This window comes from Hassallia byssoidea VB512170 (assembly GCF_000817785.2).
GTDB lineage: Bacteria > Cyanobacteriota > Cyanobacteriia > Cyanobacteriales > Nostocaceae > Hassallia > Hassallia carrinoi.
In genome coordinates, this window is record NZ_JTCM02000012.1 from 1 (window position 1) to 55,678 (window position 55,678).

Sequence of the window (55,678 nt, forward strand, 5' to 3'; positions counted from 1 at the left end):
CTCCCGTTACGAGCAAGACCGCTCCCGTTACGAGCAAGACCGCTCCCGTTACGAGCAAGACCGCTCCCGTTACGAGCAAGACCGCTCCCGTTACGAGTTAGACCGCTCCCGTTACGAGTTAGACCGCTACAGTTACGAGTTAGACCGCTCCCGTTACGAGTTAGACCGCTACAGTTACGAGTTAGACCGCTACAGTTACGAGTTAGACCGCTCCCGTTACGAGTTAGACCGCTACAGTTGCAATATTAATAACTAGAGCTTAAGTATGGTTACACCAACTTCAATATTGCTGATGATAACTTAAGCATTCAAAGGTAAGGATGCACAGTTATGCTCTTATACTGCCTGTTGCATCCAAAATTTTTGTATTTACTTTATTTTGCCATAATCCGGAATATTACATAGCAAAGTTGTATACAATTTCAGCAATAACCTGATAATGACCCAGTTATGCCGCCAGACTACTCCGGTCAAAATCTCCGAGGTCGCTCTTTTAAAGGTCAAAACCTGACAGGAGCAAACTTTAGCCGTGCAGATATTAGAGGGGCAGATTTTAGTAATGCCACCATAAGAGGCGCAAATTTCAGTTATGTCAAAGCTGGACTGCAAGACCATTGGACAATAGGCTTAATCATCTTTTCATTACTGTTAGCAGTAATTTCAGGATTTTTTTGGTCTTTCGCCGCTGGCTCACTCTTGCCGTCAATCAACAATACTTCGGAAACAAACAATAGTAGCGAAAACAACTCTGACTACAATCCACTACCTCAATTTATACCATTAGCTATTCTCTTTTACGCAATCATTCGTTTAGGTTTAGTAACGACTTTGGGATTTTTAACAGTAGCAGTAACAGTTGTATTGGTCGCAATAGCGGTGATGTTTGGAGCAATAGTTACGGTATTGCCAGTGTTGAAGAGAGAAGGTGAATTTTCTTGGAAATATAATTCGACAGAGAAATTTGACTCTACACAGTTTCAGCAGTGGATATCCTCAATATCCATACAAGCGGTAATTTCACTTTGCTCATTAATATTAGCGGTATTAGTAGGTGTGACTCCAGGAACCTTGGCTGTCTCTGTAGCAGAAATAGTAGGTGGAAGATTGGTGGTAAAAGGCGTAGTCACAGCAGCTGTAGTAGTCCCAGCAGTATTTGCATTATTTTGGGATTTATTTGGCAAGACACAGCCACAATTAGATATTTCCTATGCAAATCCTGCTATAGGAGCAGCAATTGGTCTGGCTTTCTGTGTTTATGTTAGTAAACGTGCTTTAGCTAGAGATGAAAAACAAGCTTTCATTCGCAACATTACAATTGCTATTACTGCTTGGCGTGGAACCAAATTTTATAATGCCGATTTAACTGATGCTGATTTTACTGGCGCAACCCTGAAAAACACAGATTTGAGAAAAGCAAATTTGACACGCACTCGTTTTTATGAAGCCAAAAAACTTGATTTTGCCAGACTTGACGACACCATATTAACTAAACTAGATATTCTCAAATTACTCGTCACTGGCAATGGTCGAGGAAAATCTTATGCTGGTGCAAACCTGAAAGGGGCTAACCTGATAGGCGCAGATTTGAAAGAAGCTAATCTTAAAGATGCTTATATTAGTGAAGCCACCTTTCAAGGAGCTTGTTTAGAAAAAGCAAACCTAACTCTAACTCAAGCTGTTAACACTGATTTTACCAGCGCCCAAATGACAGGCGCTTGTGTAGAAGCGTGGAATATTGAAAGTACAACAAAGTTAAATAATGTCGATTGCCGCTTTGTTTATCTTCTAGAATATCCCAAGCCAGAAACCGATGACCGCGAACGCCGTCCCAGTAGTGGCGACTTTAAACCAGGAGAATTTACCAAACTATTTGAAGAGGTTTTAAATACTGTTGATTTAATATTCCGCGACGGCATCGACTGGAAAGCTTTTGTTACTGCTTTCAAAAAAGTGCAAGCCGAAAATGAAGACACAGAATTAGCCATTCAAAGTATTGAAAATAAAGGCGATGGGGTTGTCGTCGTTAAGTTAGACGTGCCTCTTGATGCTGATAAAGAAAAGATTCATAGTGATTTTACGCAAAGTTATCAACTAGCACTGCAAGCCGTAGAAGAAAAATATAAAGCACAATTAAAAGCTAAAGATGAGCAAATAGTCATCTATCGCCAACAAAGCGGAGATATGAAAGAGATTATTAGCTTGTTAGCGAATAAACCTATAAATGTTCAAGTTGACAATAAACTAGAGAATAAAAATATGACTAACAGTAATGATGCCAGCCGCAAAATCAATATTGGCAGTGTCGGTGGAGATTTTAATGCTAGCGGACAAGCTTTGAATTTAGGTGAAATCAGCGGTACGGTGACAAACACCATCAACGAGTTACCAAAATCTGATGAACCAGAGAAACCGGGAATTAAGGAATTGTTGACGCAATTGCAAACAGCAATTGAAGCTGATACAAATTTAAGCGAAGAAGATAAAGCCGAGGCTTTAGAACAAGTGAAGGCTTTAGCAGAAGCCGGGAAAAATCCCCAAGAAGGAGCGATGCAAAAAGCAGCGAAAACGGCTATGAAGATTTTAAAAGGGACAATTTCTGGTTTACCCAGCGCGGCAACATTGGTTGAAGCGTGTGGTAAATTGTTGCCGCTGATTTCCAATTTCTTGGGGTTGGGGTGAAGAAACAGAGACGCGATCGCATTTGTTAACGCATAAAGAAAGACGCGATTAATCGCGTCTCTACAATTCTCCCACTCCTGTTTACGGACGTGGGGCGTTGAAGGCATCCCAGGCGGCTTTGGCAGCATCACCAAAGCGATCGCCCAATTGCGACACTTCCTTCCAAAACATCTGCCAGTTTCTGTCAGCTTCTTCTTGAATTGTCGCCCAAGAGCGTTCAATGCGATCGCGCTCAATTACTCTTTCGCCTTCCACCGCTTCCCGCGCTTTACGTATCGCATTTAAATACGTCTCGCGGGTAAGAGTACCTGCTGATTCTGCTTCAGCTTGGGCGCGTCTTTTCAACGCTTCAATTAACTCTTTAGTTTCATGCTTCAAATCATCAGTTTCGCCAGCCATTTCTCTTTCCACCATTTCATTGGTTTGCGGGCTGACTTCAACAATTACTTCAATATTCTTGTTTGCATCAGAATTCATAATTGTATCTCCTTTTTGGGTAATTGGGCATTGGTAATGGGTAATGGGTAATGGGTAATTGGTAATGGGTAATGGGTAATGGAAAAAGCTTTTTATTCCTTTCCCCTTGTCTCCCCTGTCTCCCTTGTCTCCCTTGTCCCCCTTGTCTCCCCTGTCCCCCTTGTCCCACATCACACTCTTTGCAATCGGGGCAATTCTTGCTCTAATTTCAACAATGCTTCAACTCGCGCTTCGGTGGAGGGGTGACTTGAAAATAAGCTGCTGAGGAATTGTCCGGAGAAAGCATTTGTAATTAACAATGGTTCAAATGCGGGATTTCCTGCCATTGGAATTTGTCGTGCTGTCGCTTCTAAGCGTTGCAACGCACGGGCTAAAGCGCGAGGATTGCCTGTTAATCTAGCAGAACCAGCATCGGCGGAGAATTCTCGCGTGCGGGAAATTGCTAGCTGAATCACCGTAGCTGCTAATGGTGCAAGAAATATTGTAAACAGCAATCCTAAAGGATTTGCACCTCTATTTTCATCTCGCGATCCCGATCCGCCAAACCATAAACTGTAGCTCAACATCTGGGATAAGAAGGAAATCGCACCGGCAATTGTAGCTGCAACGGCTTGCGTTAAGGTGTCACGATTCGCAACGTGTGTAAGTTCGTGGGCAATAACACCTTCGAGTTCATCCTCTGGCAATAAGTTTAAAATGCCTTCGGTGACGGCTACAGCGGCATGTTCTGGATCTCGTCCTGTAGCGAAAGCGTTAGCTGCTGCACCAGGAACAATGTAGATGCTGGGCATGGGAAGATTGGCGCGATCGCTCAATCTCTGCACCATTTGATATAATTCTGGCGCTTGCTGTCGTGATACTGGCTGGGCGCGATAAGCTGCTAAAGCAATCTTATCTGATTGATACCAAGAAAATAAATTTGTGACTGCGGCTATAACAATACCGAGTATTACGCCACTAGTACCGCCAATTATCCAGTAACTAATCGCAATTAAAAGACCACTTAAGGCAGCTAGTAAAGCTGCCGTTTTCAATTGATTTCTCATATTTCTGCTTCCTTGAAGTCTGCTGTATTGATTTTTCAACTTTATCTAGACAACAGCATCACTTAAGTCGTAGTTTGATTGTATCCACCTCAACTCAGATTTATGGTGCAGAAAACCTATCACAAAAGTACGGTTTTACTACAACTTGTTAGCAAATCATTATCTAAATTGACTTAATACATTATTTAATACATCAATAATTAAAAACAGCATCTATCTGGAGAATTAAATTTTATAAGATTATGATGATTTGATGAGAAACTAAAAATGATACAAGCGGAAATTCGCAATTGCATCGCCATTAGTTTAGGAGCGATCGCTGGTGCTTTAAGTCGATATTATCTAACTTTATGGTTTAGTGATCGCTTTGGAGTCAGTTTTCCCTATGGAACCTTTTTTATCAATATCAGCGGTTGTTTTGCGATGGGATTCTTCGCCACTTTCGCCTTAAATCATGTGACAATCATCTCTACCGAAGTGCGTTTGTTAGTCGCAACCGGATTTTTAGGTGCTTACACAACTTTCTCAACTTACGGTTTAGATACAGTTGCTTTATTGCGTAATAACATCTTCACAGCAACATTTTATTGGGCTGGCAGTGCAATACTGGGAATTATCTGCGTTCAGTTAGGTGTGATTTTAGCGAGATTGTGGAGGTAGTCCGGGGAGGAGTGGGGGAAGCGTGGTGTGGGAGAGGGGGGAGACTAGATCATGAGTCAGAATATTGGCACTGCCAAAATTTCTATTATCATTCCGGTTCTTAATGAAGCGTCCAATATCGAGGGTGCGATCGCTTCTACTCAACCGAGTACAAATATAGAAGTCATTGTTGTCGATGGCGGCTCACAAGATGACACTTATAAGATTGCTGATGATTTAAATGTCACAATTATATCCTCTATTCCAGGTCGCGCAGTGCAAATGAACAAAGGCGCAATCGTTGCAAAAGGGGATATTCTGCTATTTCTTCATGCGGATACACAGTTGCCGTCAGCATTTGATGTGATGATTCGCACAGCACTGCAAAAAAGTGGCACAGTAGCTGGTGCTTTTGCCTTGCGAATTGATGCAGAAGTGGCAAGTCTGCGGTTAGTGGAATGGGGAGTGAATATGCGATCGCGTTTTTGGCAAATGCCTTATGGGGATCAAGCGATTTTTTTAACAAAAGAGACATTTAACAAAATAGGCAATTTTCCGGAATTGCCCTTTATGGAAGACTTTGAAATCATGCGTCGTTTAAAACGCATCGGACGCATTACTATAATCCCCGTGCCAGTTATTACCTCAGCACGTCGATGGTTGCAAAAGGGAATTTGCAAAACCACCCTAATTAATCAAATTGTAATTATTGCTTATCTACTAGGCGTACCACCGCAACGACTTGTTAGCTGGTATCGGCAGAAAAAATTTAGGAAGATTTAAGCTACTTCTCATTTAACTAGCATATCTTAGTGATAAATAGTAATTGGAGATGATGAATTATTAAATGCAAAGTAGACTTTTGAGCCTTTGAGGTTCAAAGTTGACCCTCAGAAGCTCAACTTTCACCCTCAGAAGCTCAACGTTCACCCTCAGAAGCTCAACTTTCACCCTCAGAAGCTCAACTTTCACCCTCAGAAGCTCAACGTTCACCCTCAGAAGCTCAACGTTCACCCTCAGAAGCTCAACGTTCACCCTCAGAAGCTCAACGTTCACCCTCAGAAGCTCAAAGTTCACCCTTCCATGCACTTTGTACATAACAAAGTCAGGACTTACGCAAAAAACCTTGCCAGTTCCTTAATTTACGTAGCGATAATACCCTTCACAGAAGCCTTCGGCTACATGAATTATCGCTACTTACGATATGTTTTGCGCTCCCAACTGTGAAAGTTATAAAAATCCCTCTTCCCCCACTCCCCACTCCCCACTCCCCACTCCCCACTCCCCACTCCCCACTCCCCACTCCCCCACTCCTCCACTCCCCACACCACGCTTCCCCCACTCCCCACTCCCCACTCCCCACTCCCCACTCCCCACTCTCAAAAAATGAATCAGCGCCGACTGAAATTTAAACTCAAACTATTACTATTAATGTGTCTGGTTCCCTGCTTAATAATAGCCGCCAAACACATCGACATTCACGGACTTGTGTTGACTTCAATCATGTGGGTTAAAAGTCTTGGCATCTTCGGTCCAATTGCTTTTATGATAATTTATAACATAGCTACACTACTCTTTATACCCGGTTCCCTACTGACACTAAAAGGTGGTTGTCTGTTTGGTGTATTTTGGGGTTCGATTTATGTCTTAATTGCGGCACTATTAGGAGCAAGCTTGGCATTTTTAATTGGACGCTATCTATCACGGGATTGGGTTTGCCGAAAAATGGAAAAAAATCCGAAATTTAAAGCAATTGATCGAGCCGTTGCGAAAGAAGGATGGAAAATTGTACTGCTGACTCGCCTATCTCCTGTCTTTCCATTCAACTTATTAAATTATGCTTTTGGAGTTACACAAGTTTCTTTTAAAGATTATGTTTTAGGTTCGCTGGGCATCATTCCTGGTACTATCATGTATGTTTATCTTGGTTCTATTGCAGGCAACCTGGCAACGATGAACATATCTAATCAGCCAAGCAATCTAGAAACTCAAATTGGGCAATGGGTAATGCAAGCAGTTGGGTTTATTGCTACGGTTGCTGTGACTGTATATGTGACAAAAATTGCTCAGAAAGCTTTAAATGAAAGTATGGTGACAGCAGAAGTTAGCGATGATAGAGATAAGTTTAAGCGCTGAAGCGCTTACTACCAAAGTTTTTTAATAATGAACATACACTTTGTTTTAGCTCAGGTATCTTTTAATCTCCAAGACATCTTCAGAAATGCTTTGCAGTCAATTGATAACCTTGGTTCAGTGGGAGCATTTGCCTTTATTGGACTTTATATTATTGCTACTGTCGCTTTTTTACCAGGTTCAATTATCACTTTAGGGGCTGGCGTTATTTTTGGTGTAGTTTGGGGTTCGCTCTACGTCTTTATCGGTGCTACTCTAGGAGCAACTGCCGCTTTTCTAGTCGGACGTTATTTAGCAAGAAATTGGGTTGCCCGCCAAATCGAAGGTAACAAAAAATTCGCCGCTATTGATCGAGCAGTCGGCAAAGAAGGATTAAAAATAGTGCTTTTAACACGACTTTCCCCGGTGTTTCCCTTCAACTTATTAAACTACGCTTTTGGCATCACCGGAGTTTCTCTTAAAGATTACTTTATCGGCTCAGTCGGCATGATTCCCGGAACAATCATGTACGTTTACATTGGTTCTCTCGCTGGTAGTCTTGCCAGAATCGGCACAGAAACTCAACCGACCAACCCAACTGTACAATGGGCAATTCGTATCATTGGTTTTATTGCCACAGTTGGCGTCACAGTTTATGTTACCCGCATCGCCAAGAAAGCCCTAGAACAAGAGATTTCGTAGGGGTGGGGTTTCCCCCAGTAGTAACGAGAATTTAACAGCACTTATGCAAAAACTCTCTCAAACTCTTCTTCCTCTGTGTTCTCAGCGTTCTCTGCGGTAGCCTCCGGCAACGCCAAGGGCGAACGTTTTTTCATCCTAAAAGCGTAAATCCCATTAATTGTAATCAGCCTTTCAGCGCTGAAGCGCTGACTACGATTTACACCCTTCAGCACTTATGCAAAAACTCTCTCAAACTCTTCTTCCTCTGTGTTCTCTGCGTTCTCTGCGGTTCGTTTTTTGTCCTAAAAGCGTAAGTCCTATTAATTGTAGTCAGCACTAACAGCGCTGAAGCGCTGACTACGATTTACACCCTTCATCCTCAAAAAAGTAATTATGTCAAATTCAGAACTTCATCAAGTCACAGTCCGCCCAATCGATGAGTATAATCAAACATTAGTTTCCAATGTACATCCAGCAAATTGGGTAAATCCTGAACCTGCCCATTGTTACGACTTAGTAGTAATTGGTGCAGGTACGGCAGGCTTAGTTGTCGCCGCAGGTGCAGCCGGTTTAGATTTAAATTTGAAAGTCGCATTAATTGAAAAGCATCTCATGGGTGGAGATTGCTTAAATGTTGGTTGCGTACCGTCCAAATGTGTAATTAGGTCTTCGCGCTTAGTTGGAGAAATGTGGAATGCAGCTGAGTTAGGGATTAATATTCCCAAACATATTGACATTGATTTCCCGGCAGTGATGGCACGGATGCGACGAGTCAGAGCCGGTATAAGTCATCACGACTCGGCAGAGCGTTTTCAAAAGCTGGGAGTTGATGTCTTCTTGGGTAGCGGTAAATTTGCCAGTAACAATACTGTACAAGTTGACGGCAAAATTCTCAAGTTTAAAAAAGCTGTAATTGCAACCGGAGCAAGAGCTGCACGTCTTACAATTAGAGGCATTGAAGAAGCGGGTTATTTGACTAATGAAACAGTTTTTTCTCTCATCCAACGACCAGAACGTTTAGCGGTGATTGGTGGTGGTCCAATTGGTTGCGAAATGGCGCAGGCTTTTCGCCGTTTGGGTTGCGAAGTGACACTTTTGCATCAAGGTTCTCACATTTTAAATAAAGAAGATGCTGACGCAGCGAAAATTCTTCAACAAGTTTTCAAGAAAGAAGGTATTCGCTTAGTTTTAAATTGCCAGTTAGAAGAAGTAACAACCGTTACTGATGGTAAGCGACTTTACTTTTCTTCTAAAGGTCGCCGAGATTCTGTGACTGTAGATGAAATTTTAGTCGGTGTAGGACGCGCTCCGAATGTGGAAAAACTAAATTTAGAAGCAGTTGGGGTAGAATACGACCAGCGTCACGGTGTAAAGGTGAATGATTACCTTCAGACGACGAATCGCCATATTTATGCAGCGGGTGATATCTGCATGAATTGGAAATTCACCCATGCGGCAGATGCGGCAGCGCGAATTGTCATCAAAAATACGCTATTTTCGCCTTTTGGTTTGGGACGCTCTAAACTAAGTAGTCTGGTGATGCCTTGGGTGACGTATACTAACCCCGAAATTGCCCATGTCGGGATGTATGAAGAAGAAGCAAAAGAAAAGGGAATTGATGTGGAGACAATTCAAGTTCCTTTGAGTAGTGTAGATCGAGCGATCGCCGACGGTGAAGAATCTGGTTTTGTGAAAATTCATCACAAAAAAGGCTCGGATGAAATTATTGGTGCGACTATTGTCGCAGCTCACGCAGGTGAAATGATTTCCGAAGTAACCACCGCGATCGTCAATAAAATCGGTTTGAGCAAATTAAGCAGCGTGATTCATCCTTATCCAACCCAAGCCGAAGGCATTAAAAAAGCAGCAGATGCTTATCGTCGCACGCTGCTGACACCGAGAACAAAAGCATTATTAGGATTTTTGACAAAGCTTTCTTGAGGATGTTTTGTAGGCGATCGCTAACCCATCAACCATCAACCATCAACCATCAACCATCAACCATCAACCAACAACCAACAACTAACACCCAACAACTATTACCACGGTACAACGCCGTTTTCGTCAAAAAACCCGCCTGTTGGACCGTCAGAAGGTAATGTTGCCAAGCGCACTGGAGCGGTTGCACCCTGCTGTACAGTCCGCGTACCGTTGTGAGCATTGAGTTCAGTCGCGACGTAACCGGGATCGGCAGAATTAACCTTGATTGACGTATCTTTGAGTTCGTGCGCGAATTGAATTGTCATCGCGTTGAGTGCTGTTTTCGACGAGTTATAAGCCAGCAGTTTCATTTGCGCGTATTCATAATTGGGGTCAGTATTCTGTGTCAGCGATCCCAGACCGCTAGACATATTTACAATCCGCCCAGCATCAGACTTTTGCAGCAAAGGCAACATCGCCTTGATGACAGCGAAAACGCCAAAGAAGTTAGTGTCGTAGGTGCGACGCAAAACTTCGATGTCAAGTTGGCTAGGTGGTACTCTGTCAACAGCAATTCCTGCATTGTTGACCAGAATATCAAGCTTACCAAACTCACTTTCGATATGTTTTGCCGCAGCCTCAATACTGCCTTGATTTGTCACATCAAGCTGCACGGCATGTGCATCAATATTATGTTCAGCATGTAACTTTTCGGCAGCTTCTTGCCCTCGCTTTTCATCTCGTGCGCCAATCAACACTGTAATTCCTTGCACGCCTAATTGACGGGCAATTTCTAGCCCGATGCCTTTGTTTGCCCCGGTAATGAGTGCAACTTTATTTTCGACTGATTGTGATGTCATGAGTTACTCCAAAAGTGAAATGTAGCTTGTCTGTCTTTCTTGCTGAGTTAAATGATATGAGAATATAAGAACGCGATCGCCGTTTTCTAATGAGAGGAAAGCCAAAGATAGATTATGCTTGATTTTTGTTCTACAATCCATAGCTTACAAGTTACAGTGCGCTCAAAGTCAAGCCTAAATTACACTTTTAGATATGCGAAGAGGAGAAAATGCATATTGACAGACTCGACCATCTAGTAATGACTGTTGCAAACATTGAAAAAACAAGGAAGAGGGGGAAAGGGGAAAGGGGAAAGGGTAAAGAAAATGCAGGAGGGGAAAAATCTCTGGTTAGATATGTGATAAAAATCAATCCAAAGAGTAAAAAATAGCAGGTTTTACGTTCGATGTTCCCACTTTCCCTTAAACTAAGGGCAGTAACCTTGTTCAAACTGGCTTTGGTGGTGAACTGTGACAGAAGCCAATGATTCAATCTCTATCCAGAATGTCTCGCGCCGGGAATTAAGCGATTTAGTGCGAACTCAGTTGCAAATGCTGCTGGAAGCCGGAGATTTGCAAGCCGCAAAAGCGATTCTCGTACCTGTGCAACCTGCGGATATTGCTGATGCGATTGAAGGTTTGCCAGAAAAAATGCACGCTTTGGCTTTTCGCTTACTTTCCAAGGATGAGGCAATTGAGGTTTATGAACATCTCGACTACAGCATTCAAGAACTGTTAATCGAAGAACTCAGAAGCCAGGAGATTCGCGACATTGTTGATAAAATGTCACCAGATGACCGAGCAAGGTTATTTGATGAATTACCCGCAAAAGTCGTCAATCGTCTGCTAGAACAACTTAGTCCAAGCGAACGGGAATTTACTTCTCAGTTGTTGGGTTATGAAAGCGGTACTGCTGGGCGAATTATGACCCCAGAGTTAATTTCGCTGAAAGAAAATTTTACCATCGCTCAAGCTTTAGAGAGAATTCGCCGCCTAGCTAATGCTAGTGAGATGATTTATTACCTCTACATCACTAATGAGGCTAGACGTTTAACTGGGATGTTGTCGCTGCGCGATTTGGTGACATCTCAGCCAGAACAAAAAGTTAGCGACATGATGACCCGCGATGTAGTGTATGTTTATACGGATACAGACCAAGAAGAAGTAGCAAGATTGATCCAAAGATATGACTTTCTTGCCGTGCCTGTGGTAGATCGAGAACAGCGTTTAGTGGGAATTGTCACTGTAGATGATGTAATTGACATCCTGCAAGAGGAAACCACTGAGGATATCTACGCTTTAGGTGGTGGTGTGCAGTCCGGAGGCGACAATTATTTTCAGACAGGTTTGCTGACAGTTGCCCGCAAGCGAGTAGTTTGGTTGTTAGTATTACTTGTAACTAATACGATTACGGGAACAATTATTAAATCCCAAGAAGATATTTTAAGTCAAGTGGTGGTACTGACGGCGTTTATCCCTTTACTGACAGGCACTGGCGGGAATGTCGGCGCTCAATCTTCAACAGTAGTAATTCGCGGGATGAATACCGAAGAAATACGGAGTATGGGTTCGTTGCAGGTGATTGGTAGAGAAGCGATCGCCGGCGCTTTGTTAGGAACGATGTTAGGTGCGATCGCCACAGTGTGGGCATACTTTCTGCAAAATAATTTATCAGTAGCGATCGCTGTCGGCACCAGTCTGGTAGCCATTTCTATTTTAGCTTCTATCTCCGGTTCAGCACTGCCGTTTCTATTCCGCTTACTTCGCTTAGATCCAGCATTAATGTCAGCACCATTTATTACTACCGCAGTCGATGTAGCTGGTGTTTTAATTTACTTCAATTTGGCAAGAATAATTTTAAGGATATAGTTCGTGGATAGTTGTTGGTTGGAGCGTGGATAGTTGTTAAGAGTTAGTGGTTAGTTGGAGCGTTGTTAAGATTTACCACTATCCACTATCCACTATCCCCTATCCACTATCCACTAATTAAAGTTCTGATGCCGTATCTGGCGCAACCACTTCGCCGGTACCAATTTGTAATATCATGTCTTGGTCGGTAATCAGTTCATTGAGTTCTTTGACTTGCAAATTCATTTCCTCACAAGCTTGCCGTAATTCACGCGCAAAGGTGTTGAGGTCGTCACCATAACCACATTGAAAAGCAGCGGTTTCAATTCCCTGTTTGGCATTCGCTCTAGCACAATCCACTAGCTCTGTGCCTTGCAATCGTGTTGGGGATGCCATAGCCGTAATTTTTATGTATAAAGTGTTCTTTACGACATTATCAACTATAAAGCAATTTTTCATCCCTCTAATGGTTGACTCAATAATTGGTAATAGGGAATTGATAATTGGTAATTGGTAATTGAGGATTGGTAATAGGAATAAGAAAAGTACTTCCCCATTACCCATTCCCCATTCCCCATTCCCCATTCCCCATTACCCGTTAACTACCGATCCACCATTGGGATGCAACACTTGTCCAGAGAAGTAAGAACTGTCATCGGATGCTAAAAATACAAAGCTGGGTGCAACTTCTTCGGGTTGTCCGGGTCTTTCCATTGGTACTTGTTTGCCAAATGTTTCAACTTTATCTTCTGGGAAAGTTGAGGGAATTAAAGGTGTCCAAATCGGACCTGGTGCAACAGCGTTGACGCGAATTTTCTTTTCTACTAAACTTTGTGACAAAGAACGAGTAAAGGCAACGATCGCACCTTTGGTGGAAGAATAATCAAGTAGTTGCGGATTGCCTTTATAAGCGGTTACTGATGTAGTATTAACAATGGCGCTGCCTTCGTGCAAGTGCTTCATCGCCGCTTTGGTCATGAAAAACATTGAGAAAATATTAGTACGGAAGGTGCGCTCTAGCTGCGATGCGCTGATATCTTCTATACTTTCTTGCGGATGCTGTTCGGCAGCGTTGTTGACGAGAATATCAAGTTTGCCAAGTTCATCTACAGTTTGTTGTACAGCTTGCTGACAAAAGCTTTCGTCACCAATATCACCAGCGATCGCTACTGCACGACGTCCATGTTTTTCGACTAAATTCTTGGTTTCTTTAGCGTCGTCGTGTTCATTCAAGTAAACTATCGCCACATCTGCACCTTCTTTAGCATAGGCGATCGCTACAGCACGACCAATTCCACTATCGCCACCAGTAATCAAAGCAACTTTATCTTTTAATTTACCACTTCCCTGATAACTTGAATCATCTGCCTTCGGTTTCGGCGTCATTTCTGATTCTTTACCTGGTGGTTTCTGTTGCTGTGGTGGTTGTAACGATTCTTCTGGCATAAAATTCTCCCTGAATATTAACTCGTGATTTGGTAATGGGAAATAGGTAATGGGTAATGGGGAGACAAGCAGACAAGCAGACAAGGGGAAAGGGGAGAAGCCCAATCCCCAATGCCCAATCCCCAATGCCCAATCCCCAATTACCAATTAGCCATTACCTATTCCCAATTTTCAATTCCCAAAAACAAACCCTGGATCGAAAATTCAACCCAAGGTTAATTTTTTCCTTTGGCTTAGGCATTGCTACCCCGTATAGCCAAGCGTACTAATTGCGCGGCTTACATTATTTCTCCCCACACTCACACGCTATTTATCTAACAAAGGATACAACTTAACAACTTTCACTTGATGAAGGATTTCTCCTGCTCACCTGCCCTTAAGTTATCTATTGTCTAGTGGAAATTTATCAATCTTTGGATGTAAACAAACTTAATTTCTATCAGTCTAAAGACGTATTGTAAATTAATTAAAAGTAAGGAATTAGCAACTAACACAGAAATCTAATTTAATTTATTAAACAAGCCAATTCTTTCCTCCTATTACCCATTCCCCATTCCCCATTCCCTATTCCCCATTCCCCATTCCCCATTCCCCATTCCCCATTCCCCACTGTAAATCTGCTACGATACACCAAATAAGTCTATTGACTAAGGTAGCCTGTAAAAATGGATTTACTAGCTGATATATACAATTCTTTTAATCCCTTTGAGACTGCATCAAAAGAAGCATATGTCGATTGTCGAGAGGTGCGTGGTAATTGGGAAGTATATCAAGAGTTGGGCAAGAAAGTTGTACTTTCAAACCACGCTACCTGTCAGCTATGTTCCGGGCATCGGGGTACGGGTAAATCCACCGAGTTGTTGCGTTTGAAAGAAAACTTAGAAGGCAGGGGATATTTTGTTGTTTATTTTGCGGTAGACGATCAAGATATTGAACCGGAAGATGTGGAATATGCTGATATATTAATGGCTTGTACTCGGCATTTGGTGGAAGCAGTCAAAATAGAACAGCATAATCCACTGCTGGAATGGATGGAGTCACGCTGGGAATCGTTCAAAGACTTGATGCTGATGGAAGTATCTTTTGAGAAGCTGAACTTAGAACAGCAGATTTCTCAATTTTCCAAAATTACCGCAACAATCAAAGCTGTCCCGGATATGCGATCGCGTAATAAGGCAAAAGATTAATGCTAATACACCTTCGTTGGTTAAAGCGCTGAATGACTTTATTTTACAAGCTCAAAAATCTTTACCGAAAAGTAAAAATAACGGGTTAGTTATAATTGTTGATAATCTCGATCGCATTGTGGAGATTAAGGAAGAAGGAAGACCCAGCAATTATGAAGAAATCTACCTAAATCGTAGTGAAATGTTACGGGGTTTGAAGTGCCATGTTCTCTACACAGTGCCCATCGATGTTGTATATTCAGATTTGGCGACTAATTTTGACACTAGTTACCACAATATTGAAGTAGTGCCGATGATGATGGTACGAAATCCTAATGGTGATGCTAACGAAACTGGGCTGAAGAAACTGCGAGAATTGATTTGTCAGCGAGTTAGATTAATTGAGCCAAAACTGGAAAGAACATTAGAGGGCAAAGTCAAAGGTTTAGATTTACCAGCTGTGTTTGATAGTCCAGAAACACTCAAACAACTCTGCTTGATGAGTGGTGGACATATGCGGGATTTGATGAAGTTGATTCAAAGTGCGATCAAGCAAGTCGATCAACTACCGATTACATCCAAAGCTGTAAAATTAGCGATTGAGAAAGCGCGTGAAACTTACCGCAAAGGTGTTCAAGAACATCATTGGGATATTTTAGCTCAAGCTAATAGCTGTAAAGATAAGAAAGACGACAAGGAACATTTACGTTTGCTCAGAAATCGCTCGCTGCTAGAATATCGCTATTATGATGAAAACGATTCCCTCCAGATTTGGTGCGATGTTCACCCATTGATTGAGGGAACTCCCAAGTTTAAAGATGCACTTAGCAAAATTCCATCTGTAAGCGGAAACCCTCTCTAAATCTCTCCCCCACACAGAGAGAGACTTTGATTGTTTCTCTCTTTTCCTTGTAGTAGGGTGTGTTATTGCTGAGGGTACGGCACCATCCTAGATTTTAGGTGCTGACTGACCCCTTATTTTCTCACAAAACCCTCCTACAGAGGTTTCGGCGGAACGTCTATACAATATTAATTACACAATGTCATTGTGACAATGCCATTGCATCGGGTGACAATGCCATTGCATCGGGTGACAATGCCATTGCATCGAGTGACAATGGCATTGCATCGAGTGACAATGGCATTGCATCGGGTGACAATGGCATTGCATCGGGTGACAATGGCATTGCATCGGGTGACAATGGCATTGCATCGGGTGACAATGCCATTGCATCGGGTGACAATGCCATTGCATCGGGTGACAATGCCATTGCATCGGGTGACAATGCCATTGCATCGGGGTAGAGACGCGATAAATCGCCGTCTCTACAAGTTTGACTGTATTCTGGATGATATGAGTACCACTAATTCGTCTGAAGATGCTGTACCTTCAAGGGAAGAAGTCTACAAAACCCTTTTGCGATCGCTACGGCTAAAAAAAGGGTTTGGGATTGTGTTTGTGCAATGTTCACCCGCAGAAGCTAGCAGTTTGATTCGGGAAGTGGAGAAAGATTTACCACAAAAACGGATTGGTGTTTTGAAGTTAACTGAGGCAATTGATAATTTATATGATTTGGTGGCAAATCGTTTCGATTGTCATGATTTAAATATTCTGTTTATTCAAGGTTTGGAAAAGTCTCTTGAGCCTTATATTAAACCGGGATATGGTGGTGAGGGTGAATATTATAACCTGAATACTGTTCCGAAAATTTTCAGTCACTTAAATCAGAGACGAGAAGGTTTTCGAGACAACTTTAGTAATATTTGCTTCGTTCTGATTTTACCGTTGTTTGCCATTAAATTTTTTATTCGTCGCGCTCCAGATTTTTTCGATTGGAGTTCGGGAGTATTTGAGTTTCCCGACAAGCGAGAATTTATAGAACAATCCTATGAAAAGTTAATACAAGGTGAATATTATGAATATTTAAATCTCACCCCAGAAGAACAAACTCAAAAACTTTTCGGGTTTGAGATGCTTCTAGAAACTGAGCAGTCCCCAGAGCGAAAAGCAAGTATTTTGTTTGAGCAGGGAAATTTATTTGCTGCTGGGCAAGATATGATGAGCGCGATCGTATCTTACGATCAAGCTGTGAAAATAAAGATTGATGACCACCATGCTTGGTACAACCGGGGTAATGCGCTTTGTGATTTGGGACGGTTTGAAGAAGCTGTTGCATCTTACGAGCAAGCTGTGAAAATAAAGAGTGATGACCACCATGCTTGGTACAACCGTGGTGTTGCGCTCTCTGATTTGGGACGGTTTGAAGAAGCTGTTACAGCTTACGAGCAAGCTGTGAAAATAAAGAGTGATTTCCACAAAGCTTGGAACAACCGGGGTAATGCGCTGCGTAATTTGGGACGGTTTGAAGAAGCTGTTGCATCTTACGATCAAGCTGTGAAAATAAAGAGTGATAAACACGATGCTTGGTACAACCGGGGTATTGCGCTGCGTAATTTGGGACGGTTTGAAGAAGCTGTTGCATCTTACGAGCAAGCTGTGAAAATAAAGAGCGATGACCACGAAGCTTGGAACAACCGGGGTAATGCGCTCTATGATTTGGGACGGTTTGAAGAAGCTGTTGCATCTTTCGATCAAGCTGTGAAAATAAAGAGTGATGACCACGAAGCTTGGAACATGCGGGGTTATGCGCTCTTTAATTTAGGACGGTTTGAAGAAGCTGTTGCATCTTTCGATCAAGCTGTGAAAATAAAGATTGATTACCACGAAGCTTGGGACAATCGCGGATATGCTTTATCTAAACAGGGAAAATCGCCAGACGCAATTAAATCTTACGACCAAGCAATAGAAATAAAATCTGACTTTGCAAATGCTTGGTACAATCGCGCTTGTGCTTATGCTGATTTAGGTAATATTGATAAAGCCATAGAAAACCTGCAAACCGCAATTAATTTAGACGCTAAATATCGAGAAATGGCGAAAACCGACGCTGATTTTGATAGCATTCGTAATGATACGCGGTTTCAGGCGTTGCTGATTAAGAATATGAATTTGTCTCACGCAGAGGCACAGAGTCGCAGAGAGTAAGAGTTTGAGATGCTTGATTTTTAAGCTTCATATTTTAATTCAGCAACCCCGAAAAGACAATTATTTCTTCCCATTACCCATTACCCATTACCCATTCCCCATTCCCCATTCCTTCAGACATATATCAAAGAAGTGTTGCGTTTTAACCGCGTCTCGTTGTTTCCTAAGATATACAAGAGTAATAACGCATTATTGGGATCAATATAGGATAAGGATTATGGTAACGTTGAATGTTTCTGAGTCAGATCAAGCCGATCGCTTTCGGGATCTGCAATTAACTTTACGCGATCGCTGGAAAACTATCGAGCTATTTGACAATAGTGATGCTGATATTTTAGTTGTTCCCTCTCTCAGTATCGATCAACGCGAACTTCAGAAAATCGAAGGTTGCGAACATTATGAAGAACGATTGCTATTTTCGTTGATGCGTTTGCGGAATCCCCGCACCAGGCTAATTTATGTCACATCAATGCCGCTGCATCCCAGTGTTATTGATTATTATTTACAATTATTGCCGGGAATTCCCTTTTCACATGCCCGCAATCGCTTGCTGCTACTTTCTACTTACGATTCTTCCCTCAAACCTCTCAGCCAAAAGATTTTAGAACGTCCGCGCTTATTAGAGCGAATTCGCCAAGCTTTGAGGCTAGACAAATCGTTCATGACATGCTATAATTCCAGTTATTTTGAAGGTGAATTGTCTCTCAAATTGGGTGTACCCCTGTACGCAGCGGCGCCAAATTTGGAGATTTGGGGAAGTAAAAGCGGCAGTCGGCAAATCTTTGCAGAAAGTAAAGTTCCGTTTCCAGATGGGTGCGAGAGAGTTTGGAATGAAACAGATTTGGCAGAAGCCGCAGCCGATTTGTGGGAACGTCAGCCGACATTAAAACGGATCGTCGTGAAACTCAACGAAGGCATTTCCGGAGAAGGAAACGCGCTGTTGGATCTAAGACCGATCGCTAATTTAGCACCTCCAAATAGTTCTCATGCGGAACGGGTGGCAGCAATGAGCGATCGCTTCTCAACAATGAGCTTTCAGGCAAAAAAAGAAAATTGGGATAATTTTTCGGGACGAATTACTGAGTTAGGGGGAATTGTCGAAGCATTTGTGGAAGGAGAAATCAAGCGATCGCCTAGTGTTCAAGGACGCATCACACCCAACGGTGAAGTAGAAATTCTCTCAACTCACGACCAAATTCTCGGAGGTCCAGACGGTCAAATTTATCTTGGTTGTCGATTTCCCGCTGACGAAGTTTATCGACTGCAATTGCAACAATTAGGGATACAAGTTGGCAAAAAGTTAGCGGAAAAAGGCGCATTAGAAAGATTTGGCGTAGATTTTATCGCCGTTGATAAAGGAAATAATGAGTGGGATCTTGAGGCGATCGAAATCAACTTGCGTAAAGGTGGCACTACCCATCCCTTCATGACCTTAAAGTTATTAACCAACGGACGCTATGACCTCTCCACAGGATTATTTTACAGCCAACAGGGACGACCCAAATACTACATGGCTACCGACAATTTGCAAAAAGACCGCTATCGAGGATTGTTACCCAACGATTTGATGGATATCATCGCCCATCACAGACTGCACTTTGATAGCGGAACCGAGATAGGCACAGTATTTCATTTAATGGGATGTCTTTCTCAATTTGGCAAATTGGGATTAACTTGTATCGGAGATTCTCCCCAACAAGCGGAAGAAATTTATAACAAAGTCGTCAAAGTCCTAGACGAAGAAACCCGCACCAGCAAAAGCGATTTTTCCTCATTCTCAGATTACGACTTCGCCACCACCTGGGACGGCTATAGTTTTTAGGTAATTGGGCATGGGGCATTGGGAATAGGGAATTGGGAATTGGTAATGGGTAATAGGGAATTGGGAATTGGGCATTGGGAATTGGGAACGTGGTAATTCCCCATCACCCATCACCCATTACCCATTACCCATTACCCATTCTCCATTCCCCAATTACATGTTTAACAGGTCTAATGCTTGTTCCAAGTGCATTTTAGCTTTATGCAAGTTAAGCAGCGTTTCTTGTTCATAGCGCTGGGGGTACTCTAAGCGCTTTCCTTGCATCGTTGCTCTAATTAACGCCGATTGTTGGTCGGTAGGTTCTCCCATCTGGTCGAGTGCTTGTCCTAAGTCCTGATAGCCTTTAAAAGTCATTCGCCTTAATCCTTCCCCTTCCTTCGTCTGACGTAAGGCAATAGCCGCAAAGGTTAATAGAGCATCAATCCAAGCAGTTTTATAGCTCGGATTACCCAGTGGCTTCAATCCATACTGCTTACACAGTCCCTTTAGTTCCCCTACAGTTTTAATTTCCAATTCCGAACGAGTGAACATAAAATAATAATGTCCGTTGATTGTTTTTGGTTAATGGATATTGGTGGTTGAAACCGTCCAAAGTGGCAACCACCAATTAACTATTAATTTTGCATGACGACACGCCACAAACAACGTTTGTCTCCAAATCTTTACAATGTCACCCAAGCGTGAAAATGAACATTTAAAAAAGTACAAATTTACTACTGAAAGAGAAGAAGCCTTAACTGCAAAACTTACAATCCGAATCGCGCCTTCAAAATTAGAAAAGCTTAAAACCTTAGAAAATTATCCAGAGTTTGTCCGTCAAGCGATAGATAAAGCACTCGATGAACTAGAAAAAGATGACTAAGTATAAATACATCTATAAATAATCCTCTTTGAACAAGGTATTTTTGTTACTTATACGTTAAATTTGCAATTATTAGAAAATCTAATGCAGAGTTTCACAGAAACTTCTGGCAATAAGTTGTTTACAAAGCTAAACCAAAAATCCCAAAGGCTAGTATTTCTAAATTACTTGAAGTAATTACTTGAAGTAAATTAGAGAAGGTATCTTTATCAGCATCAGATTAATGTATAAAATCCTGCTTCTTTTCCAACTCAAACACTGATTTTAGGGTATTTGAGCATTTTTAAAATATTAATGGTTAAAAGCCTTGAAGATAGGTAGCTCAAACGTTCACTGCATAAATCCTGAGTGTCAACGTCCTTATCCCCAGCTTTGGGGACAAAAGTTTTGTAATAGCTGTGGCACACCGCTACAGCTATTAGATCGGTATGTCCCTCTTCAGCGTTTGGGTTCTGGGGGATTTGCCCAGATTTATACGGTTTGGGATGAAAAGACCCAAACCGAGAAAGTGCTGAAAGTGTTGGTAGAAAATTCACCAAAGGCACTAGAGTTGTTTACTCAAGAAGCTGCTGTATTAAGTAGTTTGCGACATCCTGGTGTTCCTAAAGTCGATGAGGATGGGAATTTTCAAATAAACTTGTTCAATCCACAACCGCGTCAACTACCTTGTTTGGTGATGGAAAAAATTGATGGGTTGACTCTAGAGGAAATTCTCGAACAGTATCCTCAAGGATGTCCGGAAAAATTGGTGTTAAGCTGGCTGACCCAAGCGGTGGAGATTTTACAGGAGTTGCACAAACGCCAAATTCTTCACCGCGATATTAAACCGAGTAATTTAATGCTGCGGACTTTTCCAGCTACGACACTTTTAAATAAGGGGGGAGGTGGAGAAAGTCGCTTGGTGCTGATTGACTTTGGTGGGGCGAAGCAATTTAATGAGAAAATACTTCGTTCTCAATCTGGTTCAACGAGGTTATTTTCTTCTGGTTACAGTCCACCAGAACAAGTTATTGGGGGTAATGTCGGACCTGCTACTGATTTTTATGCCCTCGGTCGGACGATGATAGAATTAGTTACGGGTAAGTATCCGCCAAAGTTGGAAGATCCGCAAACTGGGGAATTGCGCTGGCGTGGTGGAATTAATCTCAACCCGGAATTAGCAGATTTGCTTTCGGAGATGGTAGAAGAAGATGTGCGATCGCGTCCGGCGTCTTCGACAATAATTTTAAAACGTTTGGCGAAAATTTCTCAACCATCTCCAAAACCGGATTTTTTCGCCAAAATTATGCAAGCTATCCGGCAAGCGATCGCCGGCGGAATGCAAGCATTAAGTAAAACTACTCTTTTCATCGTTCAGACGATATTTAGAGTCTTCGGTGCTTGTCTGATCACCATTTGGACAATGGTTTTAAGCTGCATCGGCGCTGGGGTAGGTACGATTGCTGGTTATATTTTGGCGTATCACACAATTTTAGGCGATCGCGTTGGCGCAATTGTGTCCGATCGGTTACTCGGATTAGTGCCGAATACTAACCATTTTTTCGGTTCAGAGATTGTTTTATTTGCCTTTGCTGGTTTGGGAACCGCATGGGGATTAACCGCTGCCGGGGGTTTTAGTCAACAGCGGCGGTTTGTAGTCGCCTCGCTGATGGGTATAATCGGCTACGGATTTAGCTGGTTAATGTTGCAATTAATTACACCCCAAGATGGAATCGAAGCTTCAGCAATCTCGATTTTGATAGCTGTTTTTCTTCTTACGCTTGGTTTGGGGCTACGCAGCCATCAAATAGTTTACGCGGCGATCGCTTCTTTTGGTACAGCGATCGTCTTTGCGCTTTTGATCAATTTCGGATTTTCACCCACCGCATTTCTCTTTCACAGTACACCCAACAAGTGGAGTTTACTGCTGACTATTCTCTTTTTTAGTCTTGCCGGCTTGTTTGTCAGCTTCTGGTTAGCGGTGAGTCATTACCTCATCGTACCGGGATTGCGCTTTTTCGGCTGGCGTTGAGGAGTGGGGGATGGGGGGCAGGGGGGGCAGGGGGAGCAGGGGGAGTTAAAATTACCAATGCCCGATGCCCAATGCCCAATGCCCGATGCCCAATGCCCAATGCCCGATGCCCAATGCCCAATTACCCATTACCCATTACCTATTACCCCATTAATCAAAATTCCCCTAGTCGCTTTTATGGTACGACTAGGGGGATTTCATAAAGAGTGGGTTATAGAGTTTCTGTATAGTTCTTGATATTTCTATTGTAGAGTCTCTATCTGGTTTTGACTAGTAGTTATAACATAATTCATTTTAATTTAACAATTGTTTTATCAATTGTTCATATATCTTGGGAAATCACAGAGCGATCGCCTTACATACCAGCCTCCTCATTCCCCATTCCCCATTTCCCACTCCCCCTTCGGGTTCGCCAGAGCCGGCACTCTTGGAAACCCTCCCTTTCTCGCTGGACTCACCATTCCCCATTACCCATTCCCCATTCCCCATTCCCCATTCCCCATATAAATTAAGATCCCCCCAAGCCGCTTTTTTACTTAAGGCGTGGGGGGATCTCATAAGGAGTAGGTGATAGAGTTTCTGTATATTTCCTGACGAATCCATTCTATACAGCACGTTTTCTATTGACTAGCCTAAATCTAAGAATTTACAGTACTTTTACCGCTTCTTTATTACTTCTTCATGCCGATCGCTTACTGAATAAGTCTTATATGTAAGTATAGCAATACATTCAAACCCTAGCTTGCCTACTTGTGAACTAACTCTATGCAAAAAAATATTAAACTTAAAATTGTCGCTACCGTAACGCTGTTAGCTTGTTTAGGTTTTACAGAGCAAGCCAAAGCATTTAATCAGCAAGACATGGATCAGTTGAAAGCAACAAGGTCTTGTCCACGGTGCGACTTGAGTAGTGCTGACTTAACTCAAGCTAACCTAGCTGGAGCAAATTTACGAGAAGCTAACTTAAAAGGCGCGACTTTATCTGGCGCTAATCTCAAGAATGCGGATTTAACAAGTGCAAATCTCGAAGGTGCAGTAATGAATTCTACCATTTTGTATGGTGCTTCCATGACGGGTACGAATTTGAAATCAGCATCGCTGGAAAATGCCGATCTGAGTTTTGCGGGTTTGATCAGCAGCAATTTAGAAGCGGCTAACTTCAAAGGTGCTAAATTGGACTTTACCAATTTCCGGGGGGCATACTTCCGACTGACAACTTTGCAACAAGGCACCGTCACATCTGACAAACCCTATGGGTGGTCATTGCAAGAAGGCACAGAAGACCCGAAACAGAAACCACGGGAATCTAAAAAGAAATAGGGAATGGGGAATAGGTAATTGGGCATTGGGCATGGGGCATGGGGCATAGGGCATAGGTAATTCCTCCTTGTCCTCCTTGTCTCCTTGTCTCCTTGTCTCCTTGTCTCCTTGTCTCCCCCCCCTCCCCCTCTCGCTAGGAGAGTTATTTTCGTAACGTTTCTTTATTATGGAAAACAAGCCTGTAGATTAGTTGATCGATGCTTACCCGTATTAAAGACTTAGCAATAAAACTAGCGCCTCGTTTAATTGAAATTCGTCGCCATATTCACTCTCACCCAGAACTCAGCGGTCAGGAATACCAAACAGCAGCTTTTGTTGCTGGTGTTTTGTCTTCTAGTGGTGTTCATGTGCAAGAGGGTATTGGTAAAACTGGTGTGATTGGAGAACTGCAAGGAACTGGTAACGATAATCGTTTATTGGCAATTCGCACTGATATGGACGCTTTGCCAATCCAAGAACGTACTAATTTGGAATATGCCTCTCGTCAAAAAGGTATAATGCACGCTTGCGGTCATGATGTCCACACTACAGTCGGTTTGGGAACGGCAATGATATTGTCCCAACTTGCAGAGGAGTTGCCTGGTAAAATACGATTTTTATTTCAGCCAGCAGAAGAAATTGCTCAAGGGGCAAACTGGATGGTAGCAGATGGGGCGATGAAAGATGTCTCGGCTGTATTAAGCGTTCATGTTTTCCCTTCGATACCCGCAGGTTCAATTGGTGTGCGTTACGGCGCGTTGACGGCGGCGGCTGACGATATAGAGATTATCATTATCGGTGAATCTGGACATGGCGCTCGTCCGCATGAGGCAATTGATGCAATCTGGATTGCTTCGCAAGTAATTACTACACTGCAACAAGCGATTAGCCGGACGCAGAATCCGTTGCGTCCTGTGGTATTGAGTATAGGTAAGATTAATGGTGGTAGAGCGCCGAATGTGATTGCAGATCAAGTGCAGTTGTTGGGAACCGTGCGATCGCTTCATCCGGAAACTCGTGCTAATCTACCAAAATGGATTGAACAAATCGTCGCTAATGTCTGCAATTCATACGGGGCACGTTATCAAGTCAATTATCGCCAAGGTGTGCCCAGCGTGCAAAATGATTATGCTTTAACACAGTTATTACAATCAGCCGCCGAAGAAGCATGGACGAGCGATCGCATTCAAGTATTACCCGAACCCTCTCTAGGTGCTGAAGATTTTTCTGTTTATTTAGAACATGCCCCTGGTTCGATGTTTCGCTTGGGTGTAGGCTACAAAGATAGAAGCATTAATCACCCATTGCACCATCCCCAATTTGAAGTAGATGAATCTGCCATTATCACCGGAGTTGTAACTATGGCATATAGCGCTTATAAATATTGGATGCACGATTAAAACTTAAATAGTGAATTGGGTTGTTAGGTAGAGACGTTCCGGACCGAACGTCTCTACGATGTTGTTTTTAAATCACAAATATCCGATAATTCCTACATTTATTTGAAAATTAAACGCCATTATATTATCTTTGGTAAATCGCACATATTGTAGAGACGTTCGGTGTGGAACGTCTCTACGACGGTTGTGGGGTTTTTATTAGTGTTGATAAGCGCGGACATAATATTACATAAAAAACTCCTAGCACTTATGTGTTAGGAGTTATAAATTAAAACCCACATCTGGAAATTTTTGCAAATTGCATTTAGTGTCAGCACCGAGGAAAGTTAAAAGGAAAAAGAAAGAAGGAGAAAACTTTTACCTTTTATTCTTACTGCCGAGATACTCTTTTTCAGATAAGTATTAGCAATAAAAAGTTCTCTGACTCGGCTCCTGTAAGGGTGGGATTATCCCACTCCTACACTGAAATTTCTACTTAGCCATTTTCTCTGCAATTTTGCTCTTAGCAGCTTTGAATTCTGTAGACAATTGTTCGCTTTCTTGAGTACTCAAGTTGTTGCGAATCGCAGCAAACATTGTGCTTTCTTCTTGACGAATGTGGTCGCCAACAACGTCCATCAACTGCTTGATTTTGTCTTTGAATTGAGATGAAGATGGATCGATAGCTTTGATTTCATCTAGCTTTTGCTTCATGTCAGCTTGTTCGTCATACAGCTCTTGAGTGTCGTTTTCACCGTAGAAAGGACGTACTCTTGGATAAACGACTTCCTCTTCTGCTTCAGAGTGAGCTGATAGATCCTTGTAGATTTGACCGAAGTATTCTTGGATCTTTTGAGGATCGTTGCTTGCTAGCAGTTCGGTAAACAGAGTATTTACTTTGGCGTGATCCATCCGGATAAGATCCTGGATGTTCATATCTTGCTTGTCGGTATTTTGGGTAACAACACTACCAACAACACCGCTGAATGCTGCCATAGCGTCTTGAACTCGTGCCCAAATACCTTGGTCTGCCTCTTGTCCTGTGAGTTCGCGGACACCCAAAATTTCCAGAACACCTTTAAGTTGCTCTTGGTGAGCGCGGTTCTCAAAGTTAATGGTGTTCAAAGGTCCAATTGCTGCCATCACGTCAGCGCCGACTTTTTGACTAGCTTTGTGAATGGTCAAGCCAGACATTACTTGTTGGTGCTTCAGCAATTCATGCTGAAATACTTTTTCATACAAGCTCAATTCTGAGCCTTGCATTAATTGTCCAAGCTTTTCAACCATTTGTTTAATGGTGTCTTTGGGTTCGCCATGTACGCCATACTGGACGATTACAGTTTCCAGAATGCCCATGTTTTTTTGGTCATCATTGAGCATGTCTTGGAAGCGCTTGCTGATTTCCGAATCATTGGTTTCTTTCAAAAACAATTGCTCATTTTGAATCAACAATTGTTGTAGCGCTTTCATGTCTGCCAATTTTGTGGCGATCGCAGAGCGCTTGGTATCATCTAAAGTCGCTACCATTTTTTGTTTCCTCTGAAAAACTCTTTAAATCAGTGTTAATACTACGTTGCCACAGGGTATTAGATGATTTCCTCTTTCTTTTGAGCGATGCCAGTCAAACTAAAGTTAGAAAAATGAGAATTTTTTTACTAATTATTATCCTTCTACTTTTAGATAGATAACTGTCTTCTCTTCACTCCATCGCCAGATAGATAAATTTTTTTCGCCAATTTTCTAGATTGACTCAAGGATAGTCAAATCGGAGATTAATTAATAATGCCAGACAGTCCTGGACTGGGAGAGCAGGCACTAAATAAAGCCGCAGAAATAGGGTTATCTAGCCAATTAGATGAAGTCGAAAATTTAGATGTAGATATCAAAACCGATCCGCTCAAACTAGTTCAAGGACAAGTGGATGAAGTCACAATTGAGGGCGAAGGTTTGGTAATGCAAAAAGACCTCCGGATGGAGGAATTAGAAATGCATATGGACAGCGTTGCCATCAATCCTCTAAGTGTTGCTTTTGGCAAAGTTGAACTCACTCAACCGACTAAAGCCAGTACGCGAGTTGTATTAACTGAAGCTGATATCAATCGCGCTTTCAATTCTGAATATGTGCGATCGCAACTCCAAAGTCAGAAAATACACATTAATGGGCAATTGATGACATTTCAGCCTCAACATGTAGATTTTCACCTACTAGAAACGGGTAAGGTGGCATTAAATGCCAGTATATTGTTAAAAGAAAGTCAAAAGCAAATTGCTTTTACAGCAACACCTTGCGTAAGTGCTAACGGGCAAAGTGTTTCTCTCGAAAATGTCGAATACGACGACAGTGAGGAAATATCGCCAGAATTAACCAAAGCTTTGGTAGAACAAACCAGCGAAATTTTGAATTTGAGTAACTTCGATTTAGAAGGAATGACTCTGCGAGTCAAGCAACTAAAAGTAGAAGCAGGTAAATTAACGTTGCAAGCTGAAGCTTACGTTGAGCAAATTCCCTCTGGTTAAAAACTAATAAATTCAGGATAATAATGGAAACTACAGATACAAACCAAACAACTTCCACACCTTTCCCCAATATTCCGCCACTGATTGAAAGTGACGACAGAGAGTATATGGATACTGGTGTACCCAGCACAGTAGCGATCGCCGGACATCCTTTGCATCCTTTGAGTGTGATTTTTCCCATCGCTTTTTTAGCTTTAGCTTTGGGAACCGATTTCGGCTATTGGTTAACTCGTGATTTTTTCTGGGCTAGAGCGTCAATATGGTTAATCGGACTCGGATTAGGTGCAGGTTTGTTAGCAGCTGCGATCGGTATGAGCGACTTTTTGAGAATTGAACGAGTCCGCAAGCGCAGCGCGGGTTGGGTACACATGATACTTAACGTTGCCATCCTAGTTTTATCACTCGTCAACTTCCTTTTGCGTTGGGGCAATCCTGACGCGAGAATTTTACCTTGGGGATTGTTACTATCCCTCGTTGTCGGTACGCTGACTAGTGCTTCTGGCTGGTTTGGTGCTGAACTTTCATATCGCCACAAAATCGGTGTTGTCGGTGCTGGTAGTAGAAGATACCCTTAGCAAATAGGCGTTGGATATTCGCAGGGTGATTTGACAAACAACATCGATAAATTTGACGTATTGTAGAGACGTTCCTTAGGAACGTCTTTATAATTCATACCGTCAATCAATGTCTCTAGGGAAATGTTCAACTTCCTTGCTGGCAAAATCCCTATTTGCGTCTTCTGCTGTTTCCTCAGACTGCGAGAGTGCTGATTGTCATAAGCATCTTACTTGTAAATGGCATCTTCGTTCCTTTGGCTGAAGAGTGAAGTTGATTTGAACTAGAGGAAATGATGACAAAAACAGAGGATTCAAATAACGAAGTGAATTTGGTATCTGAGTTTGCAGAGAAAATTGCTGTCGTTACCGGGGCAGCGACCGGACTAGGAGAAGCGATCGCGGTCAAGCTGTATCAAATGGGAGCGACGGTTGTTATCGCCGACATTGATGTGGATCGCGCACGTACTGTTGCAGAGCAATTGGATGCTTCAGGCAATCGGGCGCACGTTATCGAAACCGATGTTCGCAATCACCGGGCGGTCGAAGCGATGGTGAACGAAACGGTAAATCGCTTCGGCGGACTGCATCTGGCTGTTAATAATGCCGGAATTACTGGTCCGCATGAAGTTGCCACTGCGGATTATGAGATTGACTGGTGGAACGATGTGATTGCCACCGATCTGAGCGGTGTATTCTTCAGCTTAAAGTACGAAATCCCGGTTATCATCCGCAGCGGTGGCGGCGCAATCGTGAATATGTCATCGGCAAATGGTGCGGTTGGAGTTGCCGGAATCAGTCCATATACCGCCGCGAAACACGGAATTATCGGGCTGACGCGGGCGGCTGCGCTGGAATATGCAGACAAAGGCGTGCGAATCAACGCAATCGGTCCTGGCTATGTAGATACACCGAATATGCACAAGTTACCGGAGGAAGCGCGATCGCAGATGGCAGCTTCGCATCCGATGGGTCGCCTTGCACGAACCGAAGAAGTCGCGGAGTTGGTGGCGTTCTTGCTGTCGAACAAAGCGTCTTTCGTCACTGGCAGCTTCTACTTGATGGACGGAGGCTACACCGCGAGGTGAATGTTAGGTACGCCCGGTTCGTTTCAGCGAGTTTCCATGCGATCGCCGAGCAAGTCGAACAGCTAAAATTTTGTCAAGATTAATTTGGACTTTATTGAGATGAGACGCTCTTATCGACAATATGCGTTTGCCCCGATCATCCTTTCTTTGCTCATCGTTGTACCGATGGGCTTTTTATTTAAGTACTACACGGGTCTTGCTCATAAATGGTTTAATGATTACGGAGCCGCAGTCTTGTATGAAATATTTTGGTGCTTGTTCGCCTTTTTGTTCGCGAGAAGTCGCTCATTTATACAACAAATTCCTCTATGGGTTTTTGTTATTACCTGTATACTAGAATTTTTACAACTTTGGCATCCGCCTTTATTGACAGAAATTCGCGCCACTCTAATAGGTAAATGGTTACTTGGAACTACCTTTGCTTGGTGGGATTTTCCTCATTATTTGTTAGGTTGTGTTTTAGGTTGGTTGTGGCTGCGACAATTACACAAAATAGGCAATGCACAAAAAAGTCAAAGTTAAACCTAATTCCAAACAGCAAAAAATTGAAGAACAACCTGACGGCAGTCTTACTGTACATTTAAAATCACCGCCTGTTGATGGTAAGGCGAATGAAGAGTTAATTAAACTGTTATCAGACAAGTTTGATGTCCCGAAATCTTATATCAGAATTAAGTCGGGTTTATCCTCTCGACAAAAGTTAGTTGAGATTGATAAAGAAGGTTAAGATTTGTGGTTTTATAGATAATCTATGTGCTTTGATTAGGAAATATCTCGTTAACAGGCTGCTGCCTAGTAACGATGAATGCGAGGTGTAATTGAGGCAGCAACCCCACATAAGTCATTACTGGGCTGCTGCCAGGAACGAGAGATAATGATTATAATTCCTGAGTAATGCTGATGTATCGAGATTCGGCTTTGACTCGTTCTATCCAAGCTTTGATATGGGGAAATCTTGACAAATCAAACCCACCTTCATGAGCTACATGAGTGTATGCAAATAAACAGATATCAGCAATGGTATAACGTTCGGCAACAAAGAAAGTGTGAGTCTTTAAATGTTCTTCCATCAAGCTAAGTGCAGCATATCCACCTTTATGTTTTTCTTCTAAGGCATCTTTATATTGTTCGGCTTTACCTAAGACAGAAATCCAGTATCTGGGGGTAGCGATAAAAGGTTCATGACTGTACTGTTCAAAAAATAGCCATTGCAGTACTTGCGCTCGCAAGAAGCGATCGTAAGGTAAAAACTCTGTTCCTTCGCTCAGGTAAACCATGATGGCATTTGATTCTGACAAATATTTCCCTGGTTCAATTTCCAAAACAGGAATCTTGCCGTTTGGATTTTTACTTAAAAATTCAGGCGATCGCGTCTCACCTTTAGTGATGTTAACCTCTACTCTCTCAAAGGGAATGCCAAGTTGTGTCAATAAAAGACGTATCTTATAGCCATTACCAGAAGGTAAAAAATCGTACAACTGGAGTGGTTCCATATCTTAAAATATTGTAGGGAGGATATAGAGAATTCAGAGATTGGAAGAGAATATCTTATCAAATTCTTTCAAAAAAAACAGGGTAAAATTTGAAGAATATTTGCTTTTTATCTATGGGCTAGATTTCTCTGAAAAAACAAAAAAACGAAAGTATTATTTGTTTATAGTATTTAGTTGTTAAATTTTAATCAGCGGTTGAAAATAAAAGTATGTGTGGAAGATTTACTTTAAAGCAGCCAGCAGAAGCAATTGCCGCTTTGCTGGCTTCTGCCGAGCCAAATAACCAAACTTTTGATGTAGAAAAACTACCAGAATTGTCAGCGCAATATAACATTGCACCTACGCAAATGGTGGCAACAGTGTTACACAACAGTGAAAGCGACAAGCGAGAATTTCACTTCTTACGTTGGGGGTTAATTCCTTCATGGGCAAAAGACATCAGCATGGGGGCAAAGCTGATCAACGCTAGGGCAGAAACTGTCGCAGAAAAACCCGCTTTTCGTTCAGCTTTCAAACGCCGGCGTTGTTTGGTCTTGGCAGATGGCTTTTATGAATGGCAGCGTATAAACGGCAAAAAGCAGCCTTTTTACTTTCGTCTGCAAGATGGACAACCTTTTTGCTTTGCTGGGTTGTGGGAGCAGTGGGAATCTCCAGAAACAGATAAAATAACCTCGTGTACAATTTTGACTACCGTTGCTAACGAAGTATTAAAACCAATCCACGACCGAATGCCTGTGGTTCTTGATAAGAAATATTACGATTTGTGGTTAGATCCACAAGTGCAAAAGCCGGAAGCACTACAAGAAGCATTGCATCCTTACCCAGCTAGTGCTATGACTGCCTATCCAGTCAGCACTTTGGTAAACAACCCCAAATACAATAATGTTGATTGTATAAATTCAATGTAAAAGGGAATTACCTCAGCAATCAGTTAAATTAACTAATGAGGGATAGAAGCCATCAAAGAATTACAATTCCTTTATTAGCTGCAACACCACAGAGGCAGATATGCCAAGAACCCAAAAAAACGATAATTTTATTGACAAGTCCTTTACGGTGATGGCAGATATCATCTTAAAGATGCTGCCAACCAACAAAAAAGCCAAAGAAGCTTTTGTCTATTACCGAGATGGAATGTCAGCACAGGCAGATGGTGAATATGCCGAAGCCTTGGATTACTATACTGAAGCCCTAACATTAGAGGAAGATTCCTACGATCGCAGTTATATCCTCTACAATATGGGGCTAATTTACGCCAGTAACGGCGACCATGACAAGGCTTTGGAGTTGTATCATGAAGCAATTGAGTTAAACCCACGTTTACCCCAAGCTTTGAACAATATCGCCGTGATTTACCATTTTAAAGGTGAAAAAGCTAAAGAAGCTGGCGATCACGACGGTGGTGAAGCACTATTCGATCAAGCCAGTGATTATTGGATTAGAGCGATTCGTTTGGCTCCCAATAACTACATCGAAGCTCAAAACTGGCTGAAAACCACCGGGCGATCGCAAATCGACGTATTCTTCTAAAAGGCGCGGTAGAGACGTTCCATTGGAACGTCTGTACAAAAGTTATGAGTGAGGAGTTAAAAAAAATATGATTGACCGTGAGCAAGTTCATAAAGTAGCCCTTCTCGCTCGTTTAGAGTTGACACCTGAAGAAGAAGAGCAATTTACCACTCAGTTAGGAAATATTCTCGATTATGTTCAACAGCTAGATGAACTAGATGTCAGCAATGTTGCACCAACAACACGCGCTATTGATGTCAGCAACGTCACACGAGAAGATAAATTGCAACCCTATTCTGATAGAGAAGCTATTCTCAACAGTGCCCCAGAACAGGAAGGCGAATTTTTTAAAGTGCCAAAAATTATGAATGTTGAATAGTTGTGAGTTGAGAGTTGTTAGTTGATAGTTAAGAGTTGATAGTTGAAGCGTTGGAGCGGTAGAGACGTTCCGGTGGAACGTCTGTACTTTAGGAGCGTGGGAGCGTGGGAGTTGAGAGTTGAGAGTTGAGAGTTGAGAGTTGCATTTTTTCCTAACCAACAACTACGCTCCTACGCTCCCACTATCCAAATTCCACTATCCACTATCAAATAACAACTAACCACTAACTACTAACAACTATCAAAGGAGAGAATTTATGGGTTTGGGAATCCTCAAAGATGGTAAGTGGATATCACAAAGGGAACAAGAAGACTCAGATGGTAAATTTGTCCGTCCCTCAACCACTTTCCGCAATAAAATTACTGCCGATGGTTCGAGTGGGTTTAAAGCTGAATCTGGGCGCTATCATCTTTATATCTCTTGGGCTTGTCCTTGGGCTTGTCGTACCGCGATTATGCGATCGCTCAAAGGATTAGAAGATGCTATAGGCTTATCGGTGGTTGCTGCGGAAATTCACGAAAATAGCTGGGAATTCTCAGATGAACCAGGAAGCATTCCGGATACAGTCAACAAGACAAACTATCTTTGGCAAATTTATCTCAAAGCTGACTTCAATTACAGCGGACGAGTGACAGTCCCAGTTTTATGGGATACACAAACTAACACGATTGTCAATAATGAGTCCCGCGAAATTATGCGGATGTTCGATACAGAATTTAATGCCTTTGCCAAACAGAATGTAAATTTTTATCCAGAAGCTTTACAAAAAGTTATTGACCAGACAATTGACGCAATTTACCAACCAATCAATAACGGTGTGTATCGGGCAGGATTTGCCACTTCTCAGTCAGCTTACGATGAAGCGGTAACAGAATTATTTACAGAACTTGACCGTTGGGAAAAAATTTTAGGAAAGCAACGTTATCTGTGCGGGGATCAAATCACAGAAGCGGATTGGTGTATGTTTACTACTCTGTTTCGCTTCGATGCTGTGTATTACGTCCACTTCAAATGTAACTTACAGCGAATTGTCGATTATCCCAATTTGTGGAATTATCTCAAAGACCTTTACCAACAGCCGGGAGTTAAGGAAACTTGCAACCTTGACCACATCAAACGGCATTATTATATTAGCCATCCCAACGTTAACCCGACTCAGATTGTGCCATTAGGACCAAGAATTGATTTTGATGCACCGCATAACCGCGATCGCGCTTATGTTGTCTCTACCAAAGCTTGATACTAATATTTTTTCGGAATTAGGCGATCGCAAATAAAGTTTTCTCTTCCCCCTTTACACTTACAATCAAAAACCCGGTTTCTATTAATAATTGTTAATAAGCCGGGTTTTTAGTATCTAAGTATGTAATTTATGAATTCGCAAATATACTCAAATAAATTGGGAATTAGCAGAAACTTGCTGTAGTCATTGTTTGTTAGTTCTAGATAATCATGACTAATAACTTTTTAATTGTCACTTTTTATGAACTTTTCTACGCATTTCCAAGCTTTTATCGTGTAAGTCTAACTTTAGGATGAATGAGCGATCCCCTAGGATAGATGAGCGATCCCCGCTTTAGCAATTACATTAAAAGTGCCGACAAACATCTTTTTAACTCAGAAGCGAAATATGAATAGTTGTCCTTGTTGTTCCCACCAATTGCTACGCCATATTCGTTGCTCAAATGTTTACTGGTTTTGTTCCCACTGTCGGCAAGAAATGCCAAATTTTGAGTATTCGTCTAAGAAGGCACGAGCTTTATCTACTCAAGTTGCTCGCAAACCTAGACCTTCAAGGGCAATTTCGCCTGTAGAATTGCCAGTAAAAGCTGTAGTAGAAAATGCCATTGCCCTTAAAGTTTGAAAGAAAATGGGTAATGGGTAATTGGTAATTGAGTAAAAGGTTATTTGCATCCCGTAAGTATTTATGCAGGATTATATGAGGCATTCTTTCCATTCCCCATTACCAATTCCCCATTACCCCATTCCCCATTACCAATTCCCAACTTACTTAGGCGCTTGAAAGCCAGCTTTTTCTGCTGTTACTGTATCTTTAAAGCAGATATCCGGCTTAACTTTGTCGTAATCAAGCGAGTTGGCAATGTGGTATATATTGCCTCGCTTCTTCGTTACCTTGCCCTTAACAAGTGCATTATTAGGACAAGTAGTTGCGTCTGTAGGTTTTACCCCAAGCTTTGCTGCTTCAGCGGGAATAGAAGCATTACTTCCTGACTCGCCGGAGTCGTTAGTTGAACTTCCAGTTGTGGTGCCAGGACTCGCAGTAGCGCCGACATCGGGTGTTTCAGCTTTTTTACCACAGCTGGTGAGCATTAAAACGGCTAACAACAAAAGCCCGATAGTAGATTGACGAGGTTTGAGTAGATTGTTCATGTAGCAAAAATATTCTAGCCAACTGTAACTTGGTCAGTGTTGACATCGGTAGCACCGCTAACCCCGCTTGCGATCGCCACCATTTCATCTAAAATTTCTTGACTGGGGACTTGCCCTTTTAACACAACTGTGCTTCCTGTCTGAGCGACGTATAGCGAATCAATATCATCAAACTGAGAGTCTTCGTCAAAAGCAAGCGCAACTCGTTTTGCTAAACCACTTTGATCATATTCTCCATTTAATCCCACTCGCTCTAGTGGAATATCTTCCCCTGAATCATCAGCAGCAACTGGTTCCGGATTGACTTGAGCATCATCCGGTTTTTCCATACCAAAAAGTCTTTGTAACCAACCCATAATTAAATGTTCTCCTTTTTATTTACGAAAATTGGTAATTGGTAATTGGTAATTGGGCATTGGGCATTGGGCATAGGTTTGGCTGTGCGGTCTTGGTGTCGGACCAAGTAAAGCACCTGCCGTCATTGGGCATGGGGCATTGGGGAAAAATTCCCCTGCTCCCTGCTCCCTGCTCCCTGCTCCCCCTTGTCCCCCTTGTCCCCCTTGTCTCCTTGTCCCCCTTGTCTCCCCATTCCCCATTACCGACAGACTTGTTGCAGGGTAGCAGTGAAGTCTGGATAGGAAATAGCGGCTGCTTCTGCGCGTTGAATGGTAGTGGTACCAGAAGCAACTAGAGAGGCGATCGCTAAACTCATGGCAATTCTATGATCTGTATGGCTATCTACATCAGTCCCCACTAAAGAAGTACCGCCTGTAATTTCCATACCATCGGGTAATTCGGTAACTTTTGCACCCATTTTAGATAGTTGCTGTGCCATTACTGCAATGCGATCGCTTTCTTTTACCCGTAATTCTTCTGCATCTTTAATTACTGTTGTACCCTCGGCAAATACTGCCGCTACCGCCAAAATCGGAATTTCATCAATTAATCTGGGAATCAGATCCCCTTCAATCGTACAGCTTTGCAGACGGACCGAACGCACTCGTAAATCGGCTACTGGTTCCCCAGCAACTTCGCGCTGATTTTCCAGTTGGATATCAGCTCCCATCATCGCCAAAGCTTCTAAAATACCTGTGCGGGTAGGATTAACGCCGACATTTTCCACCACCAAATTAGAATCGGGTACAATTGCCCCAGCTACCAACCAAAAGGCAGCGGAACTGATATCCCCAGGTACAACTACTTTTTGTCCATACAGTTGAGCAGGACCGGTAACAGTAACGCTATTCGTGTCTGGGTCAACGCTAAGTTTTGCACCAAACGCTCTTAACATTCGTTCGCTGTGGTCGCGAGAAAGTGCTGGTTCGGTGACAGTAGTTTGTCCCTCGGTCATCAAACCCGCTAAAAGAACGCAGGATTTAACTTGGGCAGAAGCGATGGGTGATTGATAGTGAATTGGTTTGAGAGCAACTCCTGCAATTGCTAGAGGTGCTAAAGAATTATTTTTGCGTCCCCAAATTTGTGCCCCCATTTGTTGTAAAGGTTTCACAACACGAGACATCGGACGCGATCGCAAAGAATCATCACCGGTTACAGTAAAAAAGCCCCCCGGATGAGAAGCTAAAATTCCTAACATCAATCGCAGTGTCGTACCAGAGTTGCCGGCATTTAACACATCAACTGGTTCTCGCAAATTCCCTAAACCAATACCCTTAACCCGCACTAATTCTGTATTCAGTTCCGAAATTTCTGCACCCATAGCTTGAAAACAGCTAGCAGTGCTGCGGGGATCTTCTCCTAAAAGAAGTCCTTGAATTTCGGTTTCACCTTGAGATAGTGCCCCCAACATCAGAGCACGATGGGAAATAGATTTATCTCCCGGTACTCGGATGCGACCCTGTAAAGATAGACCCACAGGGGGTCGCTGGATAATTAAGTTTTGAGAAGCGTTTTCTTTAGTTTCTACGGTTATAACTGAAGCCGACATTAGGATAAACTGGCTTTTAACTGCATCGGAAGTTGACAATTTGGCAAAGCTAATGCCGCCGCAGGTTACTTCCTTCTTAGTATCGTATCGCTTTCTGCTGTATGAAACTTACTGAAATCCCAATCAAGATGAATTCAAGAGTCAGAATGTAATTAGGTAGCTTTTTACACCGCTATCTAAGAGTGAAGACCGTCTGAAGAAACGCAGGAGTGCAAAAACGCCGTTTATACAGTCCGCGCAGTTTACCACAGAATTTAATTCACAAATTCTGACTTTTGACTCGTAACTCCTAACTTTGCTCCTCCTGTACAGACGCGACCGGTCGCGTCTCTACAACTTTGCGCCTCCTGACTCCTGACTTTTAATGGCTATTACCTGAAAGTCTTTACAAGCAAAGCTTCCGTAGGAGCTTTCGCGCCTAAAAGCCTGATTTTTGCTTTTTAAATTGAAATTCTAGCTGTTTTTATCCTGATTTGTCTCAATCCCAAATCAGCAGATTCAGTTAATATTAAGCATGTTTTATTAAGTTGCTTACCCTGAAGAAGCTACGCCTAGTATTGATTTCTTTTTGTTCAATAGCTGAAGTGCCCATTACGCTCCCATGCTCACCCATCATCGCAAGCCCGTGTGCTTATCACTCATTTCCACAGACCTCCCTGTTTGGTCTGTTGTTGAAACAGCCGGCACATTGTATCAAAAAGATAGTGACCGGTTCCATTTATTATTGACTGCACCACCCTTAATTAGTTGCGAAGTAACGACTCCCCCAAGTCCAGAAGATACCCCTCACCCAGGACAGCGCAAAGCTTATCCTCCCAGCAGTCCCAGGATCTTATGGATGGAAATTTCACCTTACCGGGTAATTATGACTATGCAAGGAAACGCTCAGTTAAGTTACCGTCACTTCTGGGAACAAGGCGTTTATGGTATTACTCGTTATTGGTTGCCTACAGAGTCATTACATCCTCACGAACCCATTCGCTTACGCAATTTTACTCGCCGCCTGACTCTCACCGGACACCCTTTGCCAGAACATTTGCGGGTAGAATACGAATTGTGGGCAGATAAAATCCAACTGGGATGCTATATCCTCAATTTGGAAATTAAGCATTGATGTTAGTTGATAGTGGTTAGTTGATAGTGGTTAGTTGATAGTTGATAGTTGATAGTTGTTAGTTGCATTTTTTCCTAACCAACAACTCCTAACTCCTAACTCCTAACTCCTAACTACTAACCCCTAACCCCTAACCCCTAACCACTAACCACTAACCAAAATAATTCGGTTCGTTACCAGGTTTCCATTTAATATTGCAACCGATACTCGGTTTTTGTTCGCTGGCAACTGGTTTACCTGCTAAAACAGCTTCAATTGCTGCGCGTAAATCTGTACCTGTTACAGGTTTATCATTACTTGGACGGCTATCGTCTAATTGTCCTCGATATACGAGTTTCCGCTCTGCATCAAATATAAAGAAATCAGGTGTGCAAGCTGCTGTATATGCTTTTGCAATTTCCTGAGTTTCGTCATAGCACAAGGGAAAATTCAACTGAAGTTCTGCTGCCATTTCTTTGAGAAACTCAGGTGCATCAGCCGGATATTTATTAACATCATTGGCGCTAATTGCCACAATTGCCAAATCATTGGGAATGTAATCTTTTCCCAACTGTGCCAATTCTGCTTTTACATGCTTGACAAATGGGCAATGTTGACAAATAAACATTACCAACAGCGCTTTTTTGTCTGCAAAGGTCGCAAGCGATATTGATTTGCCAGATACTACATCCGGTAGATGAAAATCAGGGGCTTGAGTGCCTAACGGCAACATGGTTGAAGCAGTTAAAGCCATAAGTTATTTGATGCCTTTATTTGAAAAACTGCTTTGACTATTAGTTATTTTCAAACAATACCATTAAATGGGACTCTTTACTGAGGAGCCAGTCGCGTGTAAAGGCATCCTCCGCTCTGGCAACTAGCGTGACTGGGTACGATGTCAGAAAAATATTAAAATTTGTGAATAAAAATAATCTGTTGAGGATGAAGTACCAGATAGAGATATGATAATGAACCGATCAAACGTTTAGGAGCGATCGCGCACTTTGTGTAGTAGGAAAAGAAATATTAAGCTGTCGCCCTGTACGTAGGCATAATTGGTGCAGCTAAACTTTTCTAAAATACTTGGCGCATATTAATTCGACTTGTACAGACTAACGTGGTATGTTAACCAAGCTAGTTTTTTTTGACTTTATAGCCAACCAACCATGACATTAGCGGGTAAGGCAACCCAATTTGAGTATAAAGCACTGTACAAGCCCAACCAGCTTATTTATGGTTTAGGTCAGACAGCAGTGATTACAGGGTGGACAGTAAAGCAGGCGATCGCTAAACACCTGGACAGTAGCGAGTATGCTGTTATCGGACAGCTATATTCACCCACAAGGGGGATAAACTTACTGATTCGCAATTTGCTTTATAATCCCCATGTTCGCTTTTTAGTTGTTCTCAACGCCACAAAGGAAGACAAAAATGCCGGTGCTGGAGAGTGCTTGCTGGACTTTTTCCGCAACGGCTTTGAAGAGGGTGTGTGTGACACCGGGTTGCGCTGCTGGGTAATTCGTTCAGCTATTCCTGGATATATTGATCTTGAAGTTGAAGCTACTGCTTTACAACAACTACGGGAATCTGTCAAGTATTGCGAAGCTAAATCTATCACTGAAGCAGTTGATCGAGTTAAATTTTATGCCCAATCCGAAGCGCTTGAAGCGTGGGGTAACAAATTAGAATTTCCACTGTCCACTGTTCAACCGAATATTTTACCAGGACCGCGCTACGGACACCGAATAGAAGGTAAAACAATAGCTGAAACTTGGGTAAAAATAATCCATCGAATTAAGACGACAGGAACAATTAGACCAACTGGCTATGATGGACAATGGCAAGAATTAATTGATTTGATGGCAGTTGTGACTGATGAACCAGAAGACTTTTATTTTCCAGAACCGAATTATTTACCGGTTGACCGCAATTTTCTTCAAGAATACATTTCGCAGATTTTAGATGATGCACCATATCGGGAAGGGTTGAAATATACATACGGTCAACGTTTACGTTCTTGGTTTGGACGTGACCAAATTGAGCAAGTAATTCAAAAGTTGATTGGAGAAATTGATGCTGCTAGTGCAGTAATGAACTTATGGGACGTGAAAGACCACGATAAAGGTGGAAGTCCATGTCTTAATCACATTTGGCTCAGAGTTGTAGATAATGAATTATCTTTAACTGCGACTCTCAGAAGTAATGATATGTTTGCTGCATGGGTAGCGAATGCAATGGGATTAAGAGCTTTACAACAGCATATTAGAAATGAAATGCAAGAGCGTTCTAAATATGACTTGAAAATGGGACCATTAATCACCATCAGTCAGTCAGCTCATATATATGACGATACTTGGAGTAATGCCGAACAGTTGATTCAAAAACAATATGCCACTATTTGTAGAAAAATAGATTACTACGATCCAGCCGGAAACTTTTTAATAGAACTGGACGAAAGCAAGATAGTTGTTACGCACACAACCCCTGGTAGTGGTGAAGTTGTGGGTTGTTATTCGGGTTTTGATGCCTTGAAATTAATTAGAGAAATTTGTGCAGCTTCACCGTCAATACGTCCAGATCATGCTGGATATTTGGGAATGGAATTAAACAAGGCAGCTGAGTGTTTGAAAACAGGTAAGCAATACGTTCAGGATAGTAAATAATGGCTTGTGATGACCAAAGACCAACGTGGGATGAATACTTTCTTATGTTGGCTAAACTTGCAGCTACTCGCTCAACTTGCCTTGCTTTTCCGGTGGGTGCTGTGATTGTTAAAAATAAGCAAGTTGTTGCAACGGGTTATAATGGCTCACCATCAGGTTCGGCTCATTGTACAACTCAAGGATACTGCTATCCGGGATTGAGTAGTTGCGATGCTAGCAAGACTTTACCATCAAGAGCCGTACATGCTGAAGCGAATGCGATCGCTCAAGCAGCCAAACATGGTATCTCCACTGATGGTGCAAGTATTTACGTGACTTTAGAACCTTGTCTATCTTGCTTAAAATTAATTATTTCAGCAGGAATTAAAGAAGTTTTTTACGAAACTGCTTTCAACGCTGGAGAAAAAGCTTTGGTGCGAGATTCTTTTGTTAATGAAGGCTTAGTTATTCTCAAGCAGGTTAAACTGTCTGAATCTACAGCAAAAAGAGCAACTGACTTATTCCTGCTATTTTCTACATCTGTTGTAGGTTCTGACATGTTACAAATTCGATAAACTCAAAGATACCATTATTTTCGCTTTACTATGTTTAGTGATACAGATATCAAACAACAAATAGAGGAGAGAAGAAATAACTCAACAAAAGGAATATTTATAGATCCATTTGAAGACAAGTATTTGACTCCTGTTGGTTATGACTTGAGAGTAGGAGTAAAAGGATTCTCATGGAAGAATAAGCGGGAATTTGATATAGAACAAGATAAGGGAATTGAGATTGAACCCAATGATACTGTAGTCATTGAAACTTTAGAGTCTGTGAGTCTTTCTAAAGAAGTCGGAGCTACCATACATGCAATGGCTACAAGAGCCATTCTGTATGGTTTATCTCACATTTCTACTACCATAGATCCAGGATGGACAGGCAAGCTTTTAATTTCAATTCACAACTACCGTGATAGCTCTGTAGAACTTAGATTTAGAGATTCTTTCTGTACAGTTTGTTTTTATAAAGTAGAATCTGAATCTAAAGTACCTCTCGGACGACCTGTTGACAGGGATGACTTATGGCAGCAACTCATAGAAATATCCAGGCAAGAGAAAAAGAAGCAAAAAAGAGAAAATATCAATCGTAATATAGTCATATTTTCTTTGACTGGAATTGTTTTAGTTGTTGGTGTTTCAATTTCTTTAAAAAATCCAGAGTTGGGATCTGCTTTAGCAGCATTTCTAGCATTATTTAGTCCCTTTGTTTACGATCAAATAAAATCTAAATAAATTCCTCATTATTCTCAAGATAAAGTATGGTTGTCAAATTGAAATCAGCAAAATCTACCTGATTAAATAAGAAAATATGAATGCAGCTAAAACGCGTGTATACATATCTGGTGCGTTGACAGGTGTTGAGAACCCAGCAGTAATTAAAGCTTTCTATGAAGCTATTGGCTTGCTTTGCGAGGAAATAGGATTTCTGGCTTATGTTCCGCATATAAACACCGACCCCATCAATCATCCTAATATCAGTCCTCGCCATGTTTTTGAGACTGACAAGCACCAAGTCACCACCTCAGATTTAATCATAGCTTACCTTGGCTTTCCTGCTTTTGGCGTAGGTATGGAACTAGCTTACGCCGAAAGCAAAGGCATTCCTATTATTCTCTTATATGAAAAACACAAGGTTGTATCCAGATTCCCACGCGGTATCCCCACTGTATTGTCTGAAATCGAGTTCAGCGACTATCAAGATGCTTTAACTCAACTTGAGAATGTTTTGAAACAGTGGAGAAGACAGTAAATAAAATAATTCTTGCCAGCACCGTCTTCTTCCACTTAAGTTTTGAGCTATTCAATATACGGCTTTAATTAAGGTCGATGACTGCGACGGATTTCTGTGATTTGATCTGCTACATCTAGAAGAGATTTTGGCATCTCTGGTCCTGTGAGAATGATATCGACATTGGCAGGGCGTTTTGTGAGAAAGGCTAAAACTTCGGTTTCGGGAATTAAGTTAAAGTTAATCGCCAAACTTAACTCATCTAAGACTACGAGAGAATACTTACTTTCACAAACTAGTTTTTGTGTATGTTGCCACAAATCTTGTAATGATTGGATTTCAGTATCTTCTAAATGTGGTGTATCGATACAACGTGGCAAATCACAGCGAATCCAATCTAAGTTTTGTCCCAACTGTATGGGGTGCTGGTGTCCTTGATTAATACCACCTTTGAGAAACTGCACTACTAACACTGGTGTGCCTTGACCGGCAATTCTCAGTGCTTGAGCCATAACGCTAGTAAAAAAGTTACGATACGAGCTAGTGAAAACTTGTACTAGTCCTTCAACTGGATATGGTAAGTTAAAAGTCGAATTTACGTTTTTGGATTCTAACTGGGCAACCATGATGTGATGTTAAATAAAAGACAAATGATTAAAGCGCTTTTGCGGTCGGTTTTTTCTGGCAACTCTGCTTGTACAATCAAGCTATTTTTAATAAAGTGTGGTGTATTTGCCAACTCGATTTATAGTCAATCACTACGTTTGCGCTAAAGTCAAGACTAGTTAAGATTTATATTATTGCTTGTTGTCAGTTCATTAATTGTCAAAATGAGAACACGTATCGTCAAGTTTAGAGCAATTAAAAAAGCTATAACTGTAGCTGAAAATTACTAAATGTTATATTGCCTGTTTGTTTGGGCAAAACAGATTATTGTTGGTTATTAATTTGACAATATGAGGAGTGAGTATTTGTGAGATTTGTGATTTTGGGAGGTTCAGGTTCGGGAAAAAGCACTCAAGCGCAAAGGCTTTGCAGACACTTTGATATTCCGTTGATTTCCACAGGCGAAATTTTAAGGGAGGCGATCGCTAATATAAGCAGTAATGGTCGCCATGTGCAGCCATATCTGGAAAAAGGTGAGTTAGTCCCAGATGAAACGACGATCGAGTTTATCCGAACTTGGCTGAACAAAAATGATATCAACAGTGGTTGGGTGTTAGAAGGTTATCCCCGTACAGCTTTCCAAGCTGAAGAATTGGATTTTTTATTGGACGATTTACAGCAAAAGTTAGATTGGGCAATTTATTTACAAGTACCAGAAGCGGTTATGGTTACTCGCTCTAATGGGCGATCGCTTCCGGATGACCAACCCGAAATCGTTGGGCGCCGCGTTGAGTTATTCTACGATCGCACTATGAACATCTTAGAATATTACGATCGCCGTCGTCGCCTATTAACTATCAACGGCGATCAGTTACCAGAGATGGTAGAGCAAAATATTCTCACTCTTGTGTCAGTTTCGTAAGAGGAAAGTGGGGGAGGGGGGGAGTGGGGGAGTGGGGGGACAAGGGAGACAAGGGAGACAAGGGAGACAAGGAGACAAAAAGACAAAAAGACAAGGAGACAAGGAGACAAGGAGACAGGGGGACAGGGGGACAATTCTTTCTTTCTATTACCCATTCCCCATTACCCATTCCCCATTCCCCATTACCCAATTCCCCATTCCCCCCGATCCCATTTTCAAGGCAGGTCTACAGTATTCTATATAAAAGTTCTGAGGCAACTTAAATGGCTTGGCAGCGTCCAGACGGTCGGCAACCTTACCAACTCCGTCCCATCAGCTTTGATGCCGGTTTCACTCGCTTTGCACCCGGTTCGGTGCTGACAAAATGCGGTGACACTCAGGTACTTTGTACAGTTAGTGTGACTGAAGGAGTGCCGAAGTTTTTAAAAGGAACTGGCAAAGGTTGGCTGACTGCGGAGTATCGAATGCTGCCAGGAGCTACGCAGCAACGGCAAGAACGGGAATTAATGAAATTGTCTGGACGAACGCAAGAAATTCAACGTTTGATTGGACGCAGCTTAAGGGCAGCGGTTGATTTGGAGGTGTTGGGAGAACGAACGTTGACTATAGATGCTGATGTGTTGCAAGCAGACGCAGGAACTAGAACAACAGCGATTACAGGCTCGTTTGTGGCGTTAGCTCATGCGATTTCTAAATTATTGCAGCAAGGAACGTTAGAGCGATCGCCTTTGGTAAAACAAGTAGCAGCAGTTTCTGTCGGGTTATTGCAAGGAGAGCCATTTTTGGATCTAAACTACCTCGAAGACGTAGCCGCTGATGTGGATTTCAACGTCGTGATGAATCAAGACATGGGGATAATCGAAATTCAGGGAACTGCGGAAGAAAACAGCTTTAGCCGTATCCAGTTAAATCAGCTGCTAGATTTCGCTGAAAAAGGAATTCAGCAATTGTTAATCGCGCAACGAGAAGTGATTGCCGATCCTAGCTTGTTTTTGGGGAATTGGTAATTGGTAATTGGTAATTGGTAATTGGTAATTGGGCATTGGGGAAGAAATTCCCCCTTGTCCCCCTTGTCCCCCTTGTCCCCCTTGTCCCCCTTGTCTCCCCATTCCCCATTCCCCACTCCCCATGATGTTAAGAGTTTCAAAAGGTAAAAAGGAGGATTGTCAAAATTTCGCTATTGTATTGCACAGAAGCCGGCAACGTGAGGATGAAGTCATGAGCAAAAAAGTTGAAGTTCTATCGGATCAAGCAGCGTTAATTGCGCGATCGCTTGAATTGATTTTATCTAAGCTGGAAACTGCTATTCAAGAGCGGGGACGGTTTACAATCGCTTTATCTGGCGGTAGCACACCTAAGCCGTTGTATGAAGCGATCGCTAATCAAAAACTGACATGGGATAAAATCCATGTTTTTTGGGGAGATGAACGTTATGTCCCATCAGATCACCCCGATAGCAACGAATTAATGGCGCGTCGTGCGTGGTTAGATCGCGTTGATATCCCAGCAACGAATATTCACAGCACCCCGACTCTCGATGGCGATCCAGCGGTGTCAGCAGCCAAGTATGAAAAGCATCTGCAAGAATTTTTTCGGACTTCGCCTGGAGAATTTCCTTCCTTGGATGTAATATTGCTAGGAATGGGTGATGATGGACATACCGCATCTTTGTTTCCGCACACAGAAGCGTTAAAAGTAAGCGATCGCTTGATTACTGTGGGCAACAAAGACGGAAACCCCCGCATAACCTTCACATACCCCTTCATTAATGCTGCTGAATGCGTGATGTTTGTTGTCGCTGGGGCTAATAAACGCCCAGCTTTAGCTCAAGTCTTCGCACCCAATGCTTCAGACTTTACTTATCCATCTCGCTTAATTCAACCCCAAGGAGAACTTTGGTGGCTGCTGGATGCGGCAGCAGCGCAGGAACTAAAACAAGGATGAAGAATGAAACAGAATTCAGTTCTTGTGGATTCAGTCTTTCAGAATGTAATACAAGTAGAGTTTTCTACTGACATTATGTAAACTGCCTGTATAAGCGGGGGTCTTAAACCCATTCATTCGCAGCTTCGCACAGAATTCATCCGCTCATTCTGGCTTTTGAAAAACTGAATTCTTGATAAAATAACATTCGTGTTGTTTTATACTATTTTGCTGACACTTCATCCTTCAGTAAGTAATTGGTAAAACCAAAAGCTATCGCTTTTTTCCTGTTCCTTGAGAGCGGATTTTTCTCTGCTTACCAGCATTATTTTACGATGATCTTGAACAAAGGCTTAAATCGATGATCGTCTGCCCTAACTGCAATCACCCCAACCCGGACGGCGCTGTCCAATGTGAAGCTTGTTACACTCCGTTACCAACGACAAGTAACTGTCCCAGCTGTGGAGCAACCGTACAAGCAGATGCAGCTTTCTGCGGTCAGTGCGGTTATAACCTGCACCAAAGCGCAGCCGCAGCAGTTGCACCAACCGTCGCGCCGGAAATACCCTTGGAAGTACAGCCGTCAGCTACGCCTGACCCACTGTTAGAACTTTTACGACCAGATCCCTTAGGAGTCAGCGCAACTCCCAATTCTCAGCCTGCTCCCTCACCTTTACCACCAACAGCGGTGGCAGCACCCCCAGAAAGCAGCACCCCACCAGCACCACCACCAACGATCGCCGCTCCACCAGAACCGGTCGCATCACCACCCGAACCGATCACAGCTGCGCCGGAACCGGTCGCACCCGCACCACCCGCCCCGGAACCCGTACCACCCGCACCAGAACCGGTCGCAGCACCCGCAACTGTCGCCAGAACCCAATTACAACAGGTAACAGCGCGGTTAGTTCACGTCCAAAGCGATAGACAAATTGAATTGCCGCAAAGTCTCTCCGTGATTCATATCGGCAAACAAAACGACCGCATTCCCCCGGATGTGGATGTATCAGGATTTACTAATTCTGAAATAGTATCACGGATTCATGCAGATATTCGCGTTGAGGGAGACGCTCACTATATCGAAGATGTAGGTAGTTCTAATGGCACTTACATTAACAATTTGCCATTGTTACCAGGAAATCGACACCGCTTGCGACCAGGCGATCGCATTAGCCTGGGTAAAGGAGACATGGTAACATTCCTGTTTCAAATATCTTAGGCTCGCTCATTAATACTGGACACTTTCCGCTCAAGGCAATCTCCCCTTTCTGGCGTAAAATCCCAATCCTTTAAGACTCCTGGTTGAGCTTCGTAGTGGGCAATTTATTGCCCAACAAGCGCGTTAAAACGCTTACTACGAGCAATTCAATCAAGGAATGAAACACCTTAAACAGACAGTTAGCATAGATGAAACTACACTATGATGCAGTTAGGATAATTACCTTAAGGAAAGTGACCCATGAGCGAACGTTGGAAAGATTTTGAACCCTTGCTCAAAAATGAAGCCCCGTCTGCTGTTGACCGTATGGGGCTTACCTGGCTAATTGCAGCGGCGATCGCCACAATTATCTTGTGGCAATTACCCGCAGGCGCTTACATTTTATACCCATTTACCATCCTGGCAACTTGGTTTCACGAAATGAGTCACGGCTTGATGGCGCTGCTTTTGGGAGGACAATTTCGGAAATTAGAAATTTTTGGCGATGGATCAGGTGTAGCAAGTTATGCCATGTCTTTATCTTTAGCACCAATTGGACCGGCACTAGTAGCAGCCGCAGGACCAATGGGACCACCGATCGCTGGATCTGCTTTAATTTTGGCTTCGCGTAGTTTCAAAACCGCAACGCTAAGTTTAAAAATTTTAGGTGGTTTTTTACTGCTTTCAACATTAATTTGGGTACGATCGCTTTTTGGATTAATCGCAATTCCCCTACTAGGTTTAATTATCTTAGCGATCGCCTTTAAAGCACCGCGTTGGTTACAAGGATTTGCAATTCAATTTCTCGGTGTCCAAGCTTGTGTAAGTACTTACCATCAACTTGACTATTTATTTAGCTATAGTGCAGGTCCCTTAGGACTTTCAGATACAGCGCAAATACAACAGCGCTTATTATTACCTTATTGGTTTTGGGGTGGATTAATGGCGATCGCATCCCTCGTCATCTTAGTCCAAAGTCTCCGCATTGCCTATCGTTCGCGCTAATGGGTAAGAAAAACTATGAAAAAGCGGTGTCGTTGGTTTATAAAGATTTAATATTAAATTACAAAGTATTTTCGGGAGCAACGTGAAGAAAGTTATTATTGTTGGCGCTGGTCCTGCTGGAGTTTTACTGGCACATTATTTATTGCGTCGCGGCACTCAATATAAAATAGAAATCTACGAACGCCGTAGTGACTTACAAAAAGTTTCTTTGGCTAACTCTAGAACTATTCCTTATGGCATCAATGATAGAGGACTAAGAGCTTTGAGGAAAATAGAGGGGTTAGAAGCAGCAGTTAAAGCAACTTGTGTAGAAAATCATGGCAGCATAATATATCAAAAAAATAAAATATTAGAGAATCGGTCTAAAAGAAAATATTCATTTAACACTGACCGAACTAGTATATTAATAGCTCTCTTGTCACAATTAACTGACAAATCCGACAAGAAAGTTGAAATTCACTATGATTGCAAATGCACTAGTGTTGATTTTGAAAGTAAAACTCTGAGATTTGAGAAAGTTCAAGAAACAGTACCAGAACAGACAGAAAAGTTTACGGTTGATTATGACCTATTGATCGGTGCAGACGGAGCGCGTTCAATAGTGAGAACGCATCTTCTCAATACCGAGTTTTTTGAATTTCAGCAAGAGTATGCTTATGCTTGCTACAAAACAGTTTTCTTATTAAGTAACAAAGAAAAAACAAGCAAAAACTTAAAAGCAAACTATCTTAATATCTGGAGAATAGAAGAAGGTATTACTTTTGGAATAGTGCCTCAACTAGACGATAAGTTTATTGGGATTTTATTCTTCCCACAAAAGACAAATAAAGTAGTTAATTTATCTACTAAAGAAGAGGTAATGGCATTCTTTCAGCAGAATTTGCCAGAGGTTGTGCCGCTAATTTCTGAAGAAGAAGCAGAAGCTTTCCTGAAAAGACCGATAGGAACACAATTAAGAACACGCTGCGATCGCTATCATTATGGTGACAGTGTGCTAATTCTTGGAGATGCTGCTCATGCTGTTTCTTCGAGTCTTGGTCAAGGTTGTAATAATGCTTTTGAAGACGTGCTAATCTTTGATAGCCTTTTAGATGAGTATTCCGATCAATGGGCTACTGCTCTATAGCAGTTTACTATCCGCCGGCGACCAGACGCATATGCCTTGTGGGAACTAGACGCAAATGTTATACCTGCATCTAAAACTTTATTTACTGAATTTATCTTGAGGGAAAGTCTTGCGAAGATGATGAATAAACTATTTCCTCAGTTTTTTGTGCCTCCTTTGCGAGAATTATTATCTGCTAGTACAATTCCCTATTCAGATATTCTTAAGTCCTATCAAGGTTGGATATCAAAAGTCAAAAATTCTCATAAAAAGTTTTTGAATTAAACAATATTATTAATTATCATCTTGTTATAAATGATATTTGTATAATATTGAACTCGTTACTCATCAACTTTTTGACTTTGCGAAAATATTTATGTATGGTTCGTTTTTTTCACAACTCCTCCACGGATTGCTATATATCCACCCCACCTCCCCTGCCCTTGGACTGAACCTGGACAAAAATGGACAGCCTTGTTTTTTAGATCCGCGATACCCAACGATACCCTCAGATGAAGGCTGTCCATTTTTGTCTATCGTTTGTGAAACCCTCACTCCTTCCTCTGTGCAATTCTCAACTTCGCAGAGCGCGATCGCACATTGTTGACAATTTCATCTTGTTTAGCAGTAATTGGCTTTTTTGTCAATACCCTTAACAACGGTGAATTTCTCAAACCGTGTTTCACCAAACGGTCTTCCAAACTGTGAAAACTGATAACGACAATTCTGCCACCGGGTAAAAGCGCTTCTGGGGCTTTTTCTAGAAATGTTTCTAAAGACTTTAACTCGTCGTTAACGACAATGCGTAAAGCTTGAAACACGCGAGTAGCTGGGTGAATTCTGCCATAGCGGTATTTGGGGGGGACAGAATAAGCGATCGCCTCAGCTAACTCTGTCGTCGTCTGAAACGGACGTTTTTCGACAATTCGTCTGGCAATGCGTCGCGAAAGTCGTTCCTCACCGTATGTAAAGAAAATATTTGCTAACTCTGTTTCATCCCAATCATTAATCACATCAGCAGCTGTTAACGATTGTCCTCGATCCATCCGCATATCTAAAGGAGCGCTAGAGCGAAAACTAAAACCCCGTGACGCTGTATCGAGATGGTGAGAGCTAACGCCCAAATCGGCGATAATACCAGAGTAAGTGCTTGCAGGAAATCTGTAAACCGCAAAATTGCTCTTGATGAATTGTATGCGATCGCCAAACTCCCCTAATTGCTTTTTTGCGGCAATCAAAGCATCCTCATCTCGATCCATTGCGGTCAATTGGGCATCTGGTGCAGCTTCTAAGATTAACCGACTGTGACCCCCACCACCTACGGTTGCATCTAAATAACGTCCACCAGGATGCACCGCTAAACCCTCAATTACCTCTCGACTTAAAACTGGCACATGAAAAAATTCTTGCGCCGCCATTTTCTCAATCTGAAGATCCATATAATTGAATATGTGCAACAAAACTAAACATCAAACACGCATCCGCCGCTACCCTCTTTAACTTACCTTGTAGGAGCATTTACACGAAGAGTAGTGAGCGATGAATCGCTCAATTTAACGACTGAAGTCGTTACTACGAACCACCAAATTTTTTTTGTTGGCTGATTTGGTACTTACGCGGTTCTATTTTAAATTTTCACGCGCAGCAGGGAGAACACTGAATTTATGGCAAGAATCGAAACCCGCACAGAACCGATGGTGCTAAACATGGGACCTCACCATCCCTCAATGCACGGGGTAATGCGGTTAATTGTCACACTCGATGGCGAAGATGTCATCGACTGTGAACCGGTCATCGGCTATCTACACCGGGGGATGGAAAAAATTGCCGAGAACCGCACTAATATTATGTACGTCCCCTACGTCAGTCGGTGGGACTATGCAGCGGGAATGTTTAACGAAGCTGTCACCGTCAACGCTCCGGAAAAACTAGCCAATGTTGCCGTTCCCAAACGCGCTAGTTACATCCGCGTCATCATGCTGGAATTGAACCGCATTGCCAACCACTTGCTGTGGTTTGGTCCATTCTTGGCTGATGTCGGCGCACAAACTCCGTTTTTCTATCAGTTCCGCGAACGCGAGTTAATTTACGATCTGTGGGAAGCTGCCACAGGTTATCGGATGGTAAATCACAACTACTTCCGGATTGGTGGTGTCGCGGCTGATTTACCCTACGGTTGGATAGATAAATGTTTGGATTTTTGCGACTATTTTATCCCAAAAGTAGACGAATACGAACGCTTAGTTACCGATAACCCGATTTTCCGCCGTCGTGTTGAGGGTGTTGGTACAATTACTCGCGAAGAAGCAATTAACTGGGGATTATCTGGTCCGATGTTACGCTCTTCTGGGGTGCAGTGGGATTTGCGGAAAGTTGACCACTACGAATGTTACGACGATTTCGACTGGGATGTGCATTGGGAAACTGCGGGTGATTGCTTCGCTCGATACGTCGTGCGGATGCGAGAAATGCGCGAATCGGTGAAGATTATTCGTCAAGCGATCGCCAAACTTCCTGGTGGACCTTTTGAGAACTTAGAAGCCAAGCGCATGGCTGCTGGTAAAAAATCCGAGTGGGATGCTTTTGATTACCAGTATATTGGCAAGAAAATTTCCCCCACCTTCAAAATTCCCAAAGGAGAAATTTACTCCCGCGTCGAAAGCGGTAAAGGTGAACTGGGAATTTATCTCATAGGCGATGATAACGTCTTCCCTTGGCGGTGGAAAATTCGCGCTGCTGATTTCAACAACGTGCAAATTATACCTCATTTACTGCGAGGCGTGAAGTTAGCAGATATTGTCGTAATTCTCGGCAGTATTGACATCATCATGGGGTCAGTAGATAGATAGGCAATAAGCCTCTTTCTCGTTTCTCGTTCCCAGGCTCAAGCCTGGGAACGCAATTATAGGGGCTGCTGCCTCGTAACTTTTAAAAAAAGTGCAATATTTCAACATAACCCAATTATTGTAATTATATTAGTTCATAAATAAATGTGATTTTTAACACACTCAAAGTTCTTATTAAATAATAATTAAAAACAGTGTTTATGACGGAGATTTTGGGAAAATAATGATAGTTTTATATTTTATTTATATTTTTGCCTTGTAGCTATTGTAAATTCTTAATTTTTTATTTTAAATTTGCCAAAACAGTTAACTGGTAATATGATTGCAGAAAAAATTAATCGCTGTTGTCAGGTAGGGATTTATTTAGATAGAGGTCTGATAAGTTACCATATAAATTCAAGAATATTTACTGAGCAGTCATTTGGAACCTGTGGAAATTGATTCACATTTCAGATTTGACCCTAGTTCAAATAGGCATCATGACAGGGGTTTACAAAAAGTACTCGATCGCCTTTCTCAAACAATCGAGCGGGATGCATTAGTTAGACAAACAACGAACCAACTCCGAGAGTTACTTCAGGTTGATCGGGTGGTTTTGTATTATTTTTATGGAAAGTGGTCCGGACAAGTAACGTTTGAATCTTTGAGCGATCGCGAATTGTCAATTTTAGGTTCAACCGGACCTGATGATTGTTTTAACAATGAATATGCGGATATGTATTTAGCAGGAAGAGTAAGAGCGATCGCTGATATAGAATTAGAACCAATCCAGCCTTGTCACCGAGATTTTCTTCGTAATTTACAAGTTCGCGCTAACCTAGTTGTACCAGTTTTGATTCCTAGAGGATTATGGGGATTGCTAATAGCTCATCACTGTCAAGCACCTCGCTCTTGGTTAGCATCAGATATTGAACTCATGCAACAAAAAGCACAAAATATCGCCACCGCTTCTTGTATTTTAGGAAGTTAAATGGGGCATTGGGGAGGCAGTGCGGTCTTGGGGTCTCCCCAAGTGGAGCACCTGCCGTCATTGGGCATTGGGGAGGCAGTGCGGTCTTGGGGTCTCCCCAAGTGAAGCACCTGCCGTCATTGGGCATTGGGGAGGCAGTGCGGTCTTGGGGTCTCCCCAAGTGAAGCACCTGCCGTCATTGGCAACTATCTTGATGAATAAACCATGTATAGTGTAGAGTTTTGATACCAGTAATATTTAGGATAAAAATTATCTTTCGTAATCCATATTGTTGTAGTCGAAAGTGGTTTTTTGATAAAAGCTTTCGGACTATTGCTATCCTCCGATTCTCTTGGCTTGAAATCACCGGGTAGCTTATTTTTGAACTCGTCATATTTAACTAAATTTTGCTTTTTAATTAATATTTGAAAATACTCTTTTGGCACATTGACAGCAATTCGCGCCTGTGGGTCGGGAGTATCAGCAATAATGTCATACTGTGAAGTACCCCAATCTGCTTCGCCGAGGTTGGGGCGAGTCCTTCCCAAGACTTATGTGGACAGCCTTGTTTAATAGATCCTCGATCCCCCACGATAACCTCGGATGAAGGCTGTCCACATTTGTCGTGGGTTGTTGCAGGGGTAGTGGTTAGTTGTTAGTCGTTAGTGGGTAGTTGTTATTAGAACAATCAACAACCAACAACCATCAACCATCAACCATCAACCATCAACCAATAACCAACAACCATCAACCCTTCGGGTTCACCACTTGCTTCAAGTCGGCATCCCCGCCCAACGCAGTGGTTCACCATCAACTATCAACCAACAATCATTAACCATCAACTAACCACTATCCACTAACCACTAACAACTATCCACTAACTAATGACTAATTTGAATTCTCGCTTCCGGGCTGAGTTTTGCTACCTGATTTTGATCACGCGGTTTGCCAATGGTGAGCGCGTAGTTAAGTGCTAACAACCTCAACCACAATGCAGGATTTTGGGTTTCTAGCCAAGGCTGGATTCGCTTGAGGAAGCGGGGAAACCATCGAATCAGTAAAGCGCTATTAAGGGCGTAACGACCAAAGTTAAAATAGTTACCCAGCCACCGCATTAAATCTTTTGGTCCTGCAAGTTGCCAAATCCACAGCAACAATGCCGGATTTGTGCGAGCTGCTTTTAGTGCTAAACGGTTAAAGGTGAACCAATCGCATCTATCTTTAATGAAATTATCTGCCACTTCTAGGGGTTCGTCTGCTAATAACCCAAAGAAGGTATTTAGCATTGAGTTAATCCGTTGCGGTGGTAAAAATTTCCCTGTGGGAACCATCATTCCTTTGGAAAATAACCAAGTTACGGAAACGTTACTTTGGTAAGCGCTAATTTGGTTCAGGTGTCGGAAACTGAGCAAATCATGCTTGAGGGCTACATCTAGAAGTGTTGTTAAACGTTCCAAGTTGCGAACTAAAGAACCAAAGCCGGTAAATACCAGGGGAGATTGCAGAGAAGCGGCGTCACCGATCGCTAATAATCGATCAAAAGCAACTTTGCGATCGCCATTTCTCACACTAAAATATCCTGGTATATATCCGAATGTCGGTTTTTTCCACACCAGCTTATCCATATCGCAGCGTCGATACTCTGGCAAAATTGTGAAAAAGTCCTCGTACATTTCCAGCAACGAACCGGGATTTTGCCGATTTACTTCGTGGTAATGAAATAAATAAATCGTCAATTCTTCACCTGCTCCGGGAAATAATTCCCAAATCAACTGTCTTCCACGCGAAATATCCCCGTGGCTGTTGAGAACGTCGCCATACTGCGAATCCCACGCCCCTGGCTCAAATCCACCGTCAATTACTGCTCCCACCGTTGGACAAACACTGTCAAAAGCCCGACCGCCATTTAATTGCCAAGCGATCGGCGAAGCAGTTCCCATCGCATCCACCAGCACTCGCCCACTAACTTGCTTTTCAGTTTGACTGGGTAAATGCTTGACATTAATTACTACTTGTGTATTACTAATATCTGCACGGATAAACTCTGTCTCATCCCAGATTTCACCGCCAGCGGCTTTGAGCTTTTGTCCGCATAATTGCAGCCATTTATCGGAATCCAAGGCTACATTTAGCACAGTGGGAGTGTGCAGTATAGGCGATCGCAACTTAGGAGGATTATTACCATCAAAAAACTTATTAAATCCGTCTTTGTACTCCCGCGCAATGATAGATTCCACCTCAGCGGGAGTCACCAAACCCAAATTAATCAAGCTTTGAATTTCATCGCGAGAAATATTCCATTCCCGATTCATCCTTCCAAAAGGCAATCTCTCCACTAACAGCACCTTATACCCCAGTTGCGCCATCACCGCCGCATGAATCGCCCCTAAAGCACCGCCGATGTAGATTAGGTCGTATGTGGGGGAGGAGGAGGGGGAGAGGGGGGGAGT

General features: G+C 42.4%; 64 protein-coding genes and 1 pseudogene (1 of these 65 cut by a window edge). 45 read left to right on the plus strand and 20 right to left on the minus strand.

Annotated features, from left to right (window positions below):
- Together PI95_RS08350 and PI95_RS08355 are read left to right on the plus strand one after the other, a co-directional pair.
- The coding region (locus tag PI95_RS08350) for a hypothetical protein (protein WP_201280360.1) at window positions 1-256 on the plus strand (256 nt) is incomplete at its 5' end.
- 194 nt (window positions 257-450) lie between these two features.
- Window positions 451-2,679, plus strand: a complete 2,229-nt coding sequence (locus PI95_RS08355; RefSeq protein WP_039747447.1) for a pentapeptide repeat-containing protein — start codon at window positions 451-453, stop codon at window positions 2,677-2,679.
- A gap of 81 nt (window positions 2,680-2,760) precedes the next feature.
- On the opposite strand, the gene PI95_RS08360 is transcribed toward PI95_RS08355, so the two are convergent.
- Both PI95_RS08360 and PI95_RS08365 read right to left on the minus strand, forming a co-directional pair.
- The gene (locus PI95_RS08360; RefSeq protein WP_039747615.1) at window positions 2,761-3,156 is read right to left on the minus strand and encodes a hypothetical protein; all 396 of its coding nucleotides are present in this window, start codon (window positions 3,154-3,156) and stop codon (window positions 2,761-2,763) included.
- 170 nt (window positions 3,157-3,326) lie between these two features.
- Complete coding sequence (locus PI95_RS08365) at window positions 3,327-4,202, minus strand: zinc metalloprotease HtpX (RefSeq protein ID WP_039747446.1); 876 nt, start codon at window positions 4,200-4,202, stop codon at window positions 3,327-3,329.
- Window positions 4,203-4,469: 267 nt separating this feature from the next.
- Here PI95_RS08365 and crcB point away from each other — a divergent pair, with 267 nt between their 5' ends.
- Together crcB and PI95_RS08375 are read left to right on the plus strand one after the other, a co-directional pair.
- Window positions 4,470-4,862, plus strand: coding sequence for a fluoride efflux transporter CrcB (gene crcB, locus PI95_RS08370; protein WP_039747445.1), 393 nt, complete (start codon window positions 4,470-4,472; stop codon window positions 4,860-4,862).
- 51 nt (window positions 4,863-4,913) lie between these two features.
- Complete coding sequence (locus PI95_RS08375; protein ID WP_039747444.1) at window positions 4,914-5,624, plus strand: TIGR04283 family arsenosugar biosynthesis glycosyltransferase; 711 nt, start codon at window positions 4,914-4,916, stop codon at window positions 5,622-5,624.
- Between the two features lie 60 nt (window positions 5,625-5,684).
- On the opposite strand, the gene PI95_RS08380 is transcribed toward PI95_RS08375, so the two are convergent.
- Window positions 5,685-5,939: a hypothetical protein gene (locus tag PI95_RS08380; RefSeq protein ID WP_163518717.1), complete on the minus strand. Its 255-nt coding sequence runs from the start codon at window positions 5,937-5,939 to the stop codon at window positions 5,685-5,687.
- A gap of 106 nt (window positions 5,940-6,045) precedes the next feature.
- Here PI95_RS08380 and PI95_RS08385 point away from each other — a divergent pair, with 106 nt between their 5' ends.
- The 4 genes from PI95_RS08385 (at window position 6,046) to PI95_RS08400 (ending at window position 9,575) form a co-directional block, all read left to right on the plus strand.
- The gene (locus tag PI95_RS08385; protein ID WP_236116985.1) at window positions 6,046-6,231 is read left to right on the plus strand and encodes a hypothetical protein; all 186 of its coding nucleotides are present in this window, start codon (window positions 6,046-6,048) and stop codon (window positions 6,229-6,231) included.
- Complete coding sequence (locus PI95_RS08390; protein ID WP_039747442.1) at window positions 6,228-6,977, plus strand: TVP38/TMEM64 family protein; 750 nt, start codon at window positions 6,228-6,230, stop codon at window positions 6,975-6,977. Before PI95_RS08385 ends, PI95_RS08390 begins: the two co-directional genes overlap by 4 nt.
- Window positions 6,978-7,004: 27 nt before the next feature.
- On the plus strand, window positions 7,005-7,655 hold the full coding sequence (locus PI95_RS08395) for a TVP38/TMEM64 family protein (RefSeq protein WP_163518719.1): 651 nt from the start codon (window positions 7,005-7,007) through the stop codon (window positions 7,653-7,655).
- Window positions 7,656-8,027: 372 nt separating this feature from the next.
- Window positions 8,028-9,575 carry a mercuric reductase gene (locus tag PI95_RS08400; RefSeq protein WP_039747441.1) on the plus strand — a complete coding sequence of 516 codons (1,548 nt, stop codon included), beginning with the start codon at window positions 8,028-8,030 and terminating at the stop codon, window positions 9,573-9,575.
- 98 nt (window positions 9,576-9,673) lie between these two features.
- Here PI95_RS08400 and PI95_RS08405 read toward each other — a convergent pair whose 3' ends face one another.
- Window positions 9,674-10,414, minus strand: a complete 741-nt coding sequence (locus PI95_RS08405; RefSeq protein WP_039747440.1) for an SDR family oxidoreductase — start codon at window positions 10,412-10,414, stop codon at window positions 9,674-9,676.
- Window positions 10,415-10,623: 209 nt separating this feature from the next.
- Here PI95_RS08405 and PI95_RS08410 point away from each other — a divergent pair, with 209 nt between their 5' ends.
- Window positions 10,624-10,785 (plus strand): hypothetical protein, encoded by a 162-nt coding sequence (locus PI95_RS08410; RefSeq protein ID WP_163518720.1) that lies wholly within the window; start codon window positions 10,624-10,626, stop codon window positions 10,783-10,785.
- A 79-nt stretch (window positions 10,786-10,864) separates the two neighbouring features.
- Window positions 10,865-12,262 (plus strand): magnesium transporter, encoded by a 1,398-nt coding sequence (mgtE, locus tag PI95_RS08415; RefSeq protein WP_039747439.1) that lies wholly within the window; start codon window positions 10,865-10,867, stop codon window positions 12,260-12,262.
- 117 nt (window positions 12,263-12,379) lie between these two features.
- Here the strand turns inward: mgtE and PI95_RS08420 are convergent, their stop codons facing one another.
- Window positions 12,380-12,637: a hypothetical protein gene (locus PI95_RS08420; RefSeq protein ID WP_039747438.1), complete on the minus strand. Its 258-nt coding sequence runs from the start codon at window positions 12,635-12,637 to the stop codon at window positions 12,380-12,382.
- 195 nt (window positions 12,638-12,832) lie between these two features.
- Entirely contained in the window at window positions 12,833-13,687 is an 855-nt protein-coding gene (locus PI95_RS08425; RefSeq protein ID WP_039747436.1) for an SDR family oxidoreductase, read from the minus strand.
- A 665-nt stretch (window positions 13,688-14,352) separates the two neighbouring features.
- Between PI95_RS08425 and PI95_RS35150 the strand changes: the two genes are divergently transcribed.
- From PI95_RS35150 to PI95_RS08445, 6 genes and pseudogenes are all read left to right on the plus strand, one after another.
- Complete coding sequence (locus PI95_RS35150) at window positions 14,353-14,874, plus strand: P-loop NTPase family protein (protein WP_052325202.1); 522 nt, start codon at window positions 14,353-14,355, stop codon at window positions 14,872-14,874.
- Between the two features lie 16 nt (window positions 14,875-14,890).
- A complete protein-coding gene (locus tag PI95_RS35155) occupies window positions 14,891-15,715 on the plus strand; it encodes a hypothetical protein (RefSeq protein WP_052325201.1) in 825 nt (274 codons plus the stop codon).
- Window positions 15,716-15,813: 98 nt separating this feature from the next.
- Window positions 15,814-15,951, plus strand: a pseudogene (locus PI95_RS37705) (hypothetical protein); the annotation flags it as partial.
- A gap of 3 nt (window positions 15,952-15,954) precedes the next feature.
- Window positions 15,955-16,158 (plus strand): hypothetical protein, encoded by a 204-nt coding sequence (locus PI95_RS37710; protein ID WP_507236758.1) that lies wholly within the window; start codon window positions 15,955-15,957, stop codon window positions 16,156-16,158.
- 667 nt (window positions 16,159-16,825) lie between these two features.
- Entirely contained in the window at window positions 16,826-17,899 is a 1,074-nt protein-coding gene (locus PI95_RS37655; protein ID WP_444881575.1) for a tetratricopeptide repeat protein, read from the plus strand.
- Between the two features lie 217 nt (window positions 17,900-18,116).
- A complete protein-coding gene (locus PI95_RS08445) occupies window positions 18,117-19,721 on the plus strand; it encodes a peptide ligase PGM1-related protein (RefSeq protein WP_039747433.1) in 1,605 nt (534 codons plus the stop codon).
- A gap of 153 nt (window positions 19,722-19,874) precedes the next feature.
- On the opposite strand, the gene PI95_RS08450 is transcribed toward PI95_RS08445, so the two are convergent.
- Window positions 19,875-20,252: a hypothetical protein gene (locus tag PI95_RS08450; protein WP_039747431.1), complete on the minus strand. Its 378-nt coding sequence runs from the start codon at window positions 20,250-20,252 to the stop codon at window positions 19,875-19,877.
- Window positions 20,253-20,388: 136 nt separating this feature from the next.
- Here PI95_RS08450 and PI95_RS08455 point away from each other — a divergent pair, with 136 nt between their 5' ends.
- The 3 genes from PI95_RS08455 (at window position 20,389) to PI95_RS08465 (ending at window position 22,831) form a co-directional block, all read left to right on the plus strand.
- Entirely contained in the window at window positions 20,389-20,583 is a 195-nt protein-coding gene (locus tag PI95_RS08455) for a hypothetical protein (protein WP_039747430.1), read from the plus strand.
- 307 nt (window positions 20,584-20,890) lie between these two features.
- Window positions 20,891-22,594 (plus strand): serine/threonine protein kinase, encoded by a 1,704-nt coding sequence (locus tag PI95_RS08460; RefSeq protein ID WP_039747429.1) that lies wholly within the window; start codon window positions 20,891-20,893, stop codon window positions 22,592-22,594.
- A 3-nt stretch (window positions 22,595-22,597) separates the two neighbouring features.
- Window positions 22,598-22,831: a hypothetical protein gene (locus PI95_RS08465; RefSeq protein WP_163518721.1), complete on the plus strand. Its 234-nt coding sequence runs from the start codon at window positions 22,598-22,600 to the stop codon at window positions 22,829-22,831.
- Between the two features lie 102 nt (window positions 22,832-22,933).
- On the opposite strand, the gene PI95_RS08470 is transcribed toward PI95_RS08465, so the two are convergent.
- Window positions 22,934-23,083 (minus strand): hypothetical protein, encoded by a 150-nt coding sequence (locus tag PI95_RS08470; RefSeq protein ID WP_163518722.1) that lies wholly within the window; start codon window positions 23,081-23,083, stop codon window positions 22,934-22,936.
- Between the two features lie 288 nt (window positions 23,084-23,371).
- On the opposite strand from PI95_RS08470, the gene PI95_RS08475 reads away from it, so the two are divergent.
- Window positions 23,372-23,914 (plus strand): pentapeptide repeat-containing protein, encoded by a 543-nt coding sequence (locus tag PI95_RS08475; RefSeq protein WP_039747612.1) that lies wholly within the window; start codon window positions 23,372-23,374, stop codon window positions 23,912-23,914.
- A gap of 197 nt (window positions 23,915-24,111) precedes the next feature.
- The gene (locus PI95_RS08480; protein ID WP_039747427.1) at window positions 24,112-25,293 is read left to right on the plus strand and encodes a M20 family metallopeptidase; all 1,182 of its coding nucleotides are present in this window, start codon (window positions 24,112-24,114) and stop codon (window positions 25,291-25,293) included.
- A 471-nt stretch (window positions 25,294-25,764) separates the two neighbouring features.
- Here the strand turns inward: PI95_RS08480 and PI95_RS08485 are convergent, their stop codons facing one another.
- Entirely contained in the window at window positions 25,765-26,799 is a 1,035-nt protein-coding gene (locus PI95_RS08485) for a hemerythrin domain-containing protein (protein ID WP_039747426.1), read from the minus strand.
- Window positions 26,800-27,054: 255 nt separating this feature from the next.
- Between PI95_RS08485 and PI95_RS08490 the strand changes: the two genes are divergently transcribed.
- The 5 genes from PI95_RS08490 to PI95_RS08510 all read left to right on the plus strand — a co-directional run bounded on the left by PI95_RS08490 (window position 27,055) and on the right by PI95_RS08510 (window position 30,158).
- Window positions 27,055-27,789: an LmeA family phospholipid-binding protein gene (locus PI95_RS08490; RefSeq protein WP_039747425.1), complete on the plus strand. Its 735-nt coding sequence runs from the start codon at window positions 27,055-27,057 to the stop codon at window positions 27,787-27,789.
- Window positions 27,790-27,812: 23 nt separating this feature from the next.
- On the plus strand, window positions 27,813-28,364 hold the full coding sequence (locus tag PI95_RS08495; RefSeq protein ID WP_039747424.1) for a DUF2231 domain-containing protein: 552 nt from the start codon (window positions 27,813-27,815) through the stop codon (window positions 28,362-28,364).
- Window positions 28,365-28,636: 272 nt separating this feature from the next.
- Window positions 28,637-29,431: an SDR family NAD(P)-dependent oxidoreductase gene (locus tag PI95_RS08500; RefSeq protein ID WP_236116986.1), complete on the plus strand. Its 795-nt coding sequence runs from the start codon at window positions 28,637-28,639 to the stop codon at window positions 29,429-29,431.
- 99 nt (window positions 29,432-29,530) lie between these two features.
- Entirely contained in the window at window positions 29,531-29,953 is a 423-nt protein-coding gene (locus PI95_RS08505) for a ribosomal maturation YjgA family protein (RefSeq protein ID WP_052325198.1), read from the plus strand.
- Entirely contained in the window at window positions 29,931-30,158 is a 228-nt protein-coding gene (locus PI95_RS08510) for a DUF167 domain-containing protein (protein WP_039747423.1), read from the plus strand. The genes PI95_RS08505 and PI95_RS08510 overlap by 23 nt, the downstream gene beginning before the upstream one ends.
- 151 nt (window positions 30,159-30,309) lie before the next feature.
- Here the strand turns inward: PI95_RS08510 and PI95_RS08515 are convergent, their stop codons facing one another.
- Window positions 30,310-30,924: a glutathione S-transferase family protein gene (locus tag PI95_RS08515; RefSeq protein ID WP_039747422.1), complete on the minus strand. Its 615-nt coding sequence runs from the start codon at window positions 30,922-30,924 to the stop codon at window positions 30,310-30,312.
- A 209-nt stretch (window positions 30,925-31,133) separates the two neighbouring features.
- Here PI95_RS08515 and PI95_RS08520 point away from each other — a divergent pair, with 209 nt between their 5' ends.
- The 5 genes from PI95_RS08520 (at window position 31,134) to PI95_RS37135 (ending at window position 34,676) form a co-directional block, all read left to right on the plus strand.
- On the plus strand, window positions 31,134-31,832 hold the full coding sequence (locus PI95_RS08520) for an SOS response-associated peptidase (RefSeq protein WP_039747421.1): 699 nt from the start codon (window positions 31,134-31,136) through the stop codon (window positions 31,830-31,832).
- A gap of 100 nt (window positions 31,833-31,932) precedes the next feature.
- On the plus strand, window positions 31,933-32,454 hold the full coding sequence (locus PI95_RS08525; RefSeq protein ID WP_039747420.1) for a photosystem I assembly protein Ycf3: 522 nt from the start codon (window positions 31,933-31,935) through the stop codon (window positions 32,452-32,454).
- A 67-nt stretch (window positions 32,455-32,521) separates the two neighbouring features.
- Window positions 32,522-32,812 (plus strand): Asp-tRNA(Asn)/Glu-tRNA(Gln) amidotransferase subunit GatC, encoded by a 291-nt coding sequence (gene gatC, locus PI95_RS08530; RefSeq protein ID WP_039747419.1) that lies wholly within the window; start codon window positions 32,522-32,524, stop codon window positions 32,810-32,812.
- 256 nt (window positions 32,813-33,068) lie between these two features.
- Window positions 33,069-34,052, plus strand: a complete 984-nt coding sequence (locus PI95_RS08535; RefSeq protein WP_039747418.1) for a glutathione S-transferase family protein — start codon at window positions 33,069-33,071, stop codon at window positions 34,050-34,052.
- A gap of 480 nt (window positions 34,053-34,532) precedes the next feature.
- On the plus strand, window positions 34,533-34,676 hold the full coding sequence (locus PI95_RS37135; RefSeq protein WP_163518715.1) for a hypothetical protein: 144 nt from the start codon (window positions 34,533-34,535) through the stop codon (window positions 34,674-34,676).
- Between the two features lie 143 nt (window positions 34,677-34,819).
- Here the strand turns inward: PI95_RS37135 and PI95_RS08545 are convergent, their stop codons facing one another.
- From PI95_RS08545 to aroA, 4 genes are read right to left on the minus strand one after another with little or no spacing between them, the layout of a single operon-like run.
- Complete coding sequence (locus PI95_RS08545) at window positions 34,820-35,203, minus strand: sunset domain-containing protein (RefSeq protein WP_039747416.1); 384 nt, start codon at window positions 35,201-35,203, stop codon at window positions 34,820-34,822.
- Window positions 35,204-35,217: 14 nt separating this feature from the next.
- Window positions 35,218-35,559: a BON domain-containing protein gene (locus tag PI95_RS08550; RefSeq protein WP_039747415.1), complete on the minus strand. Its 342-nt coding sequence runs from the start codon at window positions 35,557-35,559 to the stop codon at window positions 35,218-35,220.
- Between the two features lie 18 nt (window positions 35,560-35,577).
- Entirely contained in the window at window positions 35,578-35,799 is a 222-nt protein-coding gene (locus PI95_RS08555) for a hypothetical protein (protein ID WP_163518723.1), read from the minus strand.
- Window positions 35,799-37,148 (minus strand): 3-phosphoshikimate 1-carboxyvinyltransferase, encoded by a 1,350-nt coding sequence (aroA, locus tag PI95_RS08560; RefSeq protein ID WP_039747414.1) that lies wholly within the window; start codon window positions 37,146-37,148, stop codon window positions 35,799-35,801. Before aroA ends, PI95_RS08555 begins: the two co-directional genes overlap by 1 nt.
- Window positions 37,149-37,749: 601 nt before the next feature.
- Here aroA and PI95_RS08565 point away from each other — a divergent pair.
- Window positions 37,750-38,262, plus strand: coding sequence for a hypothetical protein (locus tag PI95_RS08565; protein WP_039747413.1), 513 nt, complete (start codon window positions 37,750-37,752; stop codon window positions 38,260-38,262).
- 151 nt (window positions 38,263-38,413) lie between these two features.
- Here the strand turns inward: PI95_RS08565 and PI95_RS08570 are convergent, their stop codons facing one another.
- On the minus strand, window positions 38,414-38,995 hold the full coding sequence (locus tag PI95_RS08570; protein ID WP_039747412.1) for a thioredoxin family protein: 582 nt from the start codon (window positions 38,993-38,995) through the stop codon (window positions 38,414-38,416).
- Window positions 38,996-39,407: 412 nt separating this feature from the next.
- On the opposite strand from PI95_RS08570, the gene PI95_RS08575 reads away from it, so the two are divergent.
- The 4 genes from PI95_RS08575 to PI95_RS08590 all read left to right on the plus strand — a co-directional run bounded on the left by PI95_RS08575 (window position 39,408) and on the right by PI95_RS08590 (window position 42,695).
- Window positions 39,408-40,904 (plus strand): thymidylate synthase, encoded by a 1,497-nt coding sequence (locus tag PI95_RS08575; protein WP_039747411.1) that lies wholly within the window; start codon window positions 39,408-39,410, stop codon window positions 40,902-40,904.
- Window positions 40,904-41,458: a deoxycytidylate deaminase gene (locus PI95_RS08580; protein WP_039747410.1), complete on the plus strand. Its 555-nt coding sequence runs from the start codon at window positions 40,904-40,906 to the stop codon at window positions 41,456-41,458. The genes PI95_RS08575 and PI95_RS08580 overlap by 1 nt, the downstream gene beginning before the upstream one ends.
- Window positions 41,459-41,488: 30 nt before the next feature.
- Entirely contained in the window at window positions 41,489-42,178 is a 690-nt protein-coding gene (locus PI95_RS08585) for a dCTP deaminase (protein WP_039747409.1), read from the plus strand.
- A 76-nt stretch (window positions 42,179-42,254) separates the two neighbouring features.
- Window positions 42,255-42,695 carry a TIR domain-containing protein gene (locus PI95_RS08590; RefSeq protein ID WP_039747408.1) on the plus strand — a complete coding sequence of 147 codons (441 nt, stop codon included), beginning with the start codon at window positions 42,255-42,257 and terminating at the stop codon, window positions 42,693-42,695.
- A gap of 68 nt (window positions 42,696-42,763) precedes the next feature.
- Here the strand turns inward: PI95_RS08590 and PI95_RS08595 are convergent, their stop codons facing one another.
- A complete protein-coding gene (locus PI95_RS08595) occupies window positions 42,764-43,300 on the minus strand; it encodes a P-loop NTPase family protein (RefSeq protein WP_039747407.1) in 537 nt (178 codons plus the stop codon).
- Window positions 43,301-43,647: 347 nt separating this feature from the next.
- Between PI95_RS08595 and PI95_RS08600 the strand changes: the two genes are divergently transcribed.
- The 3 genes from PI95_RS08600 to rph are packed head-to-tail and all read left to right on the plus strand — an operon-like array spanning window position 43,648 to window position 45,209.
- Window positions 43,648-44,202: a nucleoside monophosphate kinase gene (locus tag PI95_RS08600; RefSeq protein WP_039747406.1), complete on the plus strand. Its 555-nt coding sequence runs from the start codon at window positions 43,648-43,650 to the stop codon at window positions 44,200-44,202.
- A 7-nt stretch (window positions 44,203-44,209) separates the two neighbouring features.
- The gene (locus PI95_RS08605; protein ID WP_163518724.1) at window positions 44,210-44,446 is read left to right on the plus strand and encodes a hypothetical protein; all 237 of its coding nucleotides are present in this window, start codon (window positions 44,210-44,212) and stop codon (window positions 44,444-44,446) included.
- 19 nt (window positions 44,447-44,465) lie between these two features.
- Window positions 44,466-45,209, plus strand: coding sequence for a ribonuclease PH (rph, locus tag PI95_RS08610; protein ID WP_039747404.1), 744 nt, complete (start codon window positions 44,466-44,468; stop codon window positions 45,207-45,209).
- Here rph and PI95_RS36715 read toward each other — a convergent pair.
- A complete protein-coding gene (locus PI95_RS36715) occupies window positions 45,184-45,318 on the minus strand; it encodes a hypothetical protein (RefSeq protein WP_268896692.1) in 135 nt (44 codons plus the stop codon). The two genes, rph and PI95_RS36715, sit on opposite strands and share 26 nt — an antisense overlap.
- A gap of 102 nt (window positions 45,319-45,420) precedes the next feature.
- Here PI95_RS36715 and pgl point away from each other — a divergent pair, with 102 nt between their 5' ends.
- The 4 genes from pgl (at window position 45,421) to PI95_RS08635 (ending at window position 49,454) form a co-directional block, all read left to right on the plus strand.
- Window positions 45,421-46,146: a 6-phosphogluconolactonase gene (gene pgl / locus PI95_RS08620; RefSeq protein WP_039747609.1), complete on the plus strand. Its 726-nt coding sequence runs from the start codon at window positions 45,421-45,423 to the stop codon at window positions 46,144-46,146.
- A 340-nt stretch (window positions 46,147-46,486) separates the two neighbouring features.
- A complete protein-coding gene (locus PI95_RS08625; RefSeq protein WP_039747403.1) occupies window positions 46,487-47,344 on the plus strand; it encodes a double zinc ribbon and FHA domain-containing protein in 858 nt (285 codons plus the stop codon).
- Between the two features lie 240 nt (window positions 47,345-47,584).
- Window positions 47,585-48,328, plus strand: coding sequence for a M50 family metallopeptidase (locus PI95_RS08630; RefSeq protein ID WP_039747402.1), 744 nt, complete (start codon window positions 47,585-47,587; stop codon window positions 48,326-48,328).
- 82 nt (window positions 48,329-48,410) lie between these two features.
- Entirely contained in the window at window positions 48,411-49,454 is a 1,044-nt protein-coding gene (locus PI95_RS08635) for an FAD-dependent oxidoreductase (RefSeq protein WP_336507189.1), read from the plus strand.
- Between the two features lie 530 nt (window positions 49,455-49,984).
- On the opposite strand, the gene rsmH is transcribed toward PI95_RS08635, so the two are convergent.
- On the minus strand, window positions 49,985-50,872 hold the full coding sequence (rsmH, locus tag PI95_RS08640) for a 16S rRNA (cytosine(1402)-N(4))-methyltransferase RsmH (protein WP_039747401.1): 888 nt from the start codon (window positions 50,870-50,872) through the stop codon (window positions 49,985-49,987).
- A 225-nt stretch (window positions 50,873-51,097) separates the two neighbouring features.
- On the opposite strand from rsmH, the gene PI95_RS08645 reads away from it, so the two are divergent.
- Window positions 51,098-52,282, plus strand: coding sequence for an NAD(P)H-quinone oxidoreductase subunit H (locus PI95_RS08645; protein WP_039747400.1), 1,185 nt, complete (start codon window positions 51,098-51,100; stop codon window positions 52,280-52,282).
- A 427-nt stretch (window positions 52,283-52,709) separates the two neighbouring features.
- On the plus strand, window positions 52,710-53,249 hold the full coding sequence (locus PI95_RS08650; RefSeq protein ID WP_039747608.1) for a GAF domain-containing protein: 540 nt from the start codon (window positions 52,710-52,712) through the stop codon (window positions 53,247-53,249).
- A gap of 185 nt (window positions 53,250-53,434) precedes the next feature.
- Here the strand turns inward: PI95_RS08650 and PI95_RS08655 are convergent, their stop codons facing one another.
- The gene (locus tag PI95_RS08655; RefSeq protein WP_039747399.1) at window positions 53,435-53,776 is read right to left on the minus strand and encodes a hypothetical protein; all 342 of its coding nucleotides are present in this window, start codon (window positions 53,774-53,776) and stop codon (window positions 53,435-53,437) included.
- A 333-nt stretch (window positions 53,777-54,109) separates the two neighbouring features.
- Window positions 54,110-55,678, minus strand: the 3' portion of a protein-coding gene (locus PI95_RS08660) for an NAD(P)/FAD-dependent oxidoreductase (protein ID WP_039747398.1). The gene runs 627 nt beyond the window's last position; the window shows 1,569 of its 2,196 coding nt (coding positions 628-2,196); its start codon lies beyond the right edge, outside the window; it ends in the stop codon at window positions 54,110-54,112.

Excerpts from the sequence above, each read along its gene's own strand:
- PI95_RS37135 (WP_163518715.1), top strand. The coding sequence starts at position 34,533 with ATGCCAAATTTTGAGTATTCGTCTAAGAAGGCACGAGCTTTATCTACT.
- pgl (WP_039747609.1), top strand. The coding sequence starts at position 45,421 with ATGAGCAAAAAAGTTGAAGTTCTATCGGATCAAGCAGCGTTAATTGCG.
- PI95_RS08400 (WP_039747441.1), top strand. The coding sequence starts at position 8,028 with ATGTCAAATTCAGAACTTCATCAAGTCACAGTCCGCCCAATCGATGAG.
- rph (WP_039747404.1), top strand. The coding sequence starts at position 44,466 with ATGGCTTGGCAGCGTCCAGACGGTCGGCAACCTTACCAACTCCGTCCC.
- PI95_RS35150 (WP_052325202.1), top strand. The coding sequence starts at position 14,353 with ATGGATTTACTAGCTGATATATACAATTCTTTTAATCCCTTTGAGACT.
- PI95_RS08500 (WP_236116986.1), top strand. The coding sequence starts at position 28,637 with ATGATGACAAAAACAGAGGATTCAAATAACGAAGTGAATTTGGTATCT.
- PI95_RS08485 (WP_039747426.1), bottom strand. The coding sequence starts at position 26,799 with ATGGTAGCGACTTTAGATGATACCAAGCGCTCTGCGATCGCCACAAAA.
- PI95_RS08420 (WP_039747438.1), bottom strand. The coding sequence starts at position 12,637 with ATGGCATCCCCAACACGATTGCAAGGCACAGAGCTAGTGGATTGTGCT.
- rsmH (WP_039747401.1), bottom strand. The coding sequence starts at position 50,872 with ATGGATCTTCAGATTGAGAAAATGGCGGCGCAAGAATTTTTTCATGTG.
- PI95_RS08410 (WP_163518720.1), top strand. The coding sequence starts at position 10,624 with ATGCATATTGACAGACTCGACCATCTAGTAATGACTGTTGCAAACATT.
- PI95_RS08450 (WP_039747431.1), bottom strand. The coding sequence starts at position 20,252 with ATGTTCACTCGTTCGGAATTGGAAATTAAAACTGTAGGGGAACTAAAG.
- PI95_RS08520 (WP_039747421.1), top strand. The coding sequence starts at position 31,134 with ATGTGTGGAAGATTTACTTTAAAGCAGCCAGCAGAAGCAATTGCCGCT.
- PI95_RS08380 (WP_163518717.1), bottom strand. The coding sequence starts at position 5,939 with ATGTACAAAGTGCATGGAAGGGTGAACTTTGAGCTTCTGAGGGTGAAC.
- PI95_RS36715 (WP_268896692.1), bottom strand. The coding sequence starts at position 45,318 with ATGGGGAATGGGGAGACAAGGGGGACAAGGGGGACAAGGGGGACAAGG.
- PI95_RS08570 (WP_039747412.1), bottom strand. The coding sequence starts at position 38,995 with ATGGCTTTAACTGCTTCAACCATGTTGCCGTTAGGCACTCAAGCCCCT.
- PI95_RS08390 (WP_039747442.1), top strand. The coding sequence starts at position 6,228 with ATGAATCAGCGCCGACTGAAATTTAAACTCAAACTATTACTATTAATG.
- crcB (WP_039747445.1), top strand. The coding sequence starts at position 4,470 with ATGATACAAGCGGAAATTCGCAATTGCATCGCCATTAGTTTAGGAGCG.
- PI95_RS08505 (WP_052325198.1), top strand. The coding sequence starts at position 29,531 with ATGAGACGCTCTTATCGACAATATGCGTTTGCCCCGATCATCCTTTCT.
- PI95_RS08495 (WP_039747424.1), top strand. The coding sequence starts at position 27,813 with ATGGAAACTACAGATACAAACCAAACAACTTCCACACCTTTCCCCAAT.
- PI95_RS08555 (WP_163518723.1), bottom strand. The coding sequence starts at position 35,799 with ATGGGGAATGGGGAGACAAGGGGGACAAGGAGACAAGGGGGACAAGGG.
- PI95_RS08595 (WP_039747407.1), bottom strand. The coding sequence starts at position 43,300 with ATGGTTGCCCAGTTAGAATCCAAAAACGTAAATTCGACTTTTAACTTA.
- PI95_RS08575 (WP_039747411.1), top strand. The coding sequence starts at position 39,408 with ATGACATTAGCGGGTAAGGCAACCCAATTTGAGTATAAAGCACTGTAC.
- PI95_RS08585 (WP_039747409.1), top strand. The coding sequence starts at position 41,489 with ATGTTTAGTGATACAGATATCAAACAACAAATAGAGGAGAGAAGAAAT.
- PI95_RS08645 (WP_039747400.1), top strand. The coding sequence starts at position 51,098 with ATGGCAAGAATCGAAACCCGCACAGAACCGATGGTGCTAAACATGGGA.
- PI95_RS08395 (WP_163518719.1), top strand. The coding sequence starts at position 7,005 with ATGAACATACACTTTGTTTTAGCTCAGGTATCTTTTAATCTCCAAGAC.
- PI95_RS08470 (WP_163518722.1), bottom strand. The coding sequence starts at position 23,083 with ATGGGGAATGGGGAATGGGTAATGGGGAATGGTGAGTCCAGCGAGAAA.
- PI95_RS08580 (WP_039747410.1), top strand. The coding sequence starts at position 40,904 with ATGGCTTGTGATGACCAAAGACCAACGTGGGATGAATACTTTCTTATG.
- PI95_RS08385 (WP_236116985.1), top strand. The coding sequence starts at position 6,046 with ATGTTTTGCGCTCCCAACTGTGAAAGTTATAAAAATCCCTCTTCCCCC.
- PI95_RS08365 (WP_039747446.1), bottom strand. The coding sequence starts at position 4,202 with ATGAGAAATCAATTGAAAACGGCAGCTTTACTAGCTGCCTTAAGTGGT.
- PI95_RS08550 (WP_039747415.1), bottom strand. The coding sequence starts at position 35,559 with ATGGGTTGGTTACAAAGACTTTTTGGTATGGAAAAACCGGATGATGCT.
- PI95_RS08405 (WP_039747440.1), bottom strand. The coding sequence starts at position 10,414 with ATGACATCACAATCAGTCGAAAATAAAGTTGCACTCATTACCGGGGCA.
- PI95_RS08355 (WP_039747447.1), top strand. The coding sequence starts at position 451 with ATGCCGCCAGACTACTCCGGTCAAAATCTCCGAGGTCGCTCTTTTAAA.
- PI95_RS08630 (WP_039747402.1), top strand. The coding sequence starts at position 47,585 with ATGAGCGAACGTTGGAAAGATTTTGAACCCTTGCTCAAAAATGAAGCC.
- aroA (WP_039747414.1), bottom strand. The coding sequence starts at position 37,148 with ATGTCGGCTTCAGTTATAACCGTAGAAACTAAAGAAAACGCTTCTCAA.
- PI95_RS08455 (WP_039747430.1), top strand. The coding sequence starts at position 20,389 with ATGTCACCCAAGCGTGAAAATGAACATTTAAAAAAGTACAAATTTACT.
- PI95_RS08590 (WP_039747408.1), top strand. The coding sequence starts at position 42,255 with ATGAATGCAGCTAAAACGCGTGTATACATATCTGGTGCGTTGACAGGT.
- PI95_RS08535 (WP_039747418.1), top strand. The coding sequence starts at position 33,069 with ATGGGTTTGGGAATCCTCAAAGATGGTAAGTGGATATCACAAAGGGAA.
- PI95_RS08490 (WP_039747425.1), top strand. The coding sequence starts at position 27,055 with ATGCCAGACAGTCCTGGACTGGGAGAGCAGGCACTAAATAAAGCCGCA.
- PI95_RS08480 (WP_039747427.1), top strand. The coding sequence starts at position 24,112 with ATGCTTACCCGTATTAAAGACTTAGCAATAAAACTAGCGCCTCGTTTA.
- PI95_RS37655 (WP_444881575.1), top strand. The coding sequence starts at position 16,826 with ATGCTTCTAGAAACTGAGCAGTCCCCAGAGCGAAAAGCAAGTATTTTG.
- PI95_RS08625 (WP_039747403.1), top strand. The coding sequence starts at position 46,487 with ATGATCGTCTGCCCTAACTGCAATCACCCCAACCCGGACGGCGCTGTC.
- PI95_RS08510 (WP_039747423.1), top strand. The coding sequence starts at position 29,931 with ATGCACAAAAAAGTCAAAGTTAAACCTAATTCCAAACAGCAAAAAATT.
- PI95_RS08545 (WP_039747416.1), bottom strand. The coding sequence starts at position 35,203 with ATGAACAATCTACTCAAACCTCGTCAATCTACTATCGGGCTTTTGTTG.
- PI95_RS08375 (WP_039747444.1), top strand. The coding sequence starts at position 4,914 with ATGAGTCAGAATATTGGCACTGCCAAAATTTCTATTATCATTCCGGTT.
- PI95_RS08445 (WP_039747433.1), top strand. The coding sequence starts at position 18,117 with ATGGTAACGTTGAATGTTTCTGAGTCAGATCAAGCCGATCGCTTTCGG.
- PI95_RS08565 (WP_039747413.1), top strand. The coding sequence starts at position 37,750 with ATGCTCACCCATCATCGCAAGCCCGTGTGCTTATCACTCATTTCCACA.
- PI95_RS08425 (WP_039747436.1), bottom strand. The coding sequence starts at position 13,687 with ATGCCAGAAGAATCGTTACAACCACCACAGCAACAGAAACCACCAGGT.
- PI95_RS08360 (WP_039747615.1), bottom strand. The coding sequence starts at position 3,156 with ATGAATTCTGATGCAAACAAGAATATTGAAGTAATTGTTGAAGTCAGC.
- PI95_RS08515 (WP_039747422.1), bottom strand. The coding sequence starts at position 30,924 with ATGGAACCACTCCAGTTGTACGATTTTTTACCTTCTGGTAATGGCTAT.
- gatC (WP_039747419.1), top strand. The coding sequence starts at position 32,522 with ATGATTGACCGTGAGCAAGTTCATAAAGTAGCCCTTCTCGCTCGTTTA.
- PI95_RS08525 (WP_039747420.1), top strand. The coding sequence starts at position 31,933 with ATGCCAAGAACCCAAAAAAACGATAATTTTATTGACAAGTCCTTTACG.